Annotated in this window: 56 protein-coding genes (2 of these 56 only partly in view); 34 read left to right on the top strand and 22 right to left on the bottom strand. The window is 58.8% G+C overall.

The window, feature by feature from the left end; translation table 11 throughout:
* The 3 genes in view from ASE98_RS08865 to ASE98_RS26525 are tightly spaced (at most 41 nt apart) and all read right to left on the bottom strand, a layout consistent with a single transcriptional unit that may run on beyond the window.
* Positions 1–76, bottom strand: partial view of an ATP-binding protein gene (locus ASE98_RS08865; RefSeq protein ID WP_060540997.1) — the beginning only. It extends 1,250 nt beyond the left edge of the window; 76 of the gene's 1,326 nt are visible here — the first part of the coding sequence; it begins with the start codon at positions 74–76; its stop codon lies off the left edge, out of view.
* Positions 73–753 (bottom strand): response regulator, encoded by a 681-nt coding sequence (locus tag ASE98_RS08860; RefSeq protein ID WP_060540996.1) that lies wholly within the window; start codon positions 751–753, stop codon positions 73–75. The genes ASE98_RS08865 and ASE98_RS08860 overlap by 4 nt, the downstream gene beginning before the upstream one ends.
* Before the next feature lie 41 nt (positions 754–794).
* Positions 795–953, bottom strand: a complete 159-nt coding sequence (locus ASE98_RS26525) for a hypothetical protein (protein ID WP_156465487.1) — start codon at positions 951–953, stop codon at positions 795–797.
* A gap of 105 nt (positions 954–1,058) precedes the next feature.
* Between ASE98_RS26525 and ASE98_RS08855 the strand changes: the two genes are divergently transcribed.
* From ASE98_RS08855 to dsbG, 6 genes are all read left to right on the top strand, one after another.
* Positions 1,059–1,760 carry a hypothetical protein gene (locus ASE98_RS08855; RefSeq protein ID WP_060540995.1) on the top strand — a complete coding sequence of 234 codons (702 nt, stop codon included), beginning with the start codon at positions 1,059–1,061 and terminating at the stop codon, positions 1,758–1,760.
* Between the two features lie 157 nt (positions 1,761–1,917).
* Positions 1,918–2,583 (top strand): hypothetical protein, encoded by a 666-nt coding sequence (locus ASE98_RS08850; protein ID WP_060540994.1) that lies wholly within the window; start codon positions 1,918–1,920, stop codon positions 2,581–2,583.
* Between the two features lie 61 nt (positions 2,584–2,644).
* The gene (locus ASE98_RS08845) at positions 2,645–3,352 is read left to right on the top strand and encodes a hypothetical protein (RefSeq protein WP_060540993.1); all 708 of its coding nucleotides are present in this window, start codon (positions 2,645–2,647) and stop codon (positions 3,350–3,352) included.
* Positions 3,353–3,451: 99 nt separating this feature from the next.
* Positions 3,452–5,188 (top strand): protein-disulfide reductase DsbD, encoded by a 1,737-nt coding sequence (dsbD, locus tag ASE98_RS08840; RefSeq protein WP_060540992.1) that lies wholly within the window; start codon positions 3,452–3,454, stop codon positions 5,186–5,188.
* Positions 5,188–6,054 carry a TlpA disulfide reductase family protein gene (locus ASE98_RS08835; RefSeq protein WP_060540991.1) on the top strand — a complete coding sequence of 289 codons (867 nt, stop codon included), beginning with the start codon at positions 5,188–5,190 and terminating at the stop codon, positions 6,052–6,054. The genes dsbD and ASE98_RS08835 overlap by 1 nt, the downstream gene beginning before the upstream one ends.
* Positions 6,030–6,797, top strand: coding sequence for a thiol:disulfide interchange protein DsbG (gene dsbG, locus ASE98_RS08830; RefSeq protein ID WP_060540990.1), 768 nt, complete (start codon positions 6,030–6,032; stop codon positions 6,795–6,797). Before ASE98_RS08835 ends, dsbG begins: the two co-directional genes overlap by 25 nt.
* 193 nt (positions 6,798–6,990) lie before the next feature.
* Here the strand turns inward: dsbG and ASE98_RS08825 are convergent, their stop codons facing one another.
* On the bottom strand, positions 6,991–7,809 hold the full coding sequence (locus tag ASE98_RS08825) for a substrate-binding periplasmic protein (protein ID WP_060540989.1): 819 nt from the start codon (positions 7,807–7,809) through the stop codon (positions 6,991–6,993).
* Between the two features lie 90 nt (positions 7,810–7,899).
* Positions 7,900–8,526 carry a TetR/AcrR family transcriptional regulator gene (locus tag ASE98_RS08820; protein WP_060540988.1) on the bottom strand — a complete coding sequence of 209 codons (627 nt, stop codon included), beginning with the start codon at positions 8,524–8,526 and terminating at the stop codon, positions 7,900–7,902.
* Positions 8,527–8,702: 176 nt separating this feature from the next.
* Here ASE98_RS08820 and ASE98_RS08815 point away from each other — a divergent pair, with 176 nt between their 5' ends.
* The 8 genes from ASE98_RS08815 to ppnP all read left to right on the top strand — a co-directional run bounded on the left by ASE98_RS08815 (position 8,703) and on the right by ppnP (position 18,046).
* Positions 8,703–10,505 (top strand): acyclic terpene utilization AtuA family protein, encoded by a 1,803-nt coding sequence (locus ASE98_RS08815; protein ID WP_060540987.1) that lies wholly within the window; start codon positions 8,703–8,705, stop codon positions 10,503–10,505.
* 12 nt (positions 10,506–10,517) lie between these two features.
* Positions 10,518–11,402: an SDR family oxidoreductase gene (locus ASE98_RS08810; protein WP_060540986.1), complete on the top strand. Its 885-nt coding sequence runs from the start codon at positions 10,518–10,520 to the stop codon at positions 11,400–11,402.
* 3 nt (positions 11,403–11,405) lie between these two features.
* The gene (atuC, locus tag ASE98_RS08805; protein ID WP_060540985.1) at positions 11,406–13,022 is read left to right on the top strand and encodes a geranyl-CoA carboxylase subunit beta; all 1,617 of its coding nucleotides are present in this window, start codon (positions 11,406–11,408) and stop codon (positions 13,020–13,022) included.
* Positions 13,023–13,047: 25 nt separating this feature from the next.
* Entirely contained in the window at positions 13,048–14,205 is a 1,158-nt protein-coding gene (gene atuD / locus ASE98_RS08800) for a citronellyl-CoA dehydrogenase (RefSeq protein WP_060540984.1), read from the top strand.
* Complete coding sequence (locus ASE98_RS08795) at positions 14,202–14,999, top strand: enoyl-CoA hydratase/isomerase family protein (protein ID WP_060540983.1); 798 nt, start codon at positions 14,202–14,204, stop codon at positions 14,997–14,999. Before atuD ends, ASE98_RS08795 begins: the two co-directional genes overlap by 4 nt.
* Before the next feature lie 118 nt (positions 15,000–15,117).
* The gene (locus ASE98_RS08790) at positions 15,118–17,079 is read left to right on the top strand and encodes an acetyl/propionyl/methylcrotonyl-CoA carboxylase subunit alpha (RefSeq protein ID WP_060540982.1); all 1,962 of its coding nucleotides are present in this window, start codon (positions 15,118–15,120) and stop codon (positions 17,077–17,079) included.
* A gap of 70 nt (positions 17,080–17,149) precedes the next feature.
* Positions 17,150–17,692 carry an exonuclease domain-containing protein gene (locus tag ASE98_RS08785; protein ID WP_060540981.1) on the top strand — a complete coding sequence of 181 codons (543 nt, stop codon included), beginning with the start codon at positions 17,150–17,152 and terminating at the stop codon, positions 17,690–17,692.
* A 69-nt stretch (positions 17,693–17,761) separates the two neighbouring features.
* Positions 17,762–18,046 carry a pyrimidine/purine nucleoside phosphorylase gene (gene ppnP, locus ASE98_RS08780; protein WP_007943304.1) on the top strand — a complete coding sequence of 95 codons (285 nt, stop codon included), beginning with the start codon at positions 17,762–17,764 and terminating at the stop codon, positions 18,044–18,046.
* Positions 18,047–18,118: 72 nt separating this feature from the next.
* Here the strand turns inward: ppnP and ASE98_RS08775 are convergent, their stop codons facing one another.
* Positions 18,119–18,925: an MOSC domain-containing protein gene (locus ASE98_RS08775; protein ID WP_060540980.1), complete on the bottom strand. Its 807-nt coding sequence runs from the start codon at positions 18,923–18,925 to the stop codon at positions 18,119–18,121.
* 306 nt (positions 18,926–19,231) lie between these two features.
* Positions 19,232–20,167 carry a chemotaxis protein CheV gene (locus tag ASE98_RS08770; protein WP_060540979.1) on the bottom strand — a complete coding sequence of 312 codons (936 nt, stop codon included), beginning with the start codon at positions 20,165–20,167 and terminating at the stop codon, positions 19,232–19,234.
* 458 nt (positions 20,168–20,625) lie between these two features.
* Here ASE98_RS08770 and ASE98_RS08765 point away from each other — a divergent pair, with 458 nt between their 5' ends.
* The 3 genes from ASE98_RS08765 (at position 20,626) to ASE98_RS08755 (ending at position 23,147) form a co-directional block, all read left to right on the top strand.
* Positions 20,626–21,093, top strand: coding sequence for a hypothetical protein (locus ASE98_RS08765; RefSeq protein WP_060540978.1), 468 nt, complete (start codon positions 20,626–20,628; stop codon positions 21,091–21,093).
* A gap of 504 nt (positions 21,094–21,597) precedes the next feature.
* On the top strand, positions 21,598–22,491 hold the full coding sequence (locus tag ASE98_RS08760; RefSeq protein WP_060540977.1) for a sensor histidine kinase: 894 nt from the start codon (positions 21,598–21,600) through the stop codon (positions 22,489–22,491).
* Positions 22,488–23,147 carry a response regulator gene (locus ASE98_RS08755; protein WP_060540976.1) on the top strand — a complete coding sequence of 220 codons (660 nt, stop codon included), beginning with the start codon at positions 22,488–22,490 and terminating at the stop codon, positions 23,145–23,147. Before ASE98_RS08760 ends, ASE98_RS08755 begins: the two co-directional genes overlap by 4 nt.
* On the opposite strand, the gene yegS is transcribed toward ASE98_RS08755, so the two are convergent.
* A complete protein-coding gene (gene yegS / locus ASE98_RS08750) occupies positions 23,144–24,049 on the bottom strand; it encodes a lipid kinase YegS (protein ID WP_060540975.1) in 906 nt (301 codons plus the stop codon). The two genes, ASE98_RS08755 and yegS, sit on opposite strands and share 4 nt — an antisense overlap.
* 226 nt (positions 24,050–24,275) lie before the next feature.
* Between yegS and ASE98_RS27170 the strand changes: the two genes are divergently transcribed.
* Positions 24,276–24,587, top strand: coding sequence for a hypothetical protein (locus ASE98_RS27170; RefSeq protein ID WP_060540974.1), 312 nt, complete (start codon positions 24,276–24,278; stop codon positions 24,585–24,587).
* 62 nt (positions 24,588–24,649) lie between these two features.
* On the opposite strand, the gene ASE98_RS08740 is transcribed toward ASE98_RS27170, so the two are convergent.
* Together ASE98_RS08740 and moaB are read right to left on the bottom strand one after the other, a co-directional pair.
* On the bottom strand, positions 24,650–25,876 hold the full coding sequence (locus ASE98_RS08740; RefSeq protein ID WP_060540973.1) for a molybdopterin molybdotransferase MoeA: 1,227 nt from the start codon (positions 25,874–25,876) through the stop codon (positions 24,650–24,652).
* Complete coding sequence (gene moaB, locus ASE98_RS08735; protein ID WP_060540972.1) at positions 25,860–26,399, bottom strand: molybdenum cofactor biosynthesis protein B; 540 nt, start codon at positions 26,397–26,399, stop codon at positions 25,860–25,862. The genes ASE98_RS08740 and moaB overlap by 17 nt, the downstream gene beginning before the upstream one ends.
* Positions 26,400–26,480: 81 nt before the next feature.
* Between moaB and mobA the strand changes: the two genes are divergently transcribed.
* Both mobA and ASE98_RS08725 read left to right on the top strand, forming a co-directional pair.
* On the top strand, positions 26,481–27,083 hold the full coding sequence (gene mobA, locus ASE98_RS08730) for a molybdenum cofactor guanylyltransferase MobA (RefSeq protein WP_060540971.1): 603 nt from the start codon (positions 26,481–26,483) through the stop codon (positions 27,081–27,083).
* A 74-nt stretch (positions 27,084–27,157) separates the two neighbouring features.
* Positions 27,158–27,379, top strand: coding sequence for a YgdI/YgdR family lipoprotein (locus ASE98_RS08725; protein WP_060540970.1), 222 nt, complete (start codon positions 27,158–27,160; stop codon positions 27,377–27,379).
* An 85-nt stretch (positions 27,380–27,464) separates the two neighbouring features.
* Here the strand turns inward: ASE98_RS08725 and ASE98_RS08720 are convergent, their stop codons facing one another.
* The 3 genes from ASE98_RS08720 to ASE98_RS08710 form a co-directional block, all read right to left on the bottom strand.
* A complete protein-coding gene (locus ASE98_RS08720; protein ID WP_060540969.1) occupies positions 27,465–28,355 on the bottom strand; it encodes a pseudouridine synthase in 891 nt (296 codons plus the stop codon).
* 70 nt (positions 28,356–28,425) lie between these two features.
* Positions 28,426–28,743, bottom strand: a complete 318-nt coding sequence (locus ASE98_RS08715; RefSeq protein ID WP_060540968.1) for a hypothetical protein — start codon at positions 28,741–28,743, stop codon at positions 28,426–28,428.
* A 167-nt stretch (positions 28,744–28,910) separates the two neighbouring features.
* Positions 28,911–29,147 (bottom strand): glutaredoxin family protein, encoded by a 237-nt coding sequence (locus ASE98_RS08710; protein ID WP_060540967.1) that lies wholly within the window; start codon positions 29,145–29,147, stop codon positions 28,911–28,913.
* Positions 29,148–29,354: 207 nt separating this feature from the next.
* Here ASE98_RS08710 and ASE98_RS08705 point away from each other — a divergent pair, with 207 nt between their 5' ends.
* The gene (locus ASE98_RS08705; RefSeq protein ID WP_060540966.1) at positions 29,355–31,067 is read left to right on the top strand and encodes a cation:proton antiporter; all 1,713 of its coding nucleotides are present in this window, start codon (positions 29,355–29,357) and stop codon (positions 31,065–31,067) included.
* 1 nt (position 31,068) lies between these two features.
* Here ASE98_RS08705 and ASE98_RS08700 read toward each other — a convergent pair whose 3' ends face one another.
* Positions 31,069–32,277, bottom strand: a complete 1,209-nt coding sequence (locus ASE98_RS08700; RefSeq protein WP_060540965.1) for an ammonium transporter — start codon at positions 32,275–32,277, stop codon at positions 31,069–31,071.
* A 325-nt stretch (positions 32,278–32,602) separates the two neighbouring features.
* On the opposite strand from ASE98_RS08700, the gene ASE98_RS08695 reads away from it, so the two are divergent.
* The 8 genes from ASE98_RS08695 (at position 32,603) to ASE98_RS08660 (ending at position 43,249) form a co-directional block, all read left to right on the top strand.
* Positions 32,603–32,917: a DUF883 family protein gene (locus tag ASE98_RS08695; protein ID WP_060540964.1), complete on the top strand. Its 315-nt coding sequence runs from the start codon at positions 32,603–32,605 to the stop codon at positions 32,915–32,917.
* Between the two features lies 1 nt (position 32,918).
* A complete protein-coding gene (locus ASE98_RS08690) occupies positions 32,919–33,308 on the top strand; it encodes a phage holin family protein (protein ID WP_060540963.1) in 390 nt (129 codons plus the stop codon).
* Positions 33,305–33,649, top strand: coding sequence for a hypothetical protein (locus ASE98_RS08685; protein ID WP_060540962.1), 345 nt, complete (start codon positions 33,305–33,307; stop codon positions 33,647–33,649). The genes ASE98_RS08690 and ASE98_RS08685 overlap by 4 nt, the downstream gene beginning before the upstream one ends.
* A gap of 200 nt (positions 33,650–33,849) precedes the next feature.
* The gene (locus tag ASE98_RS08680; RefSeq protein ID WP_060540961.1) at positions 33,850–35,178 is read left to right on the top strand and encodes a deoxyguanosinetriphosphate triphosphohydrolase; all 1,329 of its coding nucleotides are present in this window, start codon (positions 33,850–33,852) and stop codon (positions 35,176–35,178) included.
* A 178-nt stretch (positions 35,179–35,356) separates the two neighbouring features.
* Positions 35,357–35,749, top strand: a complete 393-nt coding sequence (locus tag ASE98_RS08675; RefSeq protein WP_060540960.1) for a response regulator — start codon at positions 35,357–35,359, stop codon at positions 35,747–35,749.
* A gap of 232 nt (positions 35,750–35,981) precedes the next feature.
* A complete protein-coding gene (locus tag ASE98_RS08670; protein WP_060540959.1) occupies positions 35,982–36,608 on the top strand; it encodes a response regulator transcription factor in 627 nt (208 codons plus the stop codon).
* Between the two features lie 8 nt (positions 36,609–36,616).
* Entirely contained in the window at positions 36,617–40,258 is a 3,642-nt protein-coding gene (locus ASE98_RS08665; RefSeq protein ID WP_060540958.1) for a transporter substrate-binding domain-containing protein, read from the top strand.
* Between the two features lie 48 nt (positions 40,259–40,306).
* A complete protein-coding gene (locus tag ASE98_RS08660) occupies positions 40,307–43,249 on the top strand; it encodes an HD domain-containing phosphohydrolase (protein ID WP_060540957.1) in 2,943 nt (980 codons plus the stop codon).
* Here ASE98_RS08660 and ASE98_RS08655 read toward each other — a convergent pair whose 3' ends face one another.
* Both ASE98_RS08655 and ASE98_RS08650 read right to left on the bottom strand, forming a co-directional pair.
* Complete coding sequence (locus ASE98_RS08655; protein ID WP_060540956.1) at positions 43,250–43,732, bottom strand: GAF domain-containing protein; 483 nt, start codon at positions 43,730–43,732, stop codon at positions 43,250–43,252.
* Complete coding sequence (locus tag ASE98_RS08650) at positions 43,729–44,619, bottom strand: ATP-binding protein (protein WP_060540955.1); 891 nt, start codon at positions 44,617–44,619, stop codon at positions 43,729–43,731. Before ASE98_RS08650 ends, ASE98_RS08655 begins: the two co-directional genes overlap by 4 nt.
* A 164-nt stretch (positions 44,620–44,783) precedes the next feature.
* On the opposite strand from ASE98_RS08650, the gene ASE98_RS08645 reads away from it, so the two are divergent.
* Positions 44,784–47,105, top strand: a complete 2,322-nt coding sequence (locus tag ASE98_RS08645) for a hybrid sensor histidine kinase/response regulator (protein WP_060540954.1) — start codon at positions 44,784–44,786, stop codon at positions 47,103–47,105.
* Here ASE98_RS08645 and ASE98_RS08640 read toward each other — a convergent pair.
* From ASE98_RS08640 to msrB, 3 genes are all read right to left on the bottom strand, one after another.
* Positions 47,089–47,550 (bottom strand): MarR family winged helix-turn-helix transcriptional regulator, encoded by a 462-nt coding sequence (locus ASE98_RS08640; protein ID WP_060540953.1) that lies wholly within the window; start codon positions 47,548–47,550, stop codon positions 47,089–47,091. The genes ASE98_RS08645 and ASE98_RS08640 overlap by 17 nt on opposite strands.
* Complete coding sequence (locus ASE98_RS08635; RefSeq protein ID WP_060540952.1) at positions 47,547–48,032, bottom strand: glutathione peroxidase; 486 nt, start codon at positions 48,030–48,032, stop codon at positions 47,547–47,549. The genes ASE98_RS08640 and ASE98_RS08635 overlap by 4 nt, the downstream gene beginning before the upstream one ends.
* Before the next feature lie 201 nt (positions 48,033–48,233).
* Positions 48,234–48,629 (bottom strand): peptide-methionine (R)-S-oxide reductase MsrB, encoded by a 396-nt coding sequence (gene msrB, locus ASE98_RS08630; protein ID WP_060541019.1) that lies wholly within the window; start codon positions 48,627–48,629, stop codon positions 48,234–48,236.
* Positions 48,630–48,853: 224 nt separating this feature from the next.
* Between msrB and ASE98_RS08625 the strand changes: the two genes are divergently transcribed.
* Positions 48,854–50,065 (top strand): pyridoxal phosphate-dependent aminotransferase, encoded by a 1,212-nt coding sequence (locus tag ASE98_RS08625; RefSeq protein ID WP_060540951.1) that lies wholly within the window; start codon positions 48,854–48,856, stop codon positions 50,063–50,065.
* A 314-nt stretch (positions 50,066–50,379) separates the two neighbouring features.
* Positions 50,380–51,270 (top strand): protease HtpX, encoded by an 891-nt coding sequence (gene htpX, locus ASE98_RS08620; RefSeq protein WP_007973520.1) that lies wholly within the window; start codon positions 50,380–50,382, stop codon positions 51,268–51,270.
* 194 nt (positions 51,271–51,464) lie between these two features.
* Here htpX and ASE98_RS08615 read toward each other — a convergent pair whose 3' ends face one another.
* The gene (locus ASE98_RS08615; RefSeq protein WP_060540950.1) at positions 51,465–52,121 is read right to left on the bottom strand and encodes a thiopurine S-methyltransferase; all 657 of its coding nucleotides are present in this window, start codon (positions 52,119–52,121) and stop codon (positions 51,465–51,467) included.
* Between the two features lie 103 nt (positions 52,122–52,224).
* Between ASE98_RS08615 and ASE98_RS08610 the strand changes: the two genes are divergently transcribed.
* A complete protein-coding gene (locus tag ASE98_RS08610) occupies positions 52,225–52,992 on the top strand; it encodes a DODA-type extradiol aromatic ring-opening family dioxygenase (protein ID WP_060540949.1) in 768 nt (255 codons plus the stop codon).
* Between the two features lie 206 nt (positions 52,993–53,198).
* Here the strand turns inward: ASE98_RS08610 and ASE98_RS08605 are convergent, their stop codons facing one another.
* Positions 53,199–54,872 carry a DEAD/DEAH box helicase gene (locus ASE98_RS08605; protein ID WP_060540948.1) on the bottom strand — a complete coding sequence of 558 codons (1,674 nt, stop codon included), beginning with the start codon at positions 54,870–54,872 and terminating at the stop codon, positions 53,199–53,201.
* 421 nt (positions 54,873–55,293) lie between these two features.
* On the opposite strand from ASE98_RS08605, the gene ASE98_RS08600 reads away from it, so the two are divergent.
* Positions 55,294–56,085 (top strand): crotonase/enoyl-CoA hydratase family protein, encoded by a 792-nt coding sequence (locus ASE98_RS08600; RefSeq protein WP_060540947.1) that lies wholly within the window; start codon positions 55,294–55,296, stop codon positions 56,083–56,085.
* A 120-nt stretch (positions 56,086–56,205) separates the two neighbouring features.
* On the opposite strand, the gene ASE98_RS08595 is transcribed toward ASE98_RS08600, so the two are convergent.
* Positions 56,206–56,867, bottom strand: the 3' portion of a protein-coding gene (locus ASE98_RS08595) for a spermidine synthase (RefSeq protein ID WP_060540946.1). Its footprint extends 94 nt past the window's final position; 662 of the gene's 756 nt are visible here — the last part of the coding sequence; its start codon lies beyond the right edge, outside the window — the gene reads right to left on this strand; its stop codon occupies positions 56,206–56,208.

Here is a 56,867-nt window from a genome sequence, read left to right as displayed (position 1 = left end):
AGGCCGCCGCCAGGGCCCAGATTAACGCAAAGGCGGCGCCGAGCGTCAGGCTCAGGCGCAAACGCAGGCTCATCACTTCGATTCTTCTCCGCCATTGGCCGGCCCCAGGCGATAGCCCAGGCCGCGCACCGTCTCGACAATACCATTGCCGAGTTTACGCCGCAGGTGATGGATATGGACGTTGAGGGCGTTGCTTTCCAGCTCGTCGTTGAAGCCGTAGACGCTGTCCTTTAGTTGCTCGGTGGATAGCACCCGCCCTCGATTATGCAGTAGTGCCTGCAGCAAAGACTGCTCGCGGCGCGACAGGTCCACCGCTTTGCCGCCGAGCCTGGTTTCACGACTACTGGGGTCGTACGTCAAGGCACCGTGCTCGATAAGGTTGACACTGCGCCCCGCCACCCGCCGCAACAGCGTGTGCAGACGCGCGGCGAGCTCGCGAAGATCAAACGGCTTGAGCAGATAATCGTCGGCGCCAGCCTGCAGGCCATCGACACGATCAGTGACCGAGTCACGGGCCGTCAGTATCAGTACGGGCAACTCCAGGCCGTTGTGACGCAGCTGCTGCAGCAACTTGAGACCATCTTCGTCCGGCAAGCCGAGATCGAGGACCATGACGTCGAACTGCGCCACCTTCAACATGGCCCGGGCAGCAGAGGCAGTGGCCACATGCTCTACCGTCAGGCCCTGGGCGCTCAGCCCGGCGACGATTCCACTGGCAATCAGCTCATCGTCTTCGCAAACCAGTACGTGCATGGGAGCTCCCTGAGCGAAAACATCAGTGAAACAGGTGAAGATTAAGCCTCAATTATGGCAAGGGCTATGGCCGGCGAAAAGGCGTAATCAATACCGACAAATGATGCATTACCAATGAAACTACCACGAAGCATTTTAACCGTCTCATCCATTCGCAATATGCCTGATGCCATTGGAAATAAAATATCCAACAAAGACATTATTAAAACCGTTCCTTTCAGCGTTAATCTTTATTCATCTCAGCACATCTGACAATCAGCCCACTCAATCACCAACAACAACCAATCAAAGAAAGGATTCAACCCATGCTAATTCTTAAAAACTTTGTCGCCGTCGACTGGCGTGCAGGAAAAGACAAAATCTATTTCTTTTTCAAGGACAGCAATACATATTCCGAGTTCGATATCGCCGAAGACAAAGTCGCCGACGGATTCCCTCGGGAAGTGACCGCCGCGGACTGGCACGACTTCCATCCCCATGCGAAAAACCTGCGCTTCGGGTTCACCACAACGGGTTTCGAACCCACCCGGAATTTTGGAATGGATTCGGACATATTGTGGCTGTTCTACTTTGACAATGGCGTACCCATGGTGTGCAAGTACGATCAGGATGCCCGTCAGGTCAATAGAACAGATCGTGTCGCCGACTCATCCTGGCACTTGTTACTTCCTTACTTTGATCGCATCGTAGCCGGCACATGGCGGGAGAGCGCGCTCAATCGGCGCTCATTCAGATTCATCCTGAACGACGGAAATGCCATAGAACTGGATTTACTTAGAAAACAATTGATCCATCATGCCATCAGTGAAAAGACCTGGCCCGGACTGGCACCCTATAAACACCGGATCATTACCGCCGTGCAGAACGACCGCAGTTTAGCCAACAGCCATTTCTACGTATTTCTGACCCAGAATGAATATCTACGATACGACCTTTGGAACAACGCCCTGGAGGCCGGCCCAATGAAAGTCGATGACACGAATTGGCCAGGCCTGCCACAAATTTGAAGGCTGCCCCTCTACGAGTGGTCGACCAAAGGGAAGTACGAAGTGGGTCAATCAGTTATCAAACAAAAACAAACAACCCTCAACACGACGAACCTGGAGTTGATTGACTTTACTGAACTATTAACCCCACCCATAACCCAATCAAACGGACTAAACCATGCCAAAACTGAAGAACACCGTCGCCGTCGACTGGCGAGACGGAAAAGACAAGATTTACTTCTTCTTCAAAGACACCGAAACTTACTCTCGCTTTGATATAGCTGCGAATGGGATTCTTCCCGAGTACCCCAAAAGCGTCTACGGCAACTGGGGGGAATTCGCGCCACACGTAAAAAACCTGCGTTTTGGATTCACGGGTGCAGGCAACGGCCATGCAAAAGATACACTTTGGCTATTCTATTACCAGGATAACACTCCGATGGTATGCGAGTATTCTCAGGATAGTGACAGCGTTGTATCCAGTAAACCAGTTTCCCAAACCAAATGGGCAGCACTGCATCCTCACTTCGATCGAATTGTTGGAGTCAGATGGATATCTGAACCAAACCAATTTCGGGTGCTATTGAGAGATAATTTTGTGCTTGACTTCAACGTGCTCTTTAATCGTCTCACAAAGCTATCACTTCAAAAAGCCGGCTGGGAGAAGCTAGAAAAATACAAGGATAGCCTGATGACTGCGGTGCTGGACGACACCCCTGCTTTCCACAGCACTTTCTACATTTTCCTCACCAACGGCCAATATTTCAGGCACCAGAGCATCGATGCTTTGACTGGCCCATTCGATGTAAATGAAGGTAACTGGCCTGGCCTGAGATCAAACTGAATACGGGCAACCCTTCACTCAGCCATTTCGATTATTCGCCACACCTGAAAGGAATCAGACCATGTCAAAACTTGAAAATTTTGTTGCCTTTGACTGGCGCTCAGGAAAGGACAAAATTTATTTCTTCTTCAAAGATACCAATACGTACACTCGATTTGATATTGCACAGGGATGGGCAGCCATGGGCTTCCCTAAAGCCATCAACCATAGTACCTGGCATGATTTTCACGTAAATGCAAAAAACCTGCGCTTTGGCTTTACCACTAAACTTGACATACTACTTACTCCATACATCACCAAATCCCGCGATATTCTTTGGCTGTTTTATTATCAAGGCACCACACCCCGGGTCTGCGAGTACGATCAAGAAACTGATAAAGTATGGAGCGACCGCAAGCTTGCCGATACTCACTGGCACCCAATTCTTCCGTATTTCGATCACATTATCGCAGGCACATGGTGGGATATCACCGTTGAATGGATAGGAGAACCTAATCCAATACGATTCCTTATGGACAATGGATATTCCCTGAGTCTTCAAAGGGGAAACTTGACGGTTGAAACCATCAACGAAATGACTTGGCGAGGCCTGGAGCCTTACAAGCATCGAATGATTACCGCAGCACAAAATGATCGGACACTTGCCAGTAGTCACTTCTACATTTTCCTGACCAATGACGAATACCTCGTCTACAACATGCCGGAAAACAGAGTCATGGGCTGTTACCCGGTCAACGACGAGACATGGCCCGGCCTGCTGCGCGACTGAGCTTCATCACAGACCATGGCAGACTTGCGTGGCGGTTAATCACCGGTTAATCGCCACCCTCCATCGTGCACCTCACATGCACACGGACAAGCCTCAACCATGCGTCGATTCTTTTTATTTTTTGTTCTCCTGATCTCGGGTCTGGCCCATGCGGGGACAAACCCGTTCGAAACCAAACCTGACTTTCTTCCCGTCGGAAAAGCCTTCATTTTCACCTCCGAACGCCTGGACTCCGGCGAAACACAACTTTATTGGCAGATCGCCGATGGTTACTACCTGTACCAGCAGCGCCTGAAATTTGATGGTTTACCCGAGCAGCACAAGCCGGCATTGCCCGAGGGCGAATCCCACAGCGATGAGTTCTTCGGTGAACAGCAGGTCTATCGCCAGGGCCTGGAGCTGAAAATTCCGGCGGGCGCCACCGGGCAAATCAAGGTGGGTTTCCAGGGCTGTGCCGATGCCGGTCTGTGTTATCCGCCGCAAACCCAGGTCGTGGATCTGGGTGGAATAGCTGCCACCTCCGCGCTAGACGAAGCGCCGGACCAGGCTTTGGCCAGTGGCCTGCAGCAACGGGCGCTGGGCTGGAGTCTGCTGGTATTTTTCGGTCTGGGCCTGTTGCTGGCCTTCACGCCTTGCACGTTGCCGATGTTGCCGATTCTGGCCGGTTTGATCGTTGGCAGCGGCGCCACGCCCAAACGTGGTTTTGCGCTGGCGGCCAGCTATGTCGTGAGCATGGCACTGGTGTACGCGGCGATGGGTGTGCTGGCGGCGATGCTCGGTGCTAACCTTCAGGCGCTGCTGCAAAATCCTTGGTTGCTGGGCACTTTTGCCGCGGTGTTCGTGTTACTGGCGTTGCCGATGTTCGGCTTCTTCGAACTGCAATTGCCAGTGGCCGTTCGTGATCGCCTGGAGAATGTCTCGCGCAATCAGCGCGGTGGCAGTCTGGTCGGTGCGGGTGTGCTGGGAGCCGTGTCCGGTTTGCTGGTGGGCCCGTGCATGACCGCCCCTCTGGCCGGCGCGTTGCTCTATATCGCGCAAAGCGGCAATGCGCTGCACGGCGGGCTGATTCTGTTCGCCATGGGCGTCGGCATCGGTGTGCCACTGTTGTTACTGGTAACCGTAGGCAATCGCTTCCTGCCCAAACCCGGCGCGTGGATGAACCTGCTCAAAGGCGTATTCGGCTTCCTGTTCCTGGCCACCGCATTGCTGATGCTGCGCCCGGTGCTGGATGAATCCCTGTGGATCGGGTTGTGCGGCGCCTTGCTGGTGATCGCCGCGTACAGCAGCTGGCGTCAGGCCTCGGGTTTCAGTCGAACCGCCCACGTGTTCGGTGCCGGTTCTTTGTTGCTGGGGTTGTGGGGCAGCTTGCTGATGATCGGTGCCGCTGGCGGCAGCGACGATCTGCTCAAGCCATTGCAGGTCTACAGTGCCTCGAACGAGAGCAGTGTCGCCCGCCCCGTCGGCCACGACGCCTTCACTACGATCAAGGACCCGGCAGCGCTGCAACGGGAGCTCGACGCGGCACGGGCACAGGGCCAATGGGTGCTGCTGGACTACTATGCCGACTGGTGTGTGTCGTGCAAAGTCATGGAAAAACGGGTATTCGGCAAAGCCGAGGTGCTCGACGCCTTGAGCGATGTGCGCTTGCTGCGACTCGATGTCACCGCCGACAATGCCGCCAGCCGTGAGCTGCTCGGCCGTTACAAGGTGCCGGGGCCGCCGAGCCTGCTGTGGATCGGCGCCGATGGCGAGGAGCGCCGCAGTCAGCGCATCACCGGTGAGGTCGATGCCGCTACTTTCCTGCAACGCTGGACCACTACCCGAGACGCCCGTTAATGCTGACCTTTACCCTCGGCACCTTTGCCATCGCGCTTAATCACCTGTTGTTGATCAGTGCGCTGGTGCTGGCAACTTTTGTCGGTTGGCGAGTGGCCAAGCGCGGCGGCGAAAATCCCGAGTCGGCGCTGTTCAGCCTTTTTCTGCTGGGCATGCTGGCCGCTCGCATCGGTTTCGTGGCCGTTTACTGGGCACACTATCGTAGCGACCCGTGGCAAATCATCGATCTGCGCGATGGCGGTTTCCTCGCCTGGCCCGGAGTCATCGCCGTGCTGCTCGCCACCTTGTATCGCGGCTGGCGACGCCCGGGCCTGCGCCGCCCGCTGGGTTTTGGCGTGGCCAGCGGACTGGCGTTCTGGTTGCTGGCCACTTTCTCACTGAGCATTTACGAGCAAGGCACCCGTCTACCGCAAGTCACCCTGAAAAATGCTGCCGGACAAACCGTGCAACTGGCCGACTATCAGGGCGGCCCGTTGGTGATCAATCTATGGGCCACCTGGTGCCCGCCGTGTCGCCGGGAAATGCCCGTGCTGGAAAACGCCCAGCAACAGCGGCCGGACCTGACATTCCTGTTCGTCAATCAGGCTGAAAGCATGCAAAGCGTCGCAACGTTCCTGGAAACCCAGGGCCTGAGCCTGTCCAACGTGCTGTTCGACGGCGGCGGTCGCCTGGGCCAGGCCGTTGGCTCCATGGCATTGCCGACCACGCTGTTCTACAGTCCCGAGGGCCGCCTGCTGGCCAGCCACCTGGGCGAATTGTCGGATGCCAGCCTGGCCCGCGCCCTGGAAAATTTCGACACCCCAAATTCTGCCACACCGGCCAATACCTCAAGGAAACTGCCATGTCCCGCCTCCGCCACCTGCTGACCCTGAGCCTCGGTGCAGCCCTGCTGCACCTGCCATCGCTGCAGGCCGAAGAGTTGCCCGACGCGATCAAGAAGATCGAAGCCAAAGGCGCGAAAATCGTCGGCCAGTTCGACGCACCGGACGGGTTGCGCGGTTATGCCGCGCAATACCAGAACCGCGGCATGGCGCTGTACCTGACGCCGGATGGCAAGCATGTACTGCTGGGCAATCTTTACGATGCCGAAGGGAACGACCTCAGCAGCGCCCCCCTGCAAAAACTGGTGTACGCGCCAATGTCCAAGGAAGTCTGGGCCAAGATGGAAGCGAGCAACTGGATCGGCGACGGTAACAAGGATGCGCCGCGCGTGGTGTACCTGTTCAGCGATCCGAACTGCCCGTACTGCAACATGTTCTGGGAGCAGGCGCGGCCCTGGGTCAAGGCCGGCAAGGTGCAACTGCGGCACATCATGGTCGGCATCATCCGTGAGGACAGCCCCGGCAAGTCCGCCGCGCTGCTTGCCGCCAAGGACCCGCAAAAGGCCCTGGAAGAACACGAAAAAGCCGGCAAGAGCAGCTCGCTCAAGGCCTTGAAAGAAGTGCCACCGCAAATTCAGGAGAAACTCACAGCCAACATGCAACTGATGGAAGAACTGGAGCTGTCGGCCACTCCGGCGATTTTCTACATGGACGCCAAGGGTGAATTGCAACAGCAGCAGGGGGCACCATCACCGGATAAGCTGGTGGAGATTCTCGGGCCGAAGTGATCCCACACGCCCATCGTCGCAACAGCACCTGGAGCCGACCGCTCCGAGCAGCGTTGCGACGATAGGGTTGGAGACAGCGACTAGTTTTTTCGAGCCAGAAACTTCAATAGCGCCGCGGTCACGTACTCGGGGTTCACCGCAGCCCGCAATCAGATGGAACGTGAGCCACAAGGAGAGTTTCAGGAAAAGGCTGTCACTTTGCGAGCTGAGCCGCAGGTTCGACCGGGGGGACCGGCACCAGCGCAATCTTGTACGGTTGGAAAATCCTCAGCATCTGGCCGTTCTCGCGCAAGTCTTGCAACACCTTGGCAAAGGCCTCGCCGCTGATGGGCCCGGACGGACGCAAAATGGCGTAGTGGTGATAAATCTGATCGACACGCTGGGACACCAGTAACTCGTCGGCAACTTTTTCGTTACGCAACAAGTAGTCGCTCAGATAGGAGCGTGTGACCAGGGCAATGTCGGCGCGGCCACGCAATACCATCAGCAGATTGCTGTCGTGGGAATAGGTCAGCGTGCCATTGTAATTCTTCGCGAGGAGCTGGGGGTCGGCATTGAAGTTGGCGAATTCGTAATGGTAGCCACTGAACAGTGCCAGGCGCTTGCCGGTGAGATCGGTAAAGTAGCTTTGCTGGCGCTCGGGCAGACGTTGCGCGACGAAGATTTCCGCATCTTCGAGCCCCATATCAACGGCGACATGGGGAATATTTTCCCAACCCCAGGCAGGATTCTCGAAGATCGCCATGTCGACCCGGCCCTGCCTGAAGTCACCGAAGCGCCGAGGAATAGAGGTGGGGACCAGGACGAAGCGATAATCGCTTTGTACTGTATTGAGTGCCTCGACCAGTTGCGGCAACAAGCCGGTGTCGACGCCGGACTCCGGGCGCACGGTGTAGGGCGGAAAGTGCGCAGCGCCAATGCGCACCAATTGCGCAGCATGCGTCGGCACCAGTGAGAACACCCCTAGCGTCGCCAGCAAAAGCCGTGCGGCCGGCCGAAATGGCGAACCCATCAACAACCCACTCCTCAATAAAACAGCATCAATGCATTCAAGCCAGGCGGTTTTGCCCAGTTAGCCAGTTTCCTGCCGGCCAATACAAGCCTATTGCTGATCCTTCATCACCAGAATCAAAGCCTCTTGGGCCAATTGATCGACGCTCATACTGCCGTCAGGGCGAAACCAGGTGATGGTCCAGGACAACGCACCGGTGAGGAATCGGCGAGTGACAAACACATCGCCATGAATGAAACCGGCGGTCTTGGCCTCACCCAGCACCTCAAGCCAGATGTCTTCATAGATATCTCGTAGTGCCAGCACCTTGGCCTGGCCCTCTTCGGACAGCGAACGCCACTCGTAGACCAGTACCGCCATGGCTTCGCCGCTGCCACCCATGATCGACTGCAATTCACAGCGGATCAGCGCCAACACGCGCTCGCGCACATTGCCGGCCTCGGCGATGGCGGCACGCATCAACGCGGTGTTGTAGCGAATGGTCTCTTCCATCACCGCGCGCAGGATCTCGTCCTTGCTCTTGAAGTGATGAAAAATACTTCCGGACTGAATGCCCACCGCACCGGCCAGGTCGCGTACGGTGGTGCGTTCATAGCCTTTGTTGCGAAACAGGTGAGCGGCTACTTGCAACAGCTTGCCGCGGGCGCTGTCCGGGTCAGTGAGTTGGCTGCTGTCCACCAATTGGCGCATGACCTTCAGGGCTTTTTGCTCGTCCACCCATTATCTCCTACAGTCGATCAATCGTTGACGCCCGATCCCCGGAAACTCTGGGGTTGCGCCGGCAATTTAAGCTGACCGATGCAACCAAGCAAGCGCTTGGCAGAAGAAAACCCAGCCATTTACAAACCAAGCGCTTGCTTGGTAATGTCGATGCACTTCGGTGGGAGGTGGTTATGGAACGGACTGCGCCAAAAACTGTTCGCATCGGTTGCGCCAGCGCCTTTTGGGGTGACACCTCGACTGCGGCAGCGCAATTGGTCGAATGCGGGCATCTGGATTATCTGGTGTTCGACTATCTGGCCGAAATCACCATGTCGATCATGGCCGGCGCACGCATGAAAGATCCCCAGGCTGGCTATGCGGGCGACTTCATAGAAGTCCTCACGCCCTTGCTGGCACAGCTCGCAGAACAAAAAATCCGCGTCATCAGCAACGCCGGCGGCGTCAACCCCCTGGCTTGTGCAGCAGCCTTGCAGGCAGCCTGCGACAAGGCGGGCGTAGCACTGAAAATCGCCGTGCTGCTGGGTGATGACCTGCAACCGCAGTTCAAACGACTGGGCAGCCTGGGTATCGAGGAAATGTTCAGCGGCGCACCGCTGCCACCCTTGTGCGTCTCGACCAACGCCTACCTCGGCGCGCCGGGCATCGTCGAAGCCCTGCGCCTGGGTGCGGACATTGTGATCACCGGGCGTGTGGTCGACAGCGCCGTGGTCAGCGCCGCCCTAGTGCATGAGTTCAACTGGTCGTGGCACGACTACGACAAATTGGCCCAGGCGGCCCTGGCCGGTCATATCATCGAATGCGGCGCCCAGTGTACCGGTGGCAACTACACCGATTGGCGCGATGTTACGGACTACGAACACATCGGTTTCCCCATCGTCGAAGTCAGCGCCGACAGTCAGTTCATCGTCAGCAAGCCCGCAGGCACAGGCGGCCTGGTCACGCCGCTGACGGTGGGTGAGCAGATGCTCTATGAAATTGGCGATCCTCGGGCCTATCTGTTGCCCGATGTGGTGTGCGACTTCACTCAAGTCAGGCTGGTGCAACAGGGCAAGAACGCGGTGCAGGTACACGGTGCCAAAGGCTTGCCACCTACCGCCCAATACAAGGTCAGCGCCACCTGCCCGGACGGTTTTCGCTGCACGGCCAGTTGCCTGATCGCCGGTATCGATGCCGTCGACAAGGCACGCCGGGTCAGCGAAGCCATCATCAACAAGACCTCGCAAATGCTCAGTCAACGCGGCTGGGCGCCGTACAGCGAGGTGAACATCGAGTTGCTGGGCAGCGAAGCCACCTACGGCCCCCACGGCCAGCGCCAGGACAGCCGCGAAGTGGTGATCAAGATCGCAGTGCGCCATGCCAGTAAACACGCGCTGATCCTTTTCTCCCGGGAAATTGCCCAAGCGGCCACTGGTATGGCGCCGGGGCTGACCGGGATTGTCGGTGGCCGGCCGACGGTATATCCGCTGATCCGGCTGTTCTCGTTCCTGATCGACAAGAACGCCTGCCAGCTGGAAATCGACCTCAGCGGTGAGCGCCATCCGTGCGCCCTGCCCACCCTCGATGTGCTCGACAGCAACGACTTGCCCGCACCCTTCGCACCGCCAAAGCCCGCGGGGCCGGCCGACGCCAGCGTGGCCCTGGTCAAACTCGCCGTCGCGCGCTCCGGCGACAAGGGCAATCACAGCAACATAGGTGTCATGGCCCGCGAGCCCGAATACCTGCCGTGGATCGCCGAAGCGTTGACCCCGGAGGTGATCGTCGACTGGATGAATCACGTCCTCGATCCGGTCCACGGACGGGTGGAACGCTGGTATCTGCCTGCCAGCCACAGCCTGAATTTCCTCCTGGAGAACGCCCTCGGCGGTGGCGGTATCGCCAGCCTGCGGATTGATCCACAAGGCAAAGCCTTCGCCCAGCAACTGCTGGAAATCCAGATTCCGGTGCCACAGAGCATCGCCGACCAAGTCAAGTAGAGGACTGCCGCCATGGCCTACGATTCGATTTTCAAAGCCGATCTGTTTGCCGGCCAAAACATCATCGTCACCGGCGGCGGCAGTGGCATCGGACGCTGCACCGCCCATGAGCTGGCGGCCCTCGGCGCCCACGTGCTGCTGGTCGGGCGCAACGCCGACAAGCTGAAGAACGTCGCGGCTGAAATTGCCGAAGACGGCGGCCAGGCCGATTGGGCCGTTTGCGATATTCGCGAGGAAGAGCCGGTCAAACATCTGGTCAGCGAACTGATCGGCAAACACGGCCCCATCCATGGCCTGGTCAACAACGCCGGCGGCCAGTATCCGTCACCCCTGGCCTCGATCAATCAAAAGGGCTTCGAAACCGTGATGCGCACCAATCTGGTCGGCGGTTTCCTGATGGCCCGGGAAGTGTTCAACCAGTCCATGAGCAAACACGGCGGGGCCATCGTCAACATGCTCGCCGACATGTGGGGCGGCATGCCCGGCATGGGCCACTCCGGTGCCGCACGCTCGGGCATGGACAACCTGACCAAGACCGCTGCGTTCGAGTGGGGTTATGCCGGGGTTCGGGTCAACGCCGTGGCGCCGGGCTGGATCGCTTCCAGCGGCATGGACACCTACGAAGGTGCGTTCAAGGCGGTGATCCCGACCTTGCGCGAACATGTACCGCTCAAGCGCATCGGCACCGAATCGGAAGTCAGCGCCGCGATCGTTTTCCTGCTCAGCCCGGCGGCGGCCTTTGTCAGTGGCAGTACGTTACGCATCGATGGTGCCGCCAGCCTCGGCGGGCGCGCCTGGCCGATTCACAAGGCGAAAAACAGCGAGTCGTACAACGGTTTCCACCGTGCCTATTTACCGGATGTGCTGCAGCTCGATGGCCGCCAGGACAAGGAATAACCCATGACGGTGATTGAGTCGCAAGTGGACCCTTTCAGCGAACAGTTCGCGCGCAATCGCGCGGCAATGCTCAGCGCCATCGAGCAAGTCCGCGAGCTGGAGCAGAACCTGCTGAACAAAGCGGAGCAAGCCCGGCCGAAATTCGAAAAGCGCGGCCAGTTGTTGCCGAGAGAACGCCTCAACCTGCTGCTGGACCCCGGCGCGCCGTTCCTCGAACTGGCGAGCCTGGCCGGCTACAAATTGCACGACGACAAGGACGGCAGCTCGGCCGGCGGTGGCTTGATCGCCGGGATCGGCTACGTGTCCGGTGTGCGCGTGCTGGTGGTGGCCAACAACAGCGCGATCAAGGGCGGGACCATCTCTCCCAGTGGCCTGAAAAAATCCCTGCGCCTGCAACAGATCGCCATGGAAAACCGCCTGCCAGTAATTACCCTCGCCGAAAGCGGCGGCGCCAACCTCAATTACGCGGCGGAGATTTTCGTCGAAGGCGCGCGCAGCTTTGCCAATCAGGCGCGCATGTCTGCCATGGGCTTGCCGCAGATCACCGTGGTACACGGCTCGGCCACGGCGGGTGGCGCCTATCAGCCGGGCTTGTCGGATTACGTGGTGGTGGTGCGTGGCAAGGCCAAGCTGTTTCTCGCCGGCCCGCCGCTGCTCAAGGCCGCCACTGGTGAGGTTGCCACCGATGAAGAACTGGGGGGCGCCGAGATGCACGCACAAACCGCCGGCACCGCCGAATACCTGGCCGAAAACGATGCCGACGGCGTGCGCCAGGTGCGCGAGATCGTCAGCCTGCTGCCGTGGAACGAACAGCTGCCGCCCCTGGCGCAACGGCACTGGGAGGAACCGCTGTACCCCATCGACGAACTGTTGGGGCTGATTCCGGACGACCCGAAAAAGCCCTATGACGTACGCGAAATCATCGCCCGCATCGCCGATGCGTCGAACTTTCTCGAATTCAAGGCCGAGTTCGATCAACAGACCGTTTGCGGTCACCTGCGGATTCAGGGCCGCGCCTGCGGCTTCATCGGCAACAACGGCCCGATCACCCCCAAGGGGGCAAGCAAGGCCGCACAGTTCATCCAGCTGTGCGACCAGAGCAAGACACCGCTGCTGTTCTTCCACAACACCACAGGCTTCATGGTCGGCACCGAGTCGGAACAGCAAGGCGTGATCAAGCACGGCGCCAAGATGATTCAGGCCGTGGCCAATGCACGGGTGCCGAAACTGACTGTGGTGGTCGGCGGCTCCTACGGTGCGGGCAACTACGCGATGTGCGGCCGCGGTCTGGACCCGCGCTTCATCTTCGCCTGGCCCAACAGCCGCACCGCCGTCATGGGCGGCGCGCAGGCAGGCAAGGTGCTGCGCATCGTTACCGAAGCCAAGCAGGCCAAGGACGGCCTGGTGCCCGACCCGAAAATGCTCGACATGCTTGAACAGGTCACCGCGCAGAAACTCGACAGCCAGTCCACGGCGCTCTATGGCAGCGCCAATCTGTGGGACGACGGTTTGATCGACCCGCGCGATACCCGGACCTTGCTCGGTTACTTGCTCGATATCTGTCACGAGGCCCAAGTGCGGCCGCTGCAAGCCAACAGTTTTGGTGTAGCCCGCTTCTGAGGGCGATCAAAGGAGAACAATAAAAATGATCTTCACCCAGGAACACGAAGCACTGCGTCGCACCGTCCGCCAATTCGTCGAGCACGAGATCAACCCTCATGTCGAAGAATGGGAAAAGGCCGGGCGCTTTCCGATCCATGAGATCTTTCGCAAGGCTGGCGACCTCGGCCTGCTGGGGATCTCGAAACCGGAAAAGTTCGGCGGCATGGGGCTGGACTACAGCTATTCGATCGTCGCTGCCGAAGAGTTCGGCACCATTCATTGCGGTGGTATTCCGATGTCCATCGGCGTGCAGACTGACATGTGCACCCCGGCACTGGCCCGCTTTGGCTCCGATGACTTGCGCGAAGAATTTCTGCGACCGGCCATCAGCGGCGAGCAGGTCGGCTGCATCGGCGTCTCCGAAGTCGGGGCCGGTTCCGACGTCGCCGGACTGAAAACCACCGCGCGAAAGGACGGCGACGACTATGTGATCAATGGCAGCAAGATGTGGATCACCAACTCGCCAAGCGCCGATTTCATCTGCCTGCTGGCCAACACCTCGGACGACAAACCGCACATCAACAAGTCGCTGATCATGGTGCCCATGAACACCCCGGGTATCAGCCTGAGTTCGCACTTGGACAAACTCGGCATGCGCAGCTCGGAAACCGCCCAGGTGTTTTTCGACAACGTACGCGTGCCGCAGCGCAATCGCATCGGCCATGAAGGCGCAGGCTTCATGATGCAGATGCTGCAGTTCCAGGAAGAACGCCTGTTCGGCGCGGCGAACATGATCAAGGGCCTGGAATACTGCGTCGACAGCACCATCGAGTATTGCAAGGAACGCAAGACCTTCGGCAATGCGCTGATCGACAACCAGGTGATCCACTTCCGCCTGGCAGAACTGCAAACCGAAATCGAATGCCTGCGCGCGCTGGTCTATCAGGCCACCGAGCAATACATCAAAGGTCAGGACGTTACGCGCCTGGCGTCCATGGCCAAGCTCAAGGCCGGGCGGCTGGGCCGCGAAGTCAGCGACAGTTGCCTGCAGTATTGGGGCGGCATGGGCTTCATGTGGGACAACCCGGTGGCCCGGGCCTACCGGGACGTGCGCCTGGTGTCGATCGGCGGCGGCGCCGACGAGATCATGCTGGGGATCATCTGCAAACTCATGGGCATCCTGCCGGGGAAAAAGAAATGAACAATCTGCCGGTTTGTCAGACCTTGCTGCTGGAGCTGCACAACGGCGTGCTGCACATCACCCTCAACCGCCCGGAATGCCGCAATGCGATGAGCTTGCAGATGGTCACCGAATTGCGCTCGGTGGTGGCCTCGGTACGCGATAAACCAGGGGTTCGCGCACTGGTGATCGGCGGTGTCGGTGGACATTTCTGTGCCGGTGGCGATATCAAGGACATGGCCAACGCCCGCGCGCAGGGTTCGAACGCACATCGCGATTTGAACCGGGTATTCGGTGCGCTGCTGCAAGAAGTTCAACACGCGCCGCAAGTGGTCATCACGGTGCTGCAAGGCGCAGTGCTCGGCGGTGGCCTCGGCCTGGCCTGCGTCAGCGATATTGCCCTGGCCGACCATCAGGCGCAGTTCGGCATGCCGGAAACCAGCCTGGGTTTGCTGCCGGCGCAGATCGCGCCATTCGTGGTGCAGCGAATCGGCCTGACCCAGGCCCGCCGACTGGCCCTGACAGCGGCCCGTTTCGATGGCACCCAGGCCCGGCGCCTGGGGCTGGTGCATTTTGTCGAACACGACCCGCAAGCTTTGGCCGAGCGTCTGGACGAGGTGTTGGCCCATGTCCTGTGTTGCGCGCCGCAAGCCAATGCGGCGACCAAGAAGCTGTTGCTGGCCAGTGCCGGACAACCGTCCGATGCGCTGCTGGATGAAGCAGCGCAGTGGTTCAGCGAGGCGGTGACGGGGCCTGAAGGTGTCGAAGGGACCATGGCTTTCATGCAGAAACGTAAACCGGGGTGGGCCTCTTAAAAAGCATCGCGAGCAAGCTCGCTCCCACAGGTTTTGTGAACGACAAAAATCCCATGTGGGAGCGAGCCTGCTCGCGATGAGGCCCAAACAGTCATCGCAAATTTTAGAGAGCCACCCCATGCCCGCGATCAAGAAAATCCTCATCGCCAACCGCGGTGAAATCGCCTGCCGCATCCAGCGCACCGCCCAGGCCTTGGGCTACCGCACAGTCGCCGTATTCAGCGATGCCGACGCCGACGCCCTGCATGTACAGATGGCCGACGAAGCGGTCAACATCGGCCCGCCCCCGGTGCAACAGTCCTACCTGAACATCCCGGCGATCATCGACGCCGCCCGCCGCACCGGCGCCGATGCGATCCATCCCGGCTACGGCTTCCTCTCGGAAAACGCCGGCTTCGCCCTCGCCTGCCAGGATGCCGGTCTCACCTTCATCGGCCCAAGCCCTGCAGCCATCAAATTGATGGGCAGCAAGCGCCTGTCGAAAATCGCCATGATCGACGCCGGTGTGCCCTGCATCAAAGGCTATCAAGGCGCCGAACAGGACGATACGACCCTGACCCGCGAAGCCGAACGCATCGGCTATCCGCTGATGATCAAAGCCAGTGCCGGTGGCGGTGGTCGCGGCATGCGCCTGGTGCACGAGGCAAGTGATTTGCTCGAGCAGATTCGTACCGCGCGCTCCGAAGCCCTCAATGGTTTTGGCAGCGCCGAGCTGATCCTCGAGCAGGCCTTGATCGACCCTCGCCATGTCGAGGTCCAGTTGTTTGGCGACCAGCATGGCAACCTGGTCTACCTCGGCGAGCGTGATTGCTCGATCCAGCGCCGCCACCAGAAAGTCATCGAAGAAGCGCCCTGCCCGGTCATGACCGCCGAGTTGCGCCAGGCCATGGGCGAAGCCGCGCTCAAGGCCGGACGTGCCGTCAGTTATGTGGGTGCCGGTACGGTGGAGTTTCTGCTCGATGCCCAAGGACAGTTCTACTTCCTGGAAATGAACACCCGGCTGCAGGTGGAACACCCGGTGACTGAACTGGTTACCGGACTGGACCTGGTGGCCTGGCAACTGCACGTCGCCGAAGGGCATCCCCTGCCGTTGCGCCAGGAGCAGGTACAGCTCAACGGACACGCCATGGAAGTGCGCCTGTATGCCGAAGATCCCGCGCAGGGATTCCTGCCGCAAACCGGGCAAGTCACGGCTTGGGAACCGGGAGTGCAGGACGGCATCCGCATCGATCATGGCCTGATCGAAGGCCAGCACATCAGCCCCTTCTACGACCCCATGCTGGGCAAGATCATCGCTCATGGCGCAACACGCGAAGAGGCACGGCGCAAGTTGCTGCGGGCAGTACAGGACAGTGTATTGCTGGGCTTGCACAGCAATCAGCGTCTACTCACGAGCCTGCTGGAACATCCGCAATTTGCCAGTGGCGAATTCAGCACCGGCTTTATCCCACAGCATTTCGTCGAGCATGAGTGCCTCAACCCGGCTCTACCAAGCGCCGAACAGTTGGCCATCGCCGCCGCGTTTTTTTATCTGGCCTCGGCGCAGACTCATCACACCACGCTGGCCGGCTGGCGCAACAACGCCAGCGTACCGCTGCACTACCGTATCGGTCTTGAAGATCAGGTCTGGCCTGTGGCATTGCATGCGCAGCCCGGCGGGTCGTTGCGGATTCAGGCCGCCAGCCGTCAGCTCGACCTGCAGGTCATCCACGACGATGGACGCCAGGCGACCCTGGAGATCGACGGCATTCGCCAACGCCACCACTACCGTCTGGACGCCGGGCAACTCTGGCTGTTCACCCGCCCTGGCAGCCTGCGCCTGGTGGATCGCACTCAGGCACCGGTCAGCAGCCTGGCCAACGTCAGCTCCGGCACCCTCAAGGCGCCAATGGACGGAGCGATCGTCGACGTGCTCGTGCGCGAAGGCAGCCCGGTCACCAAGGGGCAACTGCTGGTTGTGCTGGAAGCCATGAAAATGGAGCATCCGCTGAAATCAGGTATCGACGGCGTACTCAAACGGCTGCAAGTCCAGGTCGGCGACCAGGTGAAAAACCGTCAGATTCTGCTGGAGGTCGAATAAGCCGCTAGGCGCAACGGCCGGGTTTAGCTACGCTCAACGCCTATAGGACGCGGATACCAGGAACCCTGCGATGCCTCACTGGCTGGTCATTGATCTGGAGGCCACCACCGATGAGGGCGGTTGGCCAATCACAGATATGGAAATCATTGAAATCGGCGCCACTCTGGTCGATCGCAAGGGACGTGAGCTGGATCACTTCCAGCGCTTTGTCCGGCCGCTGCGCCGGCCATTGCTGACCCCGTTTTGCCGCGAGCTGACCCACATCACCCAGGCCAGCATCGATGCCGCACAACCTCTGCGCGAGGTCTGGCCTGCGTTCGAGCGCTGGCTCGGCCAGCATCACACACGCCTTGAAGGCTGGGCCAGTTGGGGCGACTACGATCGCAAACAGCTGCTCCTGGAATGGCAGCGGCTGCAACTGGACAGCGTACTGACCCAGGTGACCCACATGAACCTCAAGCAACGCTTCGCCAAGGCCCGAAGACTGGAACGGCCGCTGGGGCTCAATGGCGCCCTGCAACTGGCCGGTATGCAGTTCAGCGGCCAGCAGCACCGGGCGCTGGAGGATGCGCGCAATACCGCACGCCTGCTGCCGCTGGTTCTTCCGCTTTAGACAGGTGACGGCGCCAAGGGCCTTGTGCATACTGGCCGGCCCTTTTCAGCCCTTTTCGAGGAATCGCCCATGTTTAAAGTCAACGAGTACTTCGACGGCACCGTCAAGTCGATCGCCTTTGGCACCGCAGAAGGTCCGGCGACCATCGGCGTCATGGCTCCGGGCGAATACGAATTCGGCACCAGCCAGCGGGAAATCATGCACGTCGTTAGCGGCGCCCTGACGGTCAAACTGCCGGACAGCAACGGCTGGGAAACCTTCGCCGCCGGCAGCCAGTTCAACGTGCCGGCCAACAGCAAGTTCCAGCTCAAGGTTGCCGTCGATACTGCCTACCTGTGCGAATACCGCGGCTAAACCTGCGGATTTTCACCGCGACAAAAAAATGCCCGCGTTCCTGGACGCGGGCATTTTTCGTTCTACCGGGGACTACTCGAGGATCTCGACCGGCATGCCGACTTCGAGTCGACCATTGCTGTCGTTGACCAGATTCTGGCCGAACATTGCGCCATCCGCCTGGGAACGGTACTTCTGCAAGCTTGCCAGAGGCTCGCGATCATCGCTGCGTTCCCCGGTTTGCGGATCGATCGTGGTCAGGATGCAGCGCGAGCAGGGCTTGACCACCCGGAACTCGACCTCGCCGATGCGAATACGCTTCCAGCCATCTTCGGCGTAGGCTTCGCTGCCTTCGATCACAAGGTTGGGACGGAAACGCAACATCTCCAGGGGACGCCCGACCCGTTGCGACAGCTCCTCCAGGGACGCCTGGCCGATCAGCAACAATGGAAAGCCATCGGCGAATGCCACCTGATCGTCATCCTTGCCGTAGCCAGCCTGGGTCGTGCGCGCACGATCGAGCGGCACCTGCACCAGCCGCGTCGGTTTGCCGATGAACTCGCTGACCCAGGCAGCGGCCTCATCACCCGCATCGGGGACCCGCAAGGTGTCGCGCCAGATCGTCACGCCGCGCAATTGAGCGGCACTGCCGGGCAAGGCAACATTGATCGGCGCATGATCGGGCGCCGCAAGGGTCAGCCCCCCTTGAGCATTCCACAATGCCGACAGCTGGCTCATCTGCGCTACCGCTCGCTGGGTCAGGAAACGTCCGCTGGCCTCGTCCACCAGCATCCAGCGTCGATCGCCGTCCAGCCCCAGTTTGTCGAGACTGATCTGTGCCAGTGTCTCGCCCTTGCCCGATTTCAACGGATAACGATAAAGCGCGCTCAGACGCAGCATGGCCAGCTCCTTGTCAGGCAAAAGCGTCACCCTATACGAGCTTCAGCGGCGAATCAAAGCCTGGATGGCGCCAAAGTCCCCTGTAGGAGGCTAATGCTGTTCACTTAAGCGGGCACACACCTTGTGGCGAGGGGGCTCGCCCCCGTTGGGCCGCGAAGCGTCCCCAAAACCTGCCACCGAGGTGTATCAGGTATACCGCGTGTAGTGGTTTACGACTGCTCCGCAGCCGAACGGGGGCGAGCCCCCTCGCCACAAGTGTGCGCTCCAGCTTAAGTGAACAGCATTATCCTGTAGAAGGCGGGGTTATTAGGCTGGCACTTCGTCGAGTATCAGACGCTGGCGCACTACGTCGACGAGTTTGTCCGGCTGGAACTTGGAGAGGAAATCGTCGCAGCCAACCTTCTTGACCATCGATTCGTTGAAGCTGCCGGACAGGGAGGTGTGCAGCACCACGTACAACCCGCGCAGACGCGGATCATTGCGGATCTCGGTGGTCAGACGATAGCCGTCCATTTCCGGCATTTCCGCATCGGTGAACACCATCAGCAGTTTTTCGGTCATATCGATCCCGCTGTCGGCCCAGGCCTTGAGCCTGTTCAAGGCTTTCAAGCCGTCACTGGCGACATGCATCTTCACCCCGAGCTGACCCAGGGTGTCACGCAGTTGCGACAAGGCCACATTCGAGTCATCGACCAGCAGCACTTCGCGGCCACGGGCACGTTCCAGCACCGGGTCGTCGAGCTTTTCCCGGGATACCTTGGCATTGTAGGGGACGATTTCGGCGAGGACTTTTTCCACATCGATGATTTCCACCAGTTGATCATCGACCTTGCTGATAGCCGTCAGGTAATGCTGGCGACCAGCACTGGTGGGTGGCGGCAGGATGGCCTCCCAGTTCATATTGACGATGCGGTCCACGCCCCCGACCAGGAATGCCTGCACGGAGCGGTTGTATTCGGTGACAATAATCGTGCTGCCAGGCCCCGGAACCAATGGACGCATGCCGATGGCCTGGGACAAATCGATGACCGGCAGAGTCTGGCCACGCAGGTTGACCACACCGCAAACGAAAGGGTGACGCTGCGGCATCAGGGTCAACTTCGGCAGCTGCAAGACTTCCTGCACTTTAAAGACGTTGATCGCGAATAATTGCCGTCCGGCGAGCCTGAACATGAGAATTTCCAGGCGATTCTCACCCACCAGTTGCGTGCGTTGGTCTACCGTGTCGAGAATGCCAGCCATCAATGGGCTCCTGGTCTTGTTCGGGTGAATTCACTAAAGATGGTTATCGGCTGTTATCACCGAAGCTTGATCCGCTCTAAAATGCCACGCGCAAGCACTGATGTCACTTTGACATCATGCTTTACTAGCGGCACATTTCATTGGCTGCCCCCGTCGCGCGACCACCGATTACTCGACAGGTTCCGCTGCGTAGGGGATTCCCCTAGCCACAATCAGTTACAACCTGATATTCGCAATATCCAATTGCCATTAATGTGACGCCATTCTCATTGCATGAACGGAGTCAGGCTTTTGTGTGCGATCGCAGCTAATTGGCCTAGCACCCTCTTGTGTTCCCCTGCCCGCTCCATGGCTGGCGGCAGCTCGTTGCCTGGTCTGACTGACAACGGCGAGGTCCCGACCGTCCTCCTCGACACACACGACATCCCCTCATTTGACATGACGTTGTGGAGGTAAGTATGCCGAACGAACGTACACAGTGGGCTCAGCGGCTCCCGGAGTTTCTCGTCGAGGCTGAAACACTCCTGGCTAAAACCGAAGAATGCCTCAGCCACCTGCAATTGATCAGCAACGACAGGGACGCCATCGACTGCATGCTCAACACCCTCCTGAAGCTGGCCAACAAGGCTGATGCCTTGGCGTTGGCAGCCGTTTCGGAGTTTTCCCTGCACATCCATGACCTGCTCAACCACGCCCAGAATCACATTAACCTGCATGACGAAGCGCTGAGCGCCCTGAAAGACTGCCTGACCCTGATTGCCTGGCAGCTCGAACTCATTGACCAGACCACTGGCCAGTTGAGTCTGGACGACAGTGAACAGGTGACCCTGATCGAAGCGTTTGCCGTTCAGGTGGGACAAAGCGGGTTTCAACCGATCAACACCAGACCGCTCGCCCTCGTTTCCTACTCGGAACTGCATGCCTGAACAAACCCGGCTACGCCATGGTTGTGTATCCGGGACGTCGCAATTGCTATGAAACTCGCGTTCGAACATGTCGCAATTGGATACTTCATATTTATGAACGACATGTGTGAACAAACAACTATTGCTTTCGGTAGTTGCGTGTCCATCAACGTCCAGGGTTCAGCCTGGCAGCAACTACTAAAGACCGCAAATAGCCAACCAGCTCATCACACAGTCATGCGTTCCATTTTGGAACCGGCATCCAGGCCAGCCAAAAGCCTGACTATCTGAACAACTATCCCACCGCGACCGACGGTATCTTAAGTGCTATTATGGCGCTTATTAGTTGACGCCAATTATTAGCAGTGTGAATTCAGGCCAGCACAGCCCAAACCAGGTTCATGGCTGATTTGCTGCCGAAAAAGTGTGCCCCGTTGAAGTCGACGCTCCACCTAACAAAAACAGAGACCGTCAATCAGCATGACCGGTCTGCCCGTCAGCGAACACCCAATGGCTCCAACCGCTATGCACGCCAGCCTCAAGTCAATCACCATGCGGCCGCCCAGCCGGGAAAATGCGTGCAGGCTCACGCTTTTTCTATGCATCTGCTCGAGCCTCGGCAGCCTGCTGATCTACATTCGGTCATTGGAGTTGCCCCTCGGGCTTCTGTCGCTCGACATTGCCGCCTTGGGCGGTGTCTGGGTGCAATACCTGCTTTCGCGCAAGTCGATCAAGTTTGAGCCGCAAGAACTGGCCGACCGGCTGCTGCAAGTTCAGGAAAACGAACGTCACCGATTGAGCCGCGAACTGCATGACGATATTGGCCAACTACTGACAGCGGCAAAGCTGCAAAGCGAATGGCTCAAACGCCGGATGCCCGAGGACCTTCAGGGGCAATGCTCGCTTCTGTGCGAGACGCTGGAGGAAACACTGGCCAAAGTTCGCGATGTATCGGCCATTCTCAATCCCCGCCAGTTGGCCAGCCTGGGCCTGGAAGCCAGTCTGCGCGCACATCTGCTCAAGACCCTGGCCAATACGCCAGTGCACTGGAGTCTGGAGTGCCAGCAGCGCTTGACCGGTATACCGGAAGAAATGGCCGTCGCTGCTTTCCGGATCACCCAGGAAGCGGTTACCAATATCCTGCGACACGCCGAGGCGAAAAACCTGCTGGTCTGTCTGCAGCGCCTGCCACAAGGCCTGAAGTTACAAATCAGCGACGATGGTCAAGGCTTTGCACCTGCCATCGACCCAGGCCGTGAGGGACAACGCGGGATGGCCGGGATGACGGAAAGGATTGATCAACTGGGCGGCACGCTGACCGTTATCAGCGAGCCCGGCAAAGGCACTCAGATCGAAGCTCTATTTCCCTGGGCGCCTCGTGCGCTCGAACGGGCCAGTCCGAATAAGGTTATGCATTGACTTGTAATTTACTTCTGGTGGATGACCACTCGCTGATCAGGGCTGGCGTGCGTGCCCTGGTAATGGATCTTCCCGGCTATGCGGTCATCGGCGAAGCCAATGACGGCGCGCAACTGCTCGAAATGGTCGAACAGTTGTCCCCGGATATCGTGCTGCTGGATATCTCCATGCGCCAGACCGGTGGCCTTGAAGCACTGCTACAGCTCAAACGAATCTGCCCGCAGAGCAAGGTGCTGATCCTTTCGATGCATACCGATCCCGCGATCATCATGCAGGCACTGGAGTCCGGAGCCCATGGCTACCTGTTAAAGGACACGACGGCCACCGAACTCGAGCACGCGCTGGAGGCCCTGCGCAACAACGAGCGCTATCTGAGCCCGGCCATCGCCCATACCGTCATCAATCAGGCGTTGATCCGCAATCAGAAACACCCGCCGCAGGCCGCCGACTCGCACAATCTGACGGCGCGCCAGCTGGAAATCCTGCGCCTGATTGTCCGCGGCAAATCCACCCGGGAAATTGCCAGCGGACTGTACCTGAGCGTCAAGACCGTCGAAACCCACCGTTCACAGATCATGAAACGCCTGCAGATTTTCGATGTCGCCGGGTTGGTACTTTTCGCAGTACGCGAACAGATCATCAGTCTGGACGACTAGTCGGCCTCACCCGTACTCAACAACGGCGAGCGCTCGGGCAGATGCACGAGCAGCGCCGCCGGCCGCACCGCAAACCTCAGGCTGTCGCCCTCCAGCGGTTCGCCATCAAGATTGATGAAAAGCCCCTCCGACACCTTGATTTCAACCCATGGCAACCGGGCGCGTACAAACATGCTGTCGATGCCAAAACCTTCGGAAAGCAGATTTTTCAAGGTGCCGACGACTTCCTGCGGCGCAGGCAGGATACTGATATCGAGCAACCCGTCATCCACCAGCGCCTGCGGGCACAACACCCGCCCTCCGCCAGCCTGGCGCCCGTTGCCGATGCCGAGCGCGAGCAGATCGCCGCTCCAGTGGAAATCCGGCCCCTGCAGCTCACCATAAGCGGCATGCAACTCAGCGAAGCGTGAAAGACCGGTAAACAGATAGGCCGCGCCGCCGAGGACTTTCTTCAAGTCTTCGGAAGTGTTCGCCGTGACCAGACTGCCAAAGCCACCTGTGGCCATGTTCAGGAAGATCTGCCCGCCCACCTCCCCAAGGTCGATGGCAGTGGGCGCGGTGTCCATAAGTTCCAGGGCCTGATCGGGCTCCAGGGGCACCCCCGCTGCGCGCGCGAAATCATTGGCAGTGCCCAGAGGCATCAGCACCAGGCTGGCCTTGGTCGATTGCGACGCCATGGCCTCGGCGATATCGCGCAGAGTGCCATCACCGCCACCGGCAATGATCTGTCGATATCCGCCAGCCAAGGCCTCCTCGACCAGCCTTTGCGCGTCCCCGGCCTCCCAGGTCAATCGAACGGCCACCTCCCAACCTTGCTCACGCTTGCTTTCGACCGCCTCACGAACCGCGTCGTTGAGCGCCTGCTTGCCATGCAGAATCAATAAGGCCTTGCGCTCGCTCATCATTGTCGCTCCCGGTTTGAAGGGCATCCGGAGAATGTTGACCACGAAGCGCCCTATAAAAGTTGCAAAAAAAACCAATAATTTGCGTTTGGGTAAATGTGGAAATATGGATGTCGAGATTTTTCTTACAAAACGTGAGGAATCGGCTCAATTGACCACAAATCGGGATTAGTACACTTTGGGCCCAAGGTTTTAGTCATCAGCAAAATCAATACAAGGATGTGCAATGCAAAACCAAACCAACAGGTCACCGGTGATGCAAGTTTTAACACCTGCAGAAAAACGCCCCGACCATCACGACCAGCCCGGCAACAATGTGAAAGCCATCGAAGAAACAGCGCTGGAGCCTCGCATCGCTGAACTGGAAACTCGACTCAGATACATATCCAGAGATGTGGATGAGTTCCATGACGACGTCAAGTCAATCAAATACAGGCTGGCCTATTCCGCTGGCGGAACCGCCGTTGTTCTCGGGCTCCTTGGCTGGATCGCCAATAGCCGATTCGAGCAGATCATTTCATTGATCCTGAGTCATTGAGCGACCAGAAACGCTAAACCCGGTTCAATCACCGGGCTTGCGTGAAAAGGCGGCGGCCGCCATCAGTTGAGGACTTCACTCAGTGGAATGAAGTTGACGATATCGCCCTGCACCAGCGTGCGATCCTCAAGTACTTCAACCAGACCGTCCGCCCAGGCGGCACTGCGCAGTACGCCGGAGCTCTGGTTTTTGTAGATGATTGCCTGACCGTTTTCCATGCGCCCGCGTAAATACTCCCGTCGATTGCCGGGAATCGGCCAGTCAAAGCCTGCCGGCACTCGCACCTTGAGCGGTTCGGTGTCGTTTACGCCTTGGCGGCGCAGGAGATAGGGTCTGGCCAACAAGGCAAAAGTCACCAGCGTCGATGCCGGATTGCCCGGCAACCCAATCACCGGTACGCCACGAAAATGCCCGAATGTCAGTGGTTTCCCCGGTTTGATGGCAAGCTTCCACAGAGACAACTCCCCCTCCTCGCGCAAGGCGATGCCGAGAAAATCCGCCTCACCTACCGATACGCCACCGGTCGAGAGAATCAGGTCGACGTCCTGCATTTCACCCAGTCGGGTACGGGTGGTTTGCAGATCGTCCGGAAGAATTCCCGCATCGACGACTTCACAACCCAGGCGCTGCAACCAACTGCAGAGCAACACTCGATTGCTGTTGTAAATCTGCCCAGGCCCCAACGCCTGTCCCGGTTCGATCAATTCATCTCCGGTGGACAACACCGCAACGCGCACTTTGCGAACCACTTCCAGCCCGGCACATCCCAGGGAAGCGGCCAACCCCTGCTCGATGGGCCCCAGACGCGTGCCAGCCGGCAGCACCAGCTCACCGACGGTAATTTCCTGGCCTTGGGGGCGAATGTTCTGGCCCGGTTTCATGGCCTGGATGAAACGCACTCGCCGATCCGCCTGGGCCTCGGCGTTTTCCTGCATCTCGACGCAGTCGGCACCGGCGGGAACCGGTGCACCGGTAAAGATTCGCGCGCAGGTTCCGGGCTGCAAGGGTTCGGGAGCCTGCCCGGCAAAGATCTTCTGACTGACCACCAGTGGCTCGCCAGCCCAGTCGGCCGTGCGCAAGGCGTAACCATCCATGGCGCTGTTGGGCCACGGCGGCAGATCAAGCGTCGACACCAGGTCTTGCGCCAGCACACGTCCTTGAACCTGAGCCAACGGCAAATGCTCACGCTCGACAATTGGCGTGTCATCGGCCATTTCGAGCAAGCGTGCCAAGGCCACCTCGACCGGCATCAGGCTGCCGGTCTTGCCTGGCTTACCCACGGGATTCACAGGCTGACGCCTGCTTCAAGTGCGGTACGAAATTGCATGGGCGATGCCGCGCATCCAGCTGTTCGGCAAGTATGCCGTCCCAACCGGTGCGTACTGCATTGGTCGACCCCGGCAGGCAGCACACCAGCGTGCCATTGGCCAGGCCAGCCAATGCTCGCGACTGAACGGTCGAGGTGCCGATGTCCGCCACCGATATCTGGCGGAACAGCTCGCCAAAGCCATCGACCTGCTTGTCCAGCAGGCAACTGACCGCTTCCGGTGTGCTGTCACGCCCGGTAAAGCCGGTGCCACCGGTGATCAACACCACTTGCACAACATCATCGGCGATCCAGGTGGCAACTTGCGCACGGATCTTGTACAGGTCATCTTTAAGTATCACCCGGGCAGCCAGGTTATGACCGGCAGCGACCAGCCGATCGACAAAGACCTGGCCCGAGGTATCGGTTTCCAGTGTGCGGGTATCACTGACAGTCAGCACCGCGATGTTGAGCGGTGCGAAAGGTACATCAGCCTTGGCTTTCATAGGCTCGTCCAGTTGTAGGAGAAACAGCCCGGTGTTATATCACAGCGCCCCGTTTTTTCGCCGCCTGCGTGGAGACTTGCAATGACCACCCGTACGAATTTATTGCCTTGTTCCATTTTGCTCCTGGCGGGCGGTCGTGGCCAACGCATGGGCGGCCAGGACAAGGGGCTACTGGACTGGCAGGGCGAACCGCTGATTGCACATCTGCATCGTCAGACCCGCCCTCTGACGGATGACCTGATCATTTCCTGCAACCGAAACCCGCAGCGGTACGCAGCCTATGCCGATCAGTTGGTCCATGACGATGAAGGTGACTTTCCGGGGCCGCTGGCCGGTATTCGCGCGGGCCTCAAAGCCGCGCGTCATCCCCATCTGCTGGTGCTGCCCTGCGATGTACCGCGTGTCGATGCGGCGCTGCTGACCAGCATGCGCGAATCCGCCGGCCAACACCCGGACCAGCCGCTGATGCTTCGCCATGACGAACACTGGGAGCCGCTGCTGTGTGTGATACCTGTAGCGTTGCGGGCTGAATTCGACAAAGCCTGGAATGAGGGTGAGCGCAGCCCCGGCCGACTGATGCGCAAGCTCGGTGCGACCGCCTTGACATGCCCCGACAACGATCCGCGCCTGGCCAACCTCAACACGCCGCAGCTGTTGAGCACTCACCACACTGTGTCAAACTGATACCCAAGGAACTTGCTGGCGCTGTATACGTCTCAAGTTCAGTAACCAAAGAATTCATATTCGGAGACACACTCATGACACAACGGACCCTCGCCACTTTCATGCTTGCACTGGGCCTCGCCACCCTCGCCGGTTGCGCATCGCCAACAGTGATCACCTTGAATGACGGTCGCGAAATCCAGGCAGTCGACACCCCGGACTTCGACCAGGATTCCGGTTTCTACGAGTTCGAACAGCTCGATGGCAAGCAGACGCGCATCAACAAGGATCAGGTTCGTACCGTTAAGGAGCTGTAATTCCTACGAGACACCGGATACAGAAAAGCCCGCTGAATGCGGGCTTTTTCATGGCTGGAGAAAGCAGATCGTCCAGGGTTGATGATCACCATTGCAAGGTGATTTCGCTCTCGAACTGCCTTTCCTGACCTGTTACCGGGTCGATAAACTTCAGCCCCTGGGCCAGCAGCTTCAAAGGATTGGCGTAGTCATCTTCTGCATCCTTGAGTACCACAGGGTAAAACGGATCGTTGCAGATACCGGCCCCCAATGCCGACATGTGCACCCGCAGCTGATGCTTCTTGCCCGTCACCGGGTAAAGCCCATAGCGCCACAGATCTCCGTGCGTTTCCTTGACCTCGACAGCCGTCTCGGTGTTGCTCGCACCCGGGCCTTCCTGCATGCGGAAGAAAGGCTCGCCATCGATGAGGCGGCTTTTGTGAACCAGCGGAAACGAGTGTTGAGGCAAGGCCCGGGCGATGGCCTCATAGCGTTTTTCGATCTGCCGGGTCGGGAACAACGACTGATAAGCCGAACGACTCTGGGGGTTGGCGGAAAACAGCACCAGGCCTGCGGTGTGCCGGTCAATGCGATGCAGCGGTACCAGATGCGGGTTGTCCAATCGACGGATCAAGCGTCTTAGCAGAGTCTGTTCAACGTATTCACCTGCCGGTGTCACCGGAAGGAAATGCGGCTTGTCGGCCACCACCAAGTGCTCGTCCGCATACAGAATCGACTCGATCACCGGGATCGGTTTTTCGTCCGGCACTTCGCGAAAATAGTGAATCCGCAAACCTTCCTTGTAGGCGAGATCCAGGGCGATTGGCTGGCCGTGCCCATCGAGGACACGACCACGAGCGATTCTATCCAGCCACTGTTCACGGCCAATGGCGCTGAAGTGCTCGCACAGGCATTCGAGAACGGTCAACCAAGGCCCCGGTGGCAAATACAACGTGCTGGCCTGACTGTTTGCCGCGCAAAATGATGAAGTGGACATACGACGCTCTAACCCTCAATGCTGAGCGCCATTATCCAGCAGCGGCGTGAACGAGCCTAGAAGATAATCCTCAGGCCGAAATCTGCGTGCGCGCCGCCGCTTCGGTGTATTCCTTGAGCCAGCGCAACACATCGACCGCTTCCCAGCGAGCCGGGTCGTACAATGCATACAACAGACCCTGATAGCCCACGACGTCCAGTTGCCGGTGATAGCCAGCCCGCTGAAACAGGGCCTCGATCTCTGCGAAGCAGGTATTGAAATGGGTTTTGTTGAAGGGCGTCTTACCCTCGGTCACCAGGCCATCCAGACGCAACTCATGGACCGCCTCGCTGACCACGTCCGCAGACATCCGGTTCACGCTGTTCTTCAACTGTTCGACATTGACCACGACTGATCCCTCTCTCGCCCGGCCTTGCCTGCGCATTCCTGACGATCAGGAGCGGCAAACCGGGTATTGCGAATAACTGTATGCGCATACAGTATCCGAACAACACCGGTTAAGCCAAGGGTATCGATCATAAAGTTCGACAGACGGGAGCACCGCCAGCGCATTGCTCAGAGCAGGAATGCCACCAGCTCATCGGCACTGAACGGCCAGCCCAGCTCTGCACCGGTATCAACCCGTCGCAGCACAGGAATGCGCAGGCTATAAGCCTCAAACCAGGTTTCGTCGTCAGCGATATCCACCAGTTCCACCAGCAGGCCGCGCTCGACGAACTCCATCAGCATGGCTTCGGCGACTTCACACAGATGGCAACCAAGGGTGCCGAACAACTGACATTCAGGAAGCATGAGCGCTCAACCAGAAAATTGAGTGACTATTCTAGGCCTGCCCCGAAAAACCGTCGAGCGGTTGAATACTCCCTGCGCCACCATCAAAGGGTCGGGGCGAACAGAGATATCCTGACGCACATCAGTTGCCACTGCCGTCATTTACCGGATGCTCAGGGTTTATTTGCCTCTACGCTTGTAGAGCAGACTTATTCACCGGGGTGATTAGTGTTCAGCAATCTATTGATCATCTTTGCCTCTTCCCTGGTGGTCATCGCCCTGTTCCAGCGGCTTCGACTGCCACCGGTACTGGGCTATCTATGCGTGGGGATGCTGATCGGGCCGGCCGCCTTCAACTGGGTCAATAGAAGCGAAGAGCTGCCGGACCTCGCAGAGCTGGGCGTAGTGTTTCTGTTGTTCTCGCTCGGACTGGAGTTTTCCCTGTCGAAAATGCTCGCAATGCGCCGGCTGGTGTTGGGTCTTGGCAGCCTGCAGATGCTGGTCTCGGCGCTTGTGCTGGGCGGATTACTGATGTTGCTCGGCATTCCTTCCACACCTGCCATGCTGCTCGGCGCCGGCCTGGCGCTGTCCTCTACCGCCATTGTCAGCAAGGAACTGGGCAGCCTCGGCGAAATCTTCAGCAGCCATGGCCAGAATGCCATCGCTGTACTGTTGTTTCAGGACATCATGGCGGTGCTGTTGCTGACCCTGGTCCCGGTGTTCGCCGGCAGTAGCGAGCAGCTCTGGTATTGGGCGCTGCCACTGACCCTGGGCAAAACCGTCGTGCTGTTCGTCGGCCTGCTGCTGGCCAGCCGCTGGTTGCTTCCGCGCCTGTTCCATGAAGTGGCGGCAGCCCGCTCACCAGAACTGTTTGTGTTGCTGGCATTGGTGATTGTGCTGTTGACAGCCTCCCTGACTCACTTGCTCGGCCTGTCTGCGGCCCTGGGGGCATTTCTTGCCGGCATGTTGTTGGGTGAAAGTCATTACCGCCATCAGATCGAAGCTGACCTGCGACCGTTCCGCGACATCTTGCTTGGGTTGTTCTTCGTCAGTATCGGCATGTTGATCGACTTGCAGCTGTTTACCAGCCAAGGCCTGCTGATTCTCGCCCTGACTCTGGGCTTGATGTTGATCAAGGGCTGCGTGGTTGCGCTATTGCTCAAGTGGCGCGGCAGCGACAGTGAAACCGCGTGGCGCAGCGGCCTGGCCTTGGCCCAGGGTGGCGAGTTCTGTTTCGCCTTGATGGCGCAGATGCAGCTGCACAAATTGATGCTCGGCGACCTCGGTGGCCCGTTGCTGTCTGCGACATTCTGCTCGATGTTGTTGACTCCGTTGCTACTGCGCGCAGCTCCACATATCGCCGCTCGCCTGCACCATAAATCCAGCGAAGAAACCAAACTCGAGGAAATCAGCGCACTCAGTGCCGGCCTGAACAACCATGTGGTGATCTGTGGCTATGGCCGCGTCGGTCAAGCAATCGGCCGTTTGCTCAACCATGCCCGGCAACCCTACATTGCTCTGGACAATGATCCCGTGCGAATTCAGGAAGCCGCGGTCGCTGAAAAATGCGTGCATTACGGCGACTCCCGACGTCGTGAATTGCTGATTGCCGCAGGACTTGAGAGGGCAAAGTTGCTGGTAATCGCTGTCGACCGCACGGATGTGGCGCTGCTGATACTCAAGCAGGCACGCCGTTGCCATTCGACCGTACCGATCCTTGTGCGCACCCGTGATGACAGTCGCCAGGCCGAACTCAAGGAGGCCGGCGCCAGCGAAGTCGTGCCTGAATTGCTGGAGTCCAGCCTGATGCTCGCCTCCCAGGCATTGATCCTGTTGGGTCTGTCCGACCAGCAGGTGCAAGTTCATGTCGATCAGGTGCGACGCGACCGCTATCGCCTGCTGCATGGCTTCTATCCGGGCGCCACAGATGAAGAGACCTGACTCAATCCTGACTCACGGCGCCGATCTTGTGAATCGACAGGTCCGCGCCGTAATACTCCTCTTCCTGACTCAGGCGTAACCCATGCAACGCCTTGATCACGCCATACACCGCAAAGCCACCGGCCAGCGCCACGCTCACGCCAAGCACAGTGCCCAGCAACTGACTGATCAGGCTGACCCCGCCCAGGCCGCCCAAGGCACTCTGGCCGAAAATCCCGCAGGCTATGCCGCCCCACGCGCCACACAGACCATGCAACGGCCACACACCCAGTACATCGTCGATGTGCCATTTGCCCTGGGCGGCGGTAAAGCACCAGACAAACAGTGCCCCGGCGATGGCCCCTGTGACCAGCGCACCCACCGGGTGCATCAGGTCCGAGCCGGCGCAAATCGCCACCAGCCCTGCCAATGGACCGTTATGCAGAAAGCCGGGGTCATTACGACCGACGATCAATGCAGCCATCGTCCCGCCGACCATGGCCATCAGCGAATTGACCGCCACCAGCCCGCTGACGCCTTGCAGAGTCTGCGCACTCATCACGTTGAAGCCGAACCAGCCGACGATGAGAATCCACGAACCCAGCGCCAGAAACGGAATGCTCGAGGGGGCGAATGCAACCAGGCGGCCGTCGCGATAACGGCCATTGCGCGGCCCAAGCAACAACACCGCCGCCAGTGCCAGCCAGCCGCCCATGGCATGGACCACCACGGAACCTGCAAAGTCATGAAAGCCGGCACCGAAGCGTTCAAGCAACCAGGCTTGCAAGCCGAAGTTGCCGTTCCAGACCATGCCCTCGAAGAATGGATAGATGAAAGCCACGATCAGCACCGTTGCGCACAGCTGCGGGACAAATCGGGCGCGCTCGGCAATGCCCCCGGAAATGATCGCCGGTATTGCCGCGGCAAAGGTCAGCAGAAAGAAAAACTTCACCAGCCCATAGCCATGGTCGGCATTGAGCACGGCGGCCGGTTGCATGAAAGTCACACCATATGAAATCCAATAGCCTATAAAGAAATAGGCCAGGGTCGAAACGGCAAAATCGCTGAGGATTTTCGACAGCGCGTTGACCTGGTTTTTTTGCCGAACCGTTCCGACTTCCAGAAAGGCGAAACCGGCGTGCATGGCGAGCACCATGACCGCACCGATCAGAATGAACAGTGTGTTGGAACTATGGACCAGACTGTCCACAGCACTTTGCAGGTTTTCCATCGGTTGGCAGACCTCAAGGCTGAAAAAAAGCACCAAAGCAGTTCGCGGCAGCGCTCCATGCACTATGTTGCGGCCTCACGCAATCAGGAGGTTCAACCGGTTGAACCGATTTGGCGCACATATGCTGTCCGGGCAAAACGTGGCCCGCACGGGTGTCCGTATTCGGATTCCGGTACTACGGTTTTACTCAAAGCATGCCCGGCAATAGCGCAACGGCGTAGCTGGCGCACCACGAGATAGCAAAAGTTGTACCAGTCATTTGTACTGAACCTTCATTCAAGGCTCATACTCGAACGATTCAGAAAGCCACCTATGGAGATCCCACATGGCCAGCATCAAGGCAAAGACTGCTCAAGAAATCCTGATGAACGACTTCCAGACTCTGGTCAGCGACACCGAACGCCTGCTGGAGCACACCGCCACCCTGGCCGGTGATCAGGCTGATGAGTTGCGCGAGCAGATCCACGACAGTCTGCTGCGCGCCCGCGAAACCTTGAAATTGACTGAAGACTCCCTGCGCGAGCGCGGCCAGGCTGCCGTTACCGCAACCGAAGACTATGTTCAAGCCAATCCATGGCAATCGGTCGGGATCGCGGCCGGTGTGGGTTTCCTGATCGGCCTGCTGGCCAGCCGGCGCTGATATGGCAATCGGTGAATCCGGCCCGTCCGTGACGGGTACAAGCGCATCATCGCGGCGCCTGGGTGCCGCTTTCCTGGGATTGCTGCACAGTCATGTCGAACTGTTCGGTATCGAACTGCAAGAGCAAAAGGCCCGCACGGTAAGCCTGTTGCTGTTTGCGGGGCTCGCGCTGGTGTTCGCGCTGCTATTGCTGGTGGGGTTGTCGGGACTGGTAATGATCCTGTTCTGGGACACGTATCGCCTGCCCGCCATCATCGGCCTCTGCGTGTTTTATGCGCTCGCCGCGATCTTCTGTGCAATTCGCTTGCGAGCTGCGATTTACGATGAATCCTCACCCTTCCATGGCACGCTCGAAGAGCTGGCCAACGATCGGGAGCGCCTGCTGCCATGAACCTGCCAGAACTGCCACGCAACAGCACGCGCGCAGAAATGCGCAAGACACTGATCCGCCTGCGCATGGAAATGCATCGCCAGGAAATCCGCCATGAATCCCGGCAACTGCTGGAGCCGCTGCAACGCATGCGCGGGATGACGCACAACCTGCAGGAGGGTTTCGGCATCAAGCACGCGCCACTCTGGGGCGTGGCCGCCGTCACTTTGCTGGGATTCCTGACCGGCAAGGGGGCAAAAAACGCTGGCGGCATCAGCACCCTGAGCCGTCTGGTTCGCCTGGGCAATACCCTTGGGCCGCTGATCAAACTGGTGATGCAAGGTTCTTCGCACAGAAACTGACCAGCAGGTTCGACCTGCTTTTCTACCATGGCTGCCAGATGCCTCCTTCTGTCGAGGGGGGCATTGCGGTGTACATGCCCGGGCGGCAGGCACAAATCTGCGGCTCATCGCCTCGACGCTGGCCGGTTACAGTTGCGCTTGCAGGTGCCGTCGCGAAACGGGAAGCTAGGCCATCAGTCACCGGACGGAGAGAACCAGCCTTGGATTGGCACACCCTGCTTACCCGCGAACGCCTCGGAAAGCCTCTGCACAGCCCTGAAGAACTGGGCCGCAGTCCTTTTCACAAAGATCATGACCGCATCATTTTCTCGGGGGCGTTTCGCCGCCTTGGGCGCAAGACCCAAGTGCATCCGGTCTCCAGCAACGATCACATACACACGCGCCTGACCCATTCGCTGGAAGTCAGCTGCGTGGGCCGCTCCCTGGGCATGCGGGTCGGTGAAACCATCCGCAGCTCTCTGCCCGACTGGTGCGAGCCCAGCGACCTGGGAATGGTGGTGCAATCAGCCTGCCTGGCCCATGACATCGGCAATCCACCTTTTGGCCACTCCGGTGAAGATGCTATTCGTCACTGGTTCCAGCAAGCCGCCGGTCGTGGCTGGCTGGATGCGATGAGCGAAACCGAGCGCAATGACTTCCTGAACTTCGAAGGCAATGCACAAGGCTTTCGGGTACTCACCCAGCTTGAATACCACCAGTTCGACGGCGGTACCCGGCTGACCTATGCGACCCTGGGTACCTACCTGAAATACCCGTGGACGGCGAAGCACGCCGACTCCCTGGGCTACAAGAAACACAAATTCGGTTGCTACCAGAGCGAGCTGCCGCTGCTGGAGCAGATCGCCCACAAGCTCGGTCTGCCGCAGCTGGAGGATCAACGCTGGGCGCGTCATCCACTGGTGTACCTGATGGAAGCCGCCGATGACATCTGCTACGCGCTGATCGACCTCGAAGATGGCCTGGAAATGGAGCTGCTGGAATACGCTGAAGTCGAGTCCCTGCTGCTCAACCTGGTCGGTGACGATCTGCCGGAAACCTATCGCCAGCTCGGCCCCAACGATTCACGCCGTCGAAAGCTGGCGATCCTGCGTGGCAAGGCCATTGAACACCTGACCAATGCCGCGGCCCGCGCCTTCGTCGAGCAACAACAGGCGCTGCTGGCCGGTACGTTGCCCGGCGATCTGGTAGAGCACATGCACGGCCCCGCCAAGCGTTGTGTGCTCAATGCCAAGGACATGGCTCGTAAAAAAATCTTCCAGGACAAGCGCAAGACCCTGCACGAAATAGGCGCCTACACCACCCTGGAAATCCTCCTCAACGCGTTCTGCGGAGCCGCGCTGGAACAACACAACGGTCGCACGCCTTCGTTCAAAAGCCGCCGCGTCCTCGATCTGCTGGGCAACAATGCGCCCGATCCCCACGGCTCGTTGCACACATCGTTCCTGCGCATGATCGATTTCATCGCCGGCATGACCGACAGCTACGCCAGTGACATGGCGCTGGAAATGACCGGCCGCTCAAGTCACTGACGAGTGTCGACTGATCAGCCATTTCGCCGTCAGATCTGGCTGATCTCCTTCCTCAAAACCAAATGCACTCAAGGTTTACCGAATCGTCCTACATACCCTGTAGAGCGAACTGATCGCCCGTGCGCTTCTCACACGAAACAATCACCCTCCCTCTGTTCGCCAGATGAAGTGAGTTCTCATGACCGAAAACGATCTGCGTATCTTGCTGGTGGAAGACCATCCATTCCAGCTCAGAGTCACTGGATATCTTCTGGAAAGTTATGGCTTCACCCAACTGACATCCACCGACAGCGCCCATTCGGCGATGCAACAAATGTCCAGGGCGGCACAACCCTTCGATATTCTTTTATGCGACCAATGCCTGCCCGGGCTGTCCGGACTCGACCTGGTCCGATACGCCAGCCAGCAAGGAATGATCAGACAGGCCATCTTGTTGAGTAGTCTGACGAGCGCTGAATTGGACGGACTCAAAAGAACAGCCATCGAACATCAACTGCCATTGCTGGGCTATCTGATGAAACCCCTGGAACAAGCGGAGTTCAGAAGTCTACTGGCCATGACGCCTGTATAAAAACAACGCATTAAAATCCGAAAAAAAACACAACACAACTTGCAAATGAAAACTTTGAATAAACAACCAAAAGCACAAATTATTTCTTAAAAATCTATTTGATACGTAGGTCCATTCTTTTTCACGCGTAGGACTTTTCCTATATTGCCGCCACGGGCTCGCCAGTTCATACGTCCTGCCAACCATCTGAGCTATGGTGCGCGCTTTATTTGAGCTCGCATGGGATTTGAATATGAACTCCGTTTTTATTGTCGACGATCATCCTGTCATCCGCCTGGCCGTTCGAATGTTACTGGAACACGAAAACTACAAAGTCGTAGGCGAGACCGACAATGGTGTCGACGCCATGCAAATGATTAGAGAATGCATGCCTGACCTGGTGATTCTCGACATCAGCATTCCCAAACTCGATGGACTGGAAGTGCTGTCCCGTTTAAACGCCATGAACACACCTTTGAGAACTCTCGTATTGACAGCCCAATGTCCGACCCTGTTCGGCATTCGTTGCATGCAATCAGGTGCGTCGGGATATGTATGCAAACAGGAAGAACTCAGCGAACTGGTCAGCGCTATTAAAGCGGTATTATCAGGATACAACTATTTCCCGAGTGAAGCGTTGAATCCGGCCCGGGGTGATGAGGCGCGTTGCGCCGAACTTGAATTATTCAAGTCGGTAAACGATCGGGAACTAATGGTATTGCAACTTTTTGCGCAAGGACGCTCCAACAAGGAAATTGCCAAAGGCATGTTTCTCAGCAACAAGACCGTCAGCACCTATAAAAAGCGACTCATGCAGAAACTCAAAGCCCAATCACTGGTTGAGCTGATCGAAATGGCAAAACGCAACGCACTCGTGTGAGAAGCCGGATGCCCAGTCGCTTGAAGGATAATCTGATAAGGATGACCGCAGGTTTGTGCCTGAGCACTTCACTGCTCGCAGCGCAAACCAGTGAAAACTACACGTTGCTCAGCCGCTCAAACGCCGGACATCTGCAAGTCCAGTTCAGCGAAGCACAACGGTTATGGCTCAACGACAAACGCGAACTGGTACTTGGCACCTCGGCTCAGGATTATCCGCCTTTTGACCTGACCACCAGCGGTCATGACTACGAAGGGTTCACTGCCGATTACGCCGGCATCCTGGGCACCGTTACCGGCCTGCCAATAAAGGTCAGGCGCTTCGAGTCCCGGGGGGCTGCGATCTCCGCTCTTGCAAGCGGCGAAGTCGATTTACTCGGTACTGCCAATGGCTTCGAAGCCGGTAATGCCGACCTCGCGCTCTCCATACCCTACGCCGTCGATCAACCGGTACTGGTGACGCGGGAGGGCGAAACCAGATCCCTGACCGACGGACTGGCAGGTTTACGCCTGAGCATGCTTTATCACTACTTGCCGCTGTCGGAAGTCAAGGCGATGTACCCCCAGGCGATCATCACCTCCTATCCGTCGTACCAGAACGCTATCAGTGCCGTCGCTTTCGATCAGGCGGATGTGTTCCTGGGCGACACCATTTCGACGCACTACATGATCAACAAGGGGTACCTGAACAACATTCGCATGGCCAATTTCGGCAAACATGAAGCCCATGGCTTCAGCTTCGCCGTGACCAGGAACAACCCCGAGCTGCTCGGCATCATCAACAGGATGCTCATGGCCATCCCCTCGACTGAACGAGAAAACATTGCAAAGCGCTGGAGTGCAGGCAGCGATATTCTGCTTACGGATCAGAAACTGCAGCTTACCGACCGCGAAGAGCAGTGGCTGGCGCAACATCCAGTCGTGCGCGTGGTGGTCAATGAAGCCTTTGCCCCGCTGACCTTTTTCGACAGTGAGGGTAATTTTCGCGGGGTCACCGCAGACCTGCTTGAGCTGATCAGGCTACGCACTGGTCTGCGCTTCGACATCCGGCGCAGCCGCAACGACGATGAGATGATCGAACAGGTCAAGGGCGGCCAGGCCGACGTGATCGCCGCCCTGCTGCCCAGTGCACAACGTCAGGCGACATTGAATTTTACTCGCCCCTTTCTGGAAAATTCCTACGTCCTGTTGACCCGAAAAGCAAAGGATAGCCCGAGCAATCTTTCCCAGCTGCAAGGCAAGCGCCTGGCGATAGCCCGAGGTAACCCCCTGCTCGATTACCTGCGCAGCGAGTTCCCCCACATCAAGCTGATCGAAACCCCGGACAGTTTCAGCGCAGTAGAGATGCTCGCCGAAGGCAAGGCAGAAGGCGCGGTGAACTCCCTGATAATCGCCAACTACTTCATTTCCTCGCAGCTCTTCGAACACACACTGCAGATCAGCACCACCATCGGCACCGAACAGGCCGCGTTCTCCCTGGCGACAGCCCGGCAAGCCGGGGACCTGAACGCCATTCTCGACAAGGCTTTGCTGAGCATCGCACCGGAGGAGCTGGGCATCATCAACAGCCGCTGGCGTGGCTATTCAGCGACCGCCCACAGCACCTGGCGAAATTATCATCGGTTGTTTTATCAGATCGTCATCGGTGCCGGGGTGCTACTGCTGCTTTCCGTGGCCTGGAACGATTACATGCGCCGCCAGATCAAACAGCGCAAGGCCGCCGAGCGCGCATTGAACGATCAATTCGAGTTCATGCGATCGCTGGTCAACGGTACGCCACATCCAATCTACGTACGCGACCGCCAGGGCCTGCTGCAAAGTTGCAATGACAGTTACCTGCAAGCGTTTAGCGCCAGACGCGAGGACGTCATCGGCAAAAGCGTCATGCAGGGCGCCATGAGCAATGTGTTCGAAGCCCGGGAATTTCAGGCCGATTACCAGCGTGTTGTTGCCAACGGCACCCCGCTGATTATCGACCGTGAGCTGCACATCGATGGCAGGCGCTTGACGATCTATCACTGGATTCTTCCCTATCGGGACTCCAGCGGCGAAGTGCGCGGCATTATCGGTGGCTGGATCGACATCAGTGAGCGGCGGCAATTGCTCGATGACCTGCGTTGCGCGAAGGAACGTGCCGATGAAGCCAATCGTGCCAAGAGTACCTTTCTGGCCACCATGAGCCATGAAATCCGTACGCCGATGAACGCGATTATCGGCATGCTCGAATTGACCCTCAAGCGCATAGATCTTCAGCACCCGGATCGACCGGCCATTGATGTTGCGTACAGCTCGGCCAAGGACCTGCTGGGATTGATTGGCGACATCCTCGATATTGCCCGGATCGAATCCGGACACTTGAGCCTGAGCCCGGAGCGCGTCAATCCCGGGGAGCTCGTGACCTCGGTAGTACGAATTTTCGATGGCCTGGCTCGACAGAAAAACCTGGATCTTCTGCTGGAATTCCATCCGGCCTACCCCGTAATCGATGTCATGCTGGACCCGTTGCGCTTCAAGCAAGTGCTGTCCAATCTGGTCAGCAACGCCATCAAATTCACCGAACGGGGCGAAGTCAGGGTCATTGTTGATCTGAGCTGCGTTGACGAGCCCGATCAGGTGCAAATGCGCCTACAGGTCCGGGACAGTGGCATGGGCATCAGTGAACGGGATCAGCATCGTCTGTTCGAACCATTCGCCCAGGCCGACAACGCCGCGCAATCGGCCAGGGGTGGTGCAGGGCTGGGGCTGGTGATCAGCCGCAACCTGTGCGAGATGATGGGGGGCAGCTTGCAATTGAGCAGCCAGTCGGGGGTCGGCACTCAAGTCGAGGTTTCGTTGCAGCTCAAAACATTGCCGGCACAGCCTTTGCCGAATACGGCCGAAGTACAAATCTCTACCGCACGGAGCGCACTGAATGTCCTGGTGGTGGACGATCATTCAGCCAATCGCTTGCTCATGTGCCAGCAACTGGAGTTCCTCGGCCACCGAAGCAAGGTTGCCGTCAATGGTCAGGAAGGGTTCGAGGCGTGGCAAGCCGAGTCGTTCGACCTGGTCATTGCCGATTGCAACATGCCGGTCATGAACGGCTACGAACTGGCTCGCGCCATACGCCGGCACGAACAGCAAGCCCGGCGCCCGCCCTGCACCATCCTGGGCTTTACCGCCAACGCGCAGCCAGAGGAAATACAACGCTGCAAGCAGGCCGGGATGGATGACTGCCTGTTCAAGCCCCTCAGCCTGAACGCCTTGAGTCAAAGGGTCGATGGCATCGAGCCGGGCCATGGCGTTCTACCATTCAGTCTCAATGGTTTGCACCTGCTGACAGGGGGTAACCCGACCTTGAACAGGCGCTTGCTGAGCGAGTTGGTGAAGAGCAACCGGCTCGATCTGCAATCGCTGCTGGCTTTAACGTTTCCAGAGGACAAGCAGTCACTGCTCGACTTCGCCCACAAGATCAAGGGCGCAGCCCGTATCGTCCAGGCATCTGGCGTAATCGAGCGCTGCGAGGCGCTCGAAACAGCCTGTCATGGGGATTTCCATGGTGAAAAGGTGGCTCAATGCATAACCGCCATGGAGCGCGCGTTGCTTGAATTGGAACAGGCATTGCTGCAACAGCTTGAGTACAACGCCGAGAGCACGATGACAGAGCCTTAACTATGCTTGAACGCTCAGCAGTGCGTTTCCAGCCTGGAGAAACCTGCAATGCCCAACCCACTGCATCCGGACGCACGGCGCTTTCCGCTGCACGTCCATATCAGCGTGATGTTCACTTTCCTGCTGCTGTTGACCGGGGTAGTGCTGGGCATTTTCAACTATCGGCAAACCACGCAAATCATTCTTTCGAGCAGTGAAAAGCTGTTTGAACGCATCGAGCAGGACGTTCGCCTGGACCTGCAAGCCACCTATGAACCGATTCGTCATCTGTTGAGCCTGCTTGTCGTCAACCCGGCGGGGCATGCCCCTGACCTGGAACAACGCCTGGCGCTGCTCGCACCGTTCAGCCAGTCGCTCAAGGACAATCCTGACCTGGCCTCGCTGTATGTAGGTTACGGCAACGGCGATTTTTTCATGGTACGCCCCCTACGCACCCCGGACCTCAAAGCGCTGCTCGATGCCCCGCAGACGGCGGCTTATCAGGTCTGGAGCATCGAACACGACAACGCAGGAATGGTCCATTCCCAGTCGTTGTTTTTCGCTCAAGACCTGACTCTCGTCAGCCATCGGGACAACCCCAACGATACTTACGACCCACGCAGTCGCACCTGGTTTACCCACGCCCGTAGCAACAACGATCAGATCACCACCGAACCCTACATTTTTTTCTCCACCCACAACATTGGTACCACACTGGCCCGACGCAGCGACGAAAACACCGTCATGGGCGCCGACCTGACCCTGGCCGAGCTCAGTGCAACCCTGGCCAGGCACGTCGTGACCCCCAGTACCGAAATCGTGCTGTTCGATGCCCAAGGCAATGCCATCGCCTACCCCGACAGTTCCCGGCTGATCATCGACGATAAGACCGCGCGCCTGATCAAGGCGGCGGACCTGAGCCCCAGTCTCGGCGCGCTGCTCAAGAATCCTGTGGCGGGCAATCGGCTCAACGCCTATGGTCGACAATGGATCGTGGCCCGCAGCAGCCTGCAGGAGGGCGGCCCACACGGGCTGGAACTGGCAATGCTGGTCCCGGAAGATGAGTTGCTCGCCGACGCCTACCGCATGCGCTGGCAAGGCGCGCTGATTACCCTGGCAACATTGCTGTTGTGCCTGCCTCTGGGTTGGTTGACGTCAAGAGTCCTGGTCAAACCCCTGCGTGCACTGGTGAAGGAAGCGGATGCGATTCGCAGTTTCGACTTCAACTTCCCGGTTTCCCGGCGCTCGCCAGTCCTCGAAGTCGATCAACTGAGTGTGTCGATGGCGCGGATGAAGGACACCCTGGCAAGCTTCTTCCAGATCACCGACAGCCTGAGCGCCGAAACCCGATTCGCCCCGCTGCTCGAACGAGTGTTATTTGAAACCGCGAAAATCGCCCAAGCCCAGGCCGGCCTGATTTACCTTCGTGAAGGAGACGGCGATCGCATGGAGCCCCACGGCCTGGTGCTCAACAACAGTTCCGAGGAGCTGTCGTCGTACGACATTCGAGGCCACGCGCTTGAAGACCCGCAGAGTCCGGCCTGGATGCTGCAACTGGCGAAAACCGACAATATTGTCACCAGTCTCGGTTTCGATCAGGCGGCAGACCTGCAACACGTGCTCCTGGCACTGGCCTGCCCCCGGGTTCATCTGATCGGTATCCGCTTGCACAACCGGCATAACGAAACCGTGGGCTTGCTGGTACTGCTGCTCGCCGACAGCGGCAATCAGAGTGATCAGGAAAAACTGCGGCCCGATCGCATCGCGTTCATCCAGGCGGTGTCCGGCGCGGCCGCTGTCAGTATTGAAAGTCAACGCCTGCAAGCCAGGCAAAAACAATTGCTGGACGCCTTCATTCAACTGCTTGCCGGCGCGATCGACGCGAAAAGCCCCTATACCGGTGGCCATTGCCAGCGTGTCCCGGAACTGACCCTGATGCTCGCCCACGCCGCAGCTGCCAGCCAGGAGCCTGCCTTCAAAAGCTATCAACCCGGCGAAGATGAATGGGAGGCGCTGCACATCGCAGCCTGGCTGCACGATTGCGGCAAAGTCACCACCCCGGAATACGTGGTCGACAAAGCCACGAAACTGGAAACCCTGAACGATCGCATCCACGAAATCCGCACCCGCTTCGAGGTGCTCAAACGCGATGCCTGGATCGACTACTGGCAGGCCGTCGCCATGGGCGGTGACGCAAAGCCCCTGACAGAGCTGCGCAACGCTACCCTGGCCGGGCTGGATGAGGATTTTGCCTTCGTCGCCCGCTGCAACCTTGGTGGCGAAGCCATGGCAGAGGCAGACCTGCAACGTTTGCGCAGTCTGGCGCAACGTACCTGGACCCGCACCCTGGATGACCGTCTCGGGGTTTCCTGGGAAGAAAACCGGCGACAGGCACGAACACCCGCCCCGGCTCTGCCCGTCAGCGAGCCGCTATTGGCGGACAAGCCGGAACACCTGTTCGAGCGTGCGCAAAGCGAGCTGATTGCCCAAGACAACCCATGGGGCTTCAAACTCGACGTGCCCGCCTACAAGTACAACCGGGGCGAGTTGTACAACCTGAGCGTTGTGCGCGGCACCCTGACGGCCGAGGAGCGCTACATCATCAATCACCACATGGTGCAGACGATTCGGATGCTCAGCCACCTGCCCTTCCCCGGCCATCTCGGCACGGTCGCGGAAATTGCCGGCGGCCACCATGAGAAAATGGACGGCACCGGTTATCCGAAACGCTTGAGGCGCGAGCAAATGAGCCTGCCGGCGCGAATGATGGCAATAGCCGATATTTTCGAAGCGCTGACGGCTGCCGATCGCCCCTACAAGAAGGCCAAGACCTTGAGTGAGGCGCTGGGCATCATGGCCTGCATGTGCCGTGATGCCCACATCGATCCTGAACTCTTCGGACTGTTCATCAACGCGCAAATTTATTTGCAGTACGCCAAGCGCTTTCTCGACCCCCAGCAAATTGATGCGGTGGACGCTTCAAGCCTGCTGGCCAAGGCCGGACTGGCTTGATCAGCAGTCGCTCAGACGCAGGAAAATCGCCGCAAGCTGCTCGATACCGGCCTGGTCTTGGGCGGTGAAGCGCGCCAGTTTCGGACTATCGAGGTCAAGCACACCGATCAGTCGGCCGTCCTTGACCAGCGGCACGACCAACTCACTGTTCGACGCGCTGTCACAGGCGATGTGACCGGGAAACGCGTGCACATCCTCGACCCGTTGGGTCTGCAAGGTGGCTGCTGCCGTCCCGCATACCCCGCGACCGAACGGAATGCGCACGCAGGCGATCTGCCCCTGGAACGGGCCTAGCACCAGCTCTTCGTTGCGATTGAGGTAAAAACCGGCCCAGTTCAGGTCGTCAAGCTGGTTGAACAGGAACGCCGAGAACTGCGCGGCGTTGGCGATGAAATCACGCTCGTCCGCCAACAAGGATTCAAGCTGTGCGTGCAGCATGCCGTAGCCTTCGAGGCCCTGGCCGCTCTTTTGTAAATCGATCATGCCTTGTGCTCCAACAGTTTGAGCCCGACCCAGTAACGGGCAAATTGATAGGCGCAGCGCCCGTTGCGATTGCCCCGCCCAGTGGCCCAACGCACCGCCAGAACGTCCAGCTCTTCGGTGCGTTGCCACGGCAGGCCGGCCTTGCTGGCCAACTGACCGACCCAGTGCTCGACCACATTGAGGAAGTGTTCCTGGGTGAAGGGATAAAACGACAACCACAGGCCGAAACGATCCGACAGGGCGATCTTGTCTTCCACCGCCTCGCTGGGATGCAGTTCGCCATCAACACGCTTCCAGTTTTCGTTATCGCTTTCCTTTTCCGGCACCAGGTGCCGACGGTTGGAGGTGGCGTACAGCAAAACATTGTCCGGCGCCTGCTCCAGCGAGCCGTCGAGCACGCTTTTGAGCACTCGATAATCACCCTCGCCCGATTCGAACGACAGGTCGTCGCAGAACAGCACAAAACGCTGGGGCAATTTGCCGATCTGCTCAACGATTCGTGGCAGGTCCGCCAAGTGATCGCGTTCAATTTCGATCAGGCGCAGACCGGCCTGGGCGTGTTCAGCGAGCAAGGCGCGAATCAGCGAAGATTTGCCGGTGCCGCGTGAACCCCAGAGCAGTGCATGGTTGGCCGGCATGCCATCGAGGAACTGTTGGGTATTACGCCCCAGTTGCTCCACCTGACGATCGACGCCAATCAGGTCGCTCAGGCGCATGTCGAGGCTGACCTGCAGCGGCAGCAGAAAGCCGCTGCGTGTCTCGCGCTGCCAGCGCGCGGCCAGGCAATGCGTCCAGTCGATAGCGGGGCGAGGCGCGGGCAGCAACGGCTCGATTCGGGCCAGTACGGCATCGGCGCGCTCAAGAAAAGCATTCAATCGGGAATCCACGACTTCTCCTCGGACACGTTGACAGTAATGATGGCGATGCAGCGACGAAGCACAGCGTCCGGTGACCGGCTTACCTGATTGAACAAGGCTCTCGAGAACTTCGGTCGCCCTGCATGATCGGCTATGCTTGAGCAGCGAAGAAAACGGAAGTGGTTCAACCCCCCATGGATATCAAGTTCACCAACCGGCTGTCATACAAGCAGGCCCGGCTTACCGTGCTGGTTGGTTTCATTCTCGGCACGCTGCTCAGCGTGCTGCAAATAGGCATCGATTATGCCAGTGAAGACGCCTCCATCAACCGGGAAATCCTGTCTTTGCTGGAAATCAGCCACAACCCGGCCTCACGCATCGCCTACAACATCGACGCCGAGCTCGCCAGGGAGTTGACCCAAGGGCTGTTGCGCTCGCCGGCGATCATTGGTGCAAAACTGACCGACAACAACGGTATCGTGCTGGCGAACGTCAAACGACAAGGCATGCAAAGCGGTTATCGAGTGCTCAGCGACTTCCTGTTCGGCGCCCATAGACAGTTCGAAGACCGTCTCTATCTGGATCACATGAACAGCGAAGCCCTCGGAACGCTGCAGCTGGATGTGGACACCTTCTCCTTCGGCAACCGCTTTCTGCGCCGGGCCGAAGTCACCCTGCTCAATGGTTTCGCCCGCAGCCTGCTGCTGTCGGGCATCCTGCTGGCGTTGTTTTATGTCATGTTGACCAAGCCTCTGGTACGCATCATCCACGAGCTGAGCGGTCGCGACCCGCGCAGTACGCAACCGACATCCCTGGAGTGCCCCGCGGGGCACGCCAATGACGAAATCGGCGTGCTGGTCAAGGTCGCCAACCAGCAATTCGCCAATATCGCCACCGAAATCCAGCAGCGGCGCAGCGCCGAAAACCGCCTGACCGAGTACCTCGGACAACTGGAAAACATCGTCTCGGCCCGCACTGCCGAACTCAAGGCCATCAACGCACGGCTCAGCCTGTCCAACCAGGAACTGGAAGTCGCCCGCCGTACAGCCCTCGACATGGCCGAAGCGCGCTCGGTATTCGTGGCTAACATGAGCCACGAAATCCGCACTCCTCTCAACGGTTTGCTGGGAATGATCGCGCTATCGCTCGACGGCCCGCTGAACCCCGAGCAGCAACAGCAGCTATCCATCGCCCATGACTCGGGCAAAGTTCTGGTGGAGTTGCTCAACGATATTCTCGACTTGTCGAAATTCGATGCCGGCCAGCTCGAACTCGAACACATCCCCTTCGACCTCGGCGCATTGGTCGAAGACACCGCCAACCTGCTTTCGCAAAACGCCGCGCCAAGCGTCGAGCTGACCTGCCTGATCGATCCGCGCTTCCCGGCACTGGTACTGGGCGATCCGACCCGGGTTCGGCAAATTGTCAGCAACCTGTTATCCAATGCCCTGAAGTTCACCCGCTTCGGTCGCGTCGATGTGCGCCTTTCAAACGCTGCAAATGGCGTCAGAATCGAAGTCTGCGACACGGGTATCGGAATTCCCCAGGACGCCCAGGTCAAGATACTCCAGCCCTTCACCCAGGCCGGCGCCGGCATTACCCGGCAGTTCGGCGGCACCGGGCTGGGCCTGGCCCTGACCTACAACCTCTGCGAAGCCATGCAAGGGCGCCTGACGATCAGTTCCGAGTCGGGTTTTGGCAGCCAGTTCTGCGCCGAGCTGCCGTTACCCGCCCATACCCGCGTAATACCTGCCCCCCTGCTGCAGGGCAAGGTCATCGCAATCACCGACGCCAGCAGTGGATTGGGTGAACTGCTGAGCAGCCTGCTGCCTGGCTGGGGACTCGACTATCAACGCCGATCCATTGATGACCCGCTACTGGGCGTAGAACTCGATGTACTGATCACCGACTGCCCCGAATGCCTGTTCAGTCTGCGCCCCACCGTTACCGCACCGATTCTGCTGGTGACCGCCTACGGCAATTTCATGCCCATCGAAGAAGTCAGCGCTCTGGCGCCCTTGCAGCAGCAGGCACGGCCTCTGGCGCGCAACGCGCTGTACCAGGCCTTGCGACGCCTCTTGCAACCGCAGACCGAGACACTCAACGATGCCCGCCTCGACACGCTGAACTCGCAACCCCGTGGACGCGTGCTACTTGTAGAGGACAATCCGGTCAACCAGCTGGTGGCCAAGGGTATGCTCGGCAAACTCGGCTGCGAGGTGGTCACTGCCGCCCACGGTGCCGAGGCACTGGATCAACTTGAACTCAGGGACTTCGATCTGGTGCTGATGGACTGCAACATGCCGGTCATGGATGGCTACGAGGCCAGTCGGCAAATTCGCCACAGCGGACGCTGGCCACAGCTGCCCATTGTCGCCCTGACGGCCAACGCCATGTCCGAAGAGCGTGAACGCTGTCGTGCGGCGGGCATGAGTGACTACCTGGCCAAACCCTTCAGGCGCGAAGAACTGGCCGCCCTCCTCGATTTGTGGATTCCCGCTAAGTCAGTGCCTTGATCTGACCCAGCAGGTGATCAAGCCCGTCGCGCAAGTCATTGAGTCGATCAAGATCAACCCCGCTATCGCATAACAACCGCGCCTTGAGGGGCCCAACCTGATCGCGCAGGCCCCGGCCGGCAGGCGACAGACTCAGATGCACTTCACGCTCATCCCGTGCCGAGCGCTGACGTTGCACCAGGTGCAGCAGCTCCAGGCGCTTGAGCAACGGCGTCAGCGTGCCAGAGTCCAGCGCCAGGCGCTCGCCCAGCGCCTTGACGGTCGGCTGCTGCGGGGCGTTCTCCTGCCATTCCCACAACACCAGCATCGCCAGGTATTGCGGGTAGGTCAGGCCCAACTGATCGAGCATCGGCTTGTAGGCACGGATGACCGCCCGGGAAGCGGCGTACAGCTTGAAGCAGAGCTGGCTGTCCAGGCTCAGGGAGTCGATGGACAAACTGTTCATTTGAGCAGGGCTTCGATCTCGCGGCTCAGGTCCTGCGGCTTGGTGGCCGGGGCGAAGCGCTTGACCAACTGGCCGTCCTTGCCGATCAGAAACTTGGTGAAATTCCATTTGATGCCCTGGGAGCCCAACAGACCCGGTGCGCGTTTCTTCAATTGCACGAACAGCGGGTGAGCGCCGGTGCCATTGACTTCGATCTTTTTGAACAGCGGGAAACTGACCCCGTAGTTCAACTCGCAAAATTCGGAAATCGCCCCTTCGTTACCTGGCTCCTGTTTGCCGAACTGATTGCAGGGAAAACCGAGAACCACCAGACCTTGATCCTTGTAGGTCTGCCACAGCTCTTCGAGGCCCTTGTACTGCGGGGTGAAACCGCACTTGCTGGCGGTATTGACCACCAACACGGCTTTACCGGCGAAATCCGCCAGGGTCTTTTGTTCACCCTTGATGGTGGTGCAAGGGATGCTCAGCAGATTGTCGCTCATGGCGCAGGTTCCGAATGGAAGACAGGAATGACAAAATAGCGAGCAATTGAATTGCGTGCAATTGAATTGATCACCCCGCTCTCTCTTCCGACATAAATTCCGAACCGCAGGAGCTGGCTTGCCAGCGATCAGGCCCTTGAACCTTGCATCGCAATTGCCGACGCTATCGCCGGCAAGCCGGCTCTTACGGACAACCCGGGATCAGTTGCGGGGGACGAGATCCAGGCACACCGAGTTAATGCAGTAGCGCAGGCCGGTCGGCGGCGGACCATCGGGAAACACATGCCCAAGGTGCGCATCGCATTTGGCGCAGACCACTTCGGTACGGATCATGCCGTGGCTGACATCACGGATCTCGACCATGGCACTGTCGGCGATCGGTGCGTAGAAGCTCGGCCAGCCGCAGCCGGAATCGAACTTGGTGCTGGAGTCGAACAGCGCTTCATTGCAGCAAATGCAGTGGTAGACGCCATCAATTTTCGTGGCGTTGTATTTGCCGGAGAACGGTCGCTCGGTGCCTTTGAGGCGGCACACGTTGTACTGCTCCGGGTCGAGCATCGCCTTCCATTCTTCCAGGGTTTTTTGCAACTTTTCCATCATCACACCTCGGCGGCTGAAAAAGCCCGATCTGTATCTTTTCCACTGATCGGGCGGCACGTATGATTGCGCCTCATTTGACGCCAGTCTGGCAGCAGCGTTACACGCACTCAAACGGATTTTGGGGCGAGCGGCCCAAGCGCCAGGTTTGAGCAAGAACGCAGAATTCCCAGTACGGTAGTTTATACACCGCCTGGATCGTTCACTTTCGGGAACACATCGCCATGCAGGTCAGCAAATCGAACAAGCTCGCCAACGTCTGCTACGACATTCGCGGCCCGGTGCTCAAGCACGCCAAACGCCTGGAAGAGGAAGGCCATCGCATCCTCAAGCTGAATATCGGCAACCCGGCGCCTTTTGGTTTCGAAGCGCCGGACGAAATCCTCCAGGATGTGATCCGCAACCTGCCGACCGCACAGGGCTATAGCGACTCCAAGGGCCTGTTCAGTGCGCGCAAGGCGGTGATGCAGTACTACCAGCAAAAACAGGTGGAAGGTGTCGGTATCGAAGACATCTACCTGGGCAACGGCGTTTCCGAACTGATCGTGATGTCGATGCAGGCCCTGCTCAATAACGGCGACGAAGTGCTTGTGCCGGCTCCTGACTACCCGCTGTGGACCGCTGCGGTGAGCCTGTCGGGCGGCAACCCGGTGCATTACCTGTGCGACGAACAAGCCAACTGGTGGCCGGACCTGGCCGACATCAAGGCCAAGATCACCCCGAACACCAAGGCTCTGGTCATCATCAACCCGAACAACCCGACCGGTGCGGTGTACTCGAGAGAAGTCCTGCTAGGCATGCTGGAACTGGCCCGCCAGCACAATCTGGTGGTGTTCTCCGACGAAATCTACGACAAGATCCTGTATGACGATGCCGTGCACATCTGCACCGCGTCCCTGGCACCGGACCTGCTGTGCCTGACGTTCAATGGTCTGTCCAAGTCTTATCGCGTGGCGGGTTTCCGTTCCGGGTGGATCGCCATCTCCGGTCCTAAACACCACGCCCAGAGTTACATCGAAGGCATCGACATGCTGGCCAACATGCGCCTGTGCGCCAACGTGCCGAGCCAGCATGCGATCCAGACCGCCCTGGGTGGCTACCAGAGCATCAACGACCTGGTACTGCCTCCAGGCCGCTTGCTGGAGCAACGCAACCGCACCTGGGAGTTGCTCAACGACATTCCCGGCGTGAGCTGCGTCAAGCCGATGGGAGCACTCTATGCCTTCCCGCGGATCGACCCCAAGGTGTGCCCGATCCACAACGACGAAAAGTTCGTCCTGGACCTGCTGCTGTCCGAAAAGCTGCTGGTGGTTCAGGGAACCGCGTTCAACTGGCCCTGGCCCGACCACTTCCGCGTCGTGACCCTGCCCCGTGTCGACGACCTGGACATGGCCATCGGACGTATCGGCACCTTCCTCAAGTCCTACCGCCAGTAAGCTACTATCACCGTGCGATGCTCGCGCAACTCGCACGGTGATTGATTCAGCAACATATCTTCACGCCCTGGACGTTAACGCCGCCGCTATCCTCGACGGGGCTGCACTCTCCCGCCGGGCCCAACAACGGCGGGGCCTGTGACGTGAACCGGTTTACAAACGCCTGCTGCTTCGACGTCGGAAATGTCCTTCAAACAGCTAGACTGTTGCTGTAGGACACAGTTTGAAATAGTCACCCGGTTGAATACCCCGGTGCATCACCTTATATACCCCGCAGTACGCTACATCTTTAGCAAAAGGAGATTTCTACAACCATGATGCGCATCCTGCTGTTTTTGGCCACTAACCTGGCGGTCGTGCTGATTGCCAGCATCACCCTGAGCCTTTTCGGCTTCAACGGGTTCATGGCGGCCAATGGGGTTGATCTCAACCTCAATCAGCTGCTGATTTTCTGTGCGGTCTTTGGTTTTGCCGGTTCCCTGTTCTCGCTGTTCATCTCCAAGTGGATGGCGAAAATGAGCACCAGCACCCAGATCATCACTCAGCCGCGCACGCGTCACGAACAATGGCTGCTGCAAACCGTCGAGCAGCTGTCCCGCGAAGCCGGGATCAAGATGCCGGAAGTCGGGATCTTCCCGGCCTACGAGGCGAACGCCTTTGCCACCGGCTGGAACAAGAACGATGCACTGGTTGCCGTGAGCCAGGGTTTGCTCGAACGGTTCTCGCCAGATGAAGTGAAGGCGGTGCTGGCCCACGAAATCGGCCACGTAGCCAATGGCGACATGGTCACCCTGGCACTGATCCAGGGCGTGGTGAACACCTTCGTGATGTTCTTCGCGCGGATCATCGGTAACTTTGTCGACAAGGTGATCTTCAAGAACGAAGAAGGCCAGGGTATCGCCTACTACGTGGCGACCATCTTCGCCGAACTGGTCCTGGGCATTCTGGCCAGCGCCATTGTCATGTGGTTCTCGCGCAAGCGTGAATTCCGTGCCGACGAAGCGGGTGCAAACCTGGCCGGCACCGCCGCGATGATTGGCGCGCTGCAACGCTTGCGGGCAGAACAAGGTCTGCCGGTGCACATGCCGGACACCCTGAATGCCTTCGGCATCAACGGTGGTATCAAACAAGGGTTCGCCCGCATGTTCATGAGCCACCCGCCGCTGGAAGAGCGTATCGACGCACTGGCTCGTCGTCGGGGCTAAGTGATTCGTAGTGCAAATGAAAAGGCCCGCAGTGATGCGGGCCTTTTTTTGTCTGCCTGGAAGCTTCAGTGTTTTTCCGGGCCTCTTCGCGGGCAAGCCCGCTCCCACAGGTTCCGAGCCGTCCACAAGATCTGCGGCGCCCGCCCCTGTTGCAGTGGGCTTGCCCGCGAAGAGGACGGCACGGGCAAAACAAATTATTGACTGGAAACCCGATACACCCGCTCCTCCAGCCGCGTGACACCCGCCTCCAGAAACTTCCCGCTTTCGCTCAACACATCCTGATCTTCCAGGATCTTCAGCGCCCATGAGTCCCCGAGCAACCGCTGCACCTCATCATCGAGTACAGCAAATGGCGGCCCGGGCATTTGCGCCTGGTCATAGTCCAGGGTGATCACCAGGCCATGGGACTCATTGGGCAGTATCCGCTTCAAATGGGCGGCATAGCGCTCTCGCATTGGCGCCGGCAGCGCGATCAACGCCGCGCGATCATAAAGCGCGGAGCAATCGGCAACGTCACCGGCCGTCAGCTCGAAGAAATCGCCGCACCACAGCTCAATCGAACCTGCCCGATAAACCTTGAACGGCCCCTGTTCGCTGACGGCCGGATCAAAGCCATGCTCGCTGAAAAACTCCTCGACGGCCTTTTCCGACAGTTCGACGCCCAAGACCTCATGACCTTGGTGAGCGAGCCATAGCAAATCCAGGCTTTTACCACATAGCGGTACTAACACCCGGGCACCTTCTTCAAGGTTTAGCGCTGGCCAGAACCGCTTCAGATGAGGGTTGACCTGCGGCAGGTGAAAGCCGATCTGATTCGACGCCCACTTCTTGTGCCAAAACTCCGGCTGCATAAATAACCCCGAATATTCGATCAAAACACCCTAAAACTTATATTAGATTTAGATCAATGATCTGACTGAAGATGGTGACATCTTAACCCTCAGGAGCTCATTCATGTTCCCCAGCCTGTATATATCCCATGGCTCCCCGATGCTGGCCCTGGAACCTGGTGCCAGTGGGCCAGCTCTCGCGCGTCTGGCAGCGCAAATGCCGAAGCCAAAAGCCATCGTGATTGTTTCTGCGCACTGGGAAAGCAACGAATTGCTGGTCAGCGGCAATCCGCAGCCTGACACCTGGCATGATTTCGGCGGTTTTCCCAAAGCCCTGTTCGAAGTGCAATACCCGGCGCCTGGCAATCCTCAGCTGGCCGCAGAAGTTGTCGAGCTGTTGAAGGCGAGCAACCTACCCGCCCGGATTGACCCCGGGCGCCCCTTCGATCATGGGGTCTGGGTGCCCTTATCGTTGATGTATCCTCAGGCGGACATCCCGATCGTGCAAGTGTCCTTGCCCACCCGTGGCGGCCCGGCCCTGCAAACCCGCGTTGGCCAAGCCCTGGCCAGCCTGCGCGAGCATGGCGTGCTGCTGATCGGCTCCGGCAGCATCACACACAACCTGCGGGAACTGGACTGGCATGCCGGCCCCGAGAGCGTTGAGCCCTGGGCCCTGGCATTTCGCGAATGGATGATCGACAAACTCGCCGCAAATGACGAAGCCGCGCTGCACGACTATCGCCAACAAGCGCCGAATGCCGTGCGCAACCATCCCAGCGACGAGCACTTGTTGCCGCTGTATTTTGCCCGTGCCGCGGGAGGACCGTTCAACATTGCCCATCAGGGGTTCACCATGGGTGCACTGGGCATGGACATCTATCGCTTCGGCTGACAGCAAGACCGCGTCGCGACCTTCGCGAGCAAGCCCGCTCCCACATTTGATCGCACTCTTTCCAAAGTCACGCGGTCGTCTGTGGGGGCGGGCTTGCTCGCGAAGGGGCCACCGCCACACTTCAGCCGGGCTTTGAACTGCAGGCAAAAAAAATCCCCGAACCAGTCGGGGATTTTTTATGTTCGATCAATCAGCCCGAGAGCGGATCAATCTTCGCGGTAGCGACGCAGCTTCAACTGCTTACCGGCAACGCGAGTGTCCTTGAGCTTGGTCAGCAACTTCTCAAGACCATCTTCCGGCAACTCGACGAGGCTGAAGCTGTCACGCACCTGGATGCGACCGATCGCTTCACGCGCCAGACCACCTTCGTTGAGGATGGCGCCCAGCAGGTTCTTGGCAGCGATACCATCACGCGCACCCAGCGCGGTACGGCAACGGGCACGGCCTTCGCCCAGTGGCATCGGAGCACGACGCTCGCGGTCACCACGCTCAGGACGATCACCGGAACGCTCTGGACGATCGCCACGCGGTGCATTGTTCGGCACCAGTGGACGCTCTTTCTCGATAGCGGCCAGGTTCAGCGCTTGACCGTTGGTAGCCTTGCGCAGCAGGGCTGCGGCCAGGGCACGCGGGCTGCAACCGATGTCGGCGGTCAGGCGATCGAGCAGATCACCGTGAGTCGATTCGGCTTCAGCCACCAGCGGCGACAGGCTGTTGGTCAGCTTCTTGATGCGCGCATCCAGAACGGCTTGAGCGTCCGGCAGGCGAACTTCAGCAACCTTTTGACCGGTTACACGCTCGATCACTTGCAGCATGCGGCGCTCACGCGGAGTCACCAGCAGCAGCGCACGACCTTCGCGACCGGCACGGCCGGTACGGCCGATACGGTGAACGTAGGATTCCGGATCGTACGGCATGTCAACGTTGAACACGTGAGTGATGCGCGGAACGTCCAGGCCACGAGCAGCAACGTCGGTCGCCACAACGATGTCCAGACGGCCATCCTTGAGGGAGTCGATCACGCGCTCACGCTGGTTCTGGGCGATGTCACCGTTCAGCGCAGCGGCTTTGTAGCCTTTGGCTTCCAGGGCACTGGCCAGGTCCAGGGTCGCTTGCTTGGTGCGCACGAACATGATCAGGGCGTCGAAGTCTTCCACTTCCAGCAAGCTGAGAACGGCAGAAGTCTTCTGGTCAGCGTGAACCAGCAGGTGAGCCTGCTCGATCGCGGTAACGGTCTGGGTCTTGGTCTGGATCTTCACGTGTTGCGGATCGCGCAGATGGCGCTCGGCAATGGCACGGATCGACTGCGGCAGGGTAGCCGAGAACAATACGGTCTGACGGGTTGCAGGCAGGGCCTTGAAGATGACTTCGAGGTCGTCCATGAAACCCAGTTTGAGCATTTCGTCGGCTTCGTCGAGAACCAGGTGGTTCACGGTCGCCAGGACTTTTTCGTCACGACGCAGGTGGTCGCACAGACGGCCCGGAGTAGCGACAACGATCTGTGCGCCATTACGGATTGCTTTCAGTTGCGGGCCCATAGGCGCGCCGCCGTAAACGGCCACAACGGTAACGCCGGGCATTTGCTTGGCGTAAGTTTCAAAAGCGGTTGCTACTTGCAGCGCCAACTCACGAGTTGGCGCCAGGATCAGGGCTTGCGGTTCGCGCTTTGCAGGATCGATGCGATGCAGGATCGGCAGGGCGAACGCTGCGGTTTTACCCGTACCGGTTTGCGCCTGACCAATCATGTCGTGTCCGGCCATGATGATCGGGATCGATTGCTGCTGAATAGCCGATGGCTCTTCGTAGCCAGTCGCGGTGACGGCTGCAAGAATATTCGGATTAAGATTAAAAGCGGCGAATCCGCCGGATTCCTGGGTCATGGGTCTGCCTCTAAGTGCATCCGCAAAGACCCATGCTCCAAAGCTGCGCGTGCCGTGTTGAGACTCAAGAGTCGCCCTGGCAGCTTTGTCGGCGGGGATTTGCGAAAACGAATGAATGAAAGAATCGTTTAGGAAGTGTTCGCTGGGCGAACTTGCAACCGAATCTGACTTCGGGGAATTGCGCCACCTAAACGCGGCCCGGCTAAAGGCCGGCGCGCACTATACCGGAATTCGCCCAAAAAGGGAGCTTTTTTTATCGTAAATGCGCTGGATAAACCTTTGCGTCACAGGCTTTGCGGATAATCGATCGAGCGTCTACTTTTCAAAGGCCCGGCCCTGCGGCTGAAGAAGCTAAAACGGTTCACCCTTGCAGTGCAGACCGCCTGTCTGACAGCCCTTTCCCCACCCGAGGAACTGCTCCATGAATCAGCCTTCTTCCAGCCGAGTCAGCCGCCAAAGGCAGGGTCATATTCTGATGATCGGTCTGGATCGGGTGGCCAAGCGCAATGCCTTCGATCTCGATCTGCTCAACGAACTGAGTCTGGCCTACGGCGAATTCGAAGCCGACAGCGAAGCACGGGTGGCGGTGATTTTCGGCCACGGCGAACACTTTACCGCCGGGCTCGATCTGGTCAACGCCAGCGCGACATTGGCCAATGGCTGGCTGCCGCCACCCGGTGGCGCCGACCCCTGGGGTATTTCTACCGGTCCTCGAGTCAGTAAACCGGTAATTGTCGCCGCGCAGGGTTACTGCCTGACCATCGGCATCGAGTTGATGCTGGCAGCCGACATCAACCTGTGCGCCAGCAATACCCGATTTGCGCAAATGGAGGTGCAGCGCGGGCTCTTCCCGTTCGGTGGTGCAACCTTGCGCCTGCATCAGGTCGCCGGTTGGGGCAACGCCATGCGCTGGCTGCTGACCGGAGATGAGTTCGATGCCCATGACGCATTGCGCTTGGGACTGGTGCAGGAGGTCATGGCCAGCGAAGATTTGCTGCCACGGGCGATGGAGCTGGCCGAGCGCATCGCCCGCCAGGCGCCGCTGGGTGTGCAGGCAACCTTAATGTCGGCCCGACAGGCCCGCTATGAGGGGGAAACCGCCGCAGCACAAGGGTTACCACCGTTGGTGAAGAAGTTACTGGCCAGCGAGGATGCCGCCGAGGGCGTGCGCTCCATGGTTGAGCGGCGGCCCGGAGTTTTCAAGGGGCTTTAGCCTTGTATTGGTTTTTAGGCCCCCTTCGCGAGCAAGCCCGCTCCCAGATTGGATTGGTGATCGATTCAGATCAAATGTGGGAGCGGGCCTGCTCGCGAAGGGGCCATCACAATCAACCAATTATGTCGCCGGCCGAATCGCCTTGATCAACGACTGCAACGAATAACCCAACCGTGGCGCCAGGCCTTCAGCCCGGGCGATCAACCCTTCCAGGTCAAGTTGCTGATCCAGTTCCGAAGGCACGATCAGAATCACGTTGCCCTCCTTCACCGGCAATTCCCAGTAATGACGGTGATACAAACCGCGCAACAAGGCTGCACCCAATGGCTTGCCATCATCGGTGGCCCATTGATTGATCACCAGCCAGCCACCCGGATTCAGGCGTTTTTGACAGTTTTCCAGAAAACTCCAGGCCAAATGCCCGACCCCCGGACCGACATCGGTATACAGGTCGACGAAAATCAGATCAGCCGGCTCGGCGCTATCGAGCAATTCCAGCGCATCGCCAACACGGATATACAGCCGCGGATCGTCATCCAGGCCCAGATATTCGATGGCCAGGCGCGGTACGTCGGGACGAAGTTCTATGGCTTCGACGTCTTCCAGCGGCAGGAACTTCAGGCACGCCTGGGTCAGCGTGCCGGCTCCGAGACCGAGGAACAGCGCGCTTTCCGGCTGCTCGTGACACAACGCACCGATCAGCATCGCCCGGGTATAGTCGTACTCCAGCCAGCTCGGATCGGCGGTGAACACACAGCTTTGCTCGATGGCATCACCGAATT

The organism is Pseudomonas sp. Leaf48, from assembly GCF_001421885.1.
GTDB lineage: Bacteria > Pseudomonadota > Gammaproteobacteria > Pseudomonadales > Pseudomonadaceae > Aquipseudomonas.
Note: the sequence above shows the minus strand (reverse complement) of the source record. Positions and strands in the feature narration are given on the sequence as shown.

Excerpts from the sequence above, each read along its gene's own strand:
- ASE98_RS08860 (WP_060540996.1), bottom strand. The coding sequence starts at position 753 with ATGCACGTACTGGTTTGCGAAGACGATGAGCTGATTGCCAGTGGAATC.
- ASE98_RS26525 (WP_156465487.1), bottom strand. The coding sequence starts at position 953 with ATGTCTTTGTTGGATATTTTATTTCCAATGGCATCAGGCATATTGCGA.
- ASE98_RS08855 (WP_060540995.1), top strand. The coding sequence starts at position 1,059 with ATGCTAATTCTTAAAAACTTTGTCGCCGTCGACTGGCGTGCAGGAAAA.
- ASE98_RS08850 (WP_060540994.1), top strand. The coding sequence starts at position 1,918 with ATGCCAAAACTGAAGAACACCGTCGCCGTCGACTGGCGAGACGGAAAA.
- ASE98_RS08845 (WP_060540993.1), top strand. The coding sequence starts at position 2,645 with ATGTCAAAACTTGAAAATTTTGTTGCCTTTGACTGGCGCTCAGGAAAG.
- dsbD (WP_060540992.1), top strand. The coding sequence starts at position 3,452 with ATGCGTCGATTCTTTTTATTTTTTGTTCTCCTGATCTCGGGTCTGGCC.
- ASE98_RS08835 (WP_060540991.1), top strand. The coding sequence starts at position 5,188 with ATGCTGACCTTTACCCTCGGCACCTTTGCCATCGCGCTTAATCACCTG.
- dsbG (WP_060540990.1), top strand. The coding sequence starts at position 6,030 with ATGTCCCGCCTCCGCCACCTGCTGACCCTGAGCCTCGGTGCAGCCCTG.
- ASE98_RS08825 (WP_060540989.1), bottom strand. The coding sequence starts at position 7,809 with ATGGGTTCGCCATTTCGGCCGGCCGCACGGCTTTTGCTGGCGACGCTA.
- ASE98_RS08815 (WP_060540987.1), top strand. The coding sequence starts at position 8,703 with ATGGAACGGACTGCGCCAAAAACTGTTCGCATCGGTTGCGCCAGCGCC.
- ASE98_RS08810 (WP_060540986.1), top strand. The coding sequence starts at position 10,518 with ATGGCCTACGATTCGATTTTCAAAGCCGATCTGTTTGCCGGCCAAAAC.
- atuC (WP_060540985.1), top strand. The coding sequence starts at position 11,406 with ATGACGGTGATTGAGTCGCAAGTGGACCCTTTCAGCGAACAGTTCGCG.
- atuD (WP_060540984.1), top strand. The coding sequence starts at position 13,048 with ATGATCTTCACCCAGGAACACGAAGCACTGCGTCGCACCGTCCGCCAA.
- ASE98_RS08795 (WP_060540983.1), top strand. The coding sequence starts at position 14,202 with ATGAACAATCTGCCGGTTTGTCAGACCTTGCTGCTGGAGCTGCACAAC.
- ASE98_RS08790 (WP_060540982.1), top strand. The coding sequence starts at position 15,118 with ATGCCCGCGATCAAGAAAATCCTCATCGCCAACCGCGGTGAAATCGCC.
- ASE98_RS08785 (WP_060540981.1), top strand. The coding sequence starts at position 17,150 with ATGCCTCACTGGCTGGTCATTGATCTGGAGGCCACCACCGATGAGGGC.
- ppnP (WP_007943304.1), top strand. The coding sequence starts at position 17,762 with ATGTTTAAAGTCAACGAGTACTTCGACGGCACCGTCAAGTCGATCGCC.
- ASE98_RS08775 (WP_060540980.1), bottom strand. The coding sequence starts at position 18,925 with ATGCTGCGTCTGAGCGCGCTTTATCGTTATCCGTTGAAATCGGGCAAG.
- ASE98_RS08770 (WP_060540979.1), bottom strand. The coding sequence starts at position 20,167 with ATGGCTGGCATTCTCGACACGGTAGACCAACGCACGCAACTGGTGGGT.
- ASE98_RS08765 (WP_060540978.1), top strand. The coding sequence starts at position 20,626 with ATGCCGAACGAACGTACACAGTGGGCTCAGCGGCTCCCGGAGTTTCTC.
- ASE98_RS08760 (WP_060540977.1), top strand. The coding sequence starts at position 21,598 with ATGCACGCCAGCCTCAAGTCAATCACCATGCGGCCGCCCAGCCGGGAA.
- yegS (WP_060540975.1), bottom strand. The coding sequence starts at position 24,049 with ATGAGCGAGCGCAAGGCCTTATTGATTCTGCATGGCAAGCAGGCGCTC.
- ASE98_RS27170 (WP_060540974.1), top strand. The coding sequence starts at position 24,276 with ATGCAAAACCAAACCAACAGGTCACCGGTGATGCAAGTTTTAACACCT.
- moaB (WP_060540972.1), bottom strand. The coding sequence starts at position 26,399 with ATGAAAGCCAAGGCTGATGTACCTTTCGCACCGCTCAACATCGCGGTG.
- mobA (WP_060540971.1), top strand. The coding sequence starts at position 26,481 with ATGACCACCCGTACGAATTTATTGCCTTGTTCCATTTTGCTCCTGGCG.
- ASE98_RS08725 (WP_060540970.1), top strand. The coding sequence starts at position 27,158 with ATGACACAACGGACCCTCGCCACTTTCATGCTTGCACTGGGCCTCGCC.
- ASE98_RS08720 (WP_060540969.1), bottom strand. The coding sequence starts at position 28,355 with ATGTCCACTTCATCATTTTGCGCGGCAAACAGTCAGGCCAGCACGTTG.
- ASE98_RS08710 (WP_060540967.1), bottom strand. The coding sequence starts at position 29,147 with ATGCTTCCTGAATGTCAGTTGTTCGGCACCCTTGGTTGCCATCTGTGT.
- ASE98_RS08700 (WP_060540965.1), bottom strand. The coding sequence starts at position 32,277 with ATGGAAAACCTGCAAAGTGCTGTGGACAGTCTGGTCCATAGTTCCAAC.
- ASE98_RS08695 (WP_060540964.1), top strand. The coding sequence starts at position 32,603 with ATGGCCAGCATCAAGGCAAAGACTGCTCAAGAAATCCTGATGAACGAC.
- ASE98_RS08690 (WP_060540963.1), top strand. The coding sequence starts at position 32,919 with ATGGCAATCGGTGAATCCGGCCCGTCCGTGACGGGTACAAGCGCATCA.
- ASE98_RS08685 (WP_060540962.1), top strand. The coding sequence starts at position 33,305 with ATGAACCTGCCAGAACTGCCACGCAACAGCACGCGCGCAGAAATGCGC.
- ASE98_RS08675 (WP_060540960.1), top strand. The coding sequence starts at position 35,357 with ATGACCGAAAACGATCTGCGTATCTTGCTGGTGGAAGACCATCCATTC.
- ASE98_RS08670 (WP_060540959.1), top strand. The coding sequence starts at position 35,982 with ATGAACTCCGTTTTTATTGTCGACGATCATCCTGTCATCCGCCTGGCC.
- ASE98_RS08665 (WP_060540958.1), top strand. The coding sequence starts at position 36,617 with ATGCCCAGTCGCTTGAAGGATAATCTGATAAGGATGACCGCAGGTTTG.
- ASE98_RS08660 (WP_060540957.1), top strand. The coding sequence starts at position 40,307 with ATGCCCAACCCACTGCATCCGGACGCACGGCGCTTTCCGCTGCACGTC.
- ASE98_RS08655 (WP_060540956.1), bottom strand. The coding sequence starts at position 43,732 with ATGATCGATTTACAAAAGAGCGGCCAGGGCCTCGAAGGCTACGGCATG.
- ASE98_RS08645 (WP_060540954.1), top strand. The coding sequence starts at position 44,784 with ATGGATATCAAGTTCACCAACCGGCTGTCATACAAGCAGGCCCGGCTT.
- ASE98_RS08640 (WP_060540953.1), bottom strand. The coding sequence starts at position 47,550 with ATGAACAGTTTGTCCATCGACTCCCTGAGCCTGGACAGCCAGCTCTGC.
- ASE98_RS08635 (WP_060540952.1), bottom strand. The coding sequence starts at position 48,032 with ATGAGCGACAATCTGCTGAGCATCCCTTGCACCACCATCAAGGGTGAA.
- msrB (WP_060541019.1), bottom strand. The coding sequence starts at position 48,629 with ATGGAAAAGTTGCAAAAAACCCTGGAAGAATGGAAGGCGATGCTCGAC.
- ASE98_RS08625 (WP_060540951.1), top strand. The coding sequence starts at position 48,854 with ATGCAGGTCAGCAAATCGAACAAGCTCGCCAACGTCTGCTACGACATT.
- htpX (WP_007973520.1), top strand. The coding sequence starts at position 50,380 with ATGATGCGCATCCTGCTGTTTTTGGCCACTAACCTGGCGGTCGTGCTG.
- ASE98_RS08615 (WP_060540950.1), bottom strand. The coding sequence starts at position 52,121 with ATGCAGCCGGAGTTTTGGCACAAGAAGTGGGCGTCGAATCAGATCGGC.
- ASE98_RS08610 (WP_060540949.1), top strand. The coding sequence starts at position 52,225 with ATGTTCCCCAGCCTGTATATATCCCATGGCTCCCCGATGCTGGCCCTG.
- ASE98_RS08605 (WP_060540948.1), bottom strand. The coding sequence starts at position 54,872 with ATGACCCAGGAATCCGGCGGATTCGCCGCTTTTAATCTTAATCCGAAT.
- ASE98_RS08600 (WP_060540947.1), top strand. The coding sequence starts at position 55,294 with ATGAATCAGCCTTCTTCCAGCCGAGTCAGCCGCCAAAGGCAGGGTCAT.